The organism is Shinella sp. GW821-FHT11G07 (assembly GCF_058808115.1).
Window position 1 is genome coordinate 1 of the sequence record NZ_JBXARJ010000013.1, and the last position, 57,671, is coordinate 57,671.

A 57,671-nucleotide genomic window follows, 5' to 3' on the forward strand; every position below is an offset into this window, starting at 1 on the left:
TCTTCATCAAAATCTCCTCATGCATATTGCCGAGAAAATTCTACTTTTGAACCCGATTAGTGCGCGGGAGGATTACCGCCCCAAGATCGCAGCGCGCTTCAGTAAGGCGCCTTGCCGAGCGTGCGAATGTAATCTTTGTTCGCCGCTTCGAGCCTTTCAAGAAAGCGTTCCGTATCGTCAAGCAAATGATAGAGGTCGAACGTATAGTCGGAGCGGTCCTGCAAGCCGGAAAAATAGGCGTAGTCCTGCGGAGGCAGCGGACGCACAACCCCCTCGAATACCTCAATTTCCTGGCCTTCGAGGAGTTTATGCCAGAACGGCGCGATAATGGAATGCGTGCGCACCGGCAGGGGCACGAGGCGAACGTTTGCGTGGCCTTGCATGCGCAGCGCCAAAGCGGTCTCGCCCCCTCTGCTGTACTCTGGATAGAGTAGTATCAGAGAAATATTGTTGGCTTTCGCCAACTGGGTACTGTCGCCATAGCGTGCGAGTGCCGAGGCGTATTTTTCGGAATTCTCCCATACCCCCAAGAGGGAACCGGGCAGATACTTGTTGAGTTGGTGCTCGTCGTAAAACCGCCTGTCGAGGGTGGTGTACGCGGAGAACGCAAAGACGTTGAATTTTACCTTCGGAAAGCGTCTGGCGAGTTCATCCGCGAAAATGAACGCGCCGGTGCAGGATTTGCTCGTGCCGATGATGTTGACGACGGACAGACTGTGCCTGCGGATATGCTGACTGAGATATTCCGTATTTTCCTTGACGTGATCGAGATACCAATCCCCCTTCATTTGTATGTTGTTTCGCTGGAATCCACGAAACATATACTTGGAAAATCCGAGAAGGATGGTCACTTGGCGCGCGCCATCGATCCGGTTGAAGAGGATTTTCGGCTGGGTCTCGAATTTGGCCGCCTCGGCATTCCTGCGCATGCGCTGGGCGATTTTCTTGCGTAATTGGTCGATTCGCTTTTGCGATGCATCCGCGTCCGGCCGCAGGCGCAGATGCTCCTCAAAGCTCGCCAGAGCGTCCTGCAATAGACCTTGGTCCTGGTAGATCAAACCCAACTGAAAATGCGAGGCAATATGACCGCCGCCGAGGGAGAGCGCATGGAGATGCGTGGCCTTGGCCAAATCGAGCTTCCCCTGCAGGCGCTGTGCGGTGCCGAGTTGCGCGTAGCGGGCGGCACTGGGCGATGGGGAATGTGTGATGGCGGCGGCAAAACAATCCTCCGCCTGCGCATAAGCCTTACGATTGAGAAAGGTCAGGCCCCGATGGTACCAGGCGGCGTAATTGTTTTCGCAGGCAACAATGGCTTCTTCAAAGCAGGTTTCCGCTTCCGCCATCTTACCCATTCGATAATAGGCCGAGCCGAGCGCGTAGTGAACTGCTGACAGCTTATAGGTGCTCGCCACCGGAGCCAGCGCGGCAACGACCGCGTCGTCATCCTTGTGGATATAGTAATTTTCAACCGCAGAGTTGATTCTCGACTTGTCCAGGACAGGCAAATCATAGGGCTCCCATTCAAAGGAGGACAAGCCTGAAATGTATTCGTAGAAGCAATCGAGGCGTCCCTCATTCTTCATATGGGCAAGCACATCATGCATGCAGCCCTTCAGCGGCCTATGGGAAACTCCCTCAATGTCCATGGCAGGAAGCGCCTGGTAGAGATCCACGATATCTTCGGTCCCGTACCAGATCTCCACATCGGTCCGGGCATGACGCGCGGCGACGATTTTGTAGAGGTCCGCGTGCTTTACCGGCATTTTCGGGGCGTAGGGCAGTTGGGGGTGCAAGTGGAATTGCGGCGCGAAAGCCACGATTTTCCCCACACCCAGCCGGCATCCGAACGCCAGGGCTGCGTAGCCCCCCAGGAAGCCACCAGCCACGACGATGTTTTCCGGCGCGAAGCGGCTTGTATAGTGTTGCAGGACCTCTGCCAGTTGATCCGCATTCTTTGACAGGCCGGCGATCGGACCATTGTACGAGGTGCGCTTAGGGTCTCGCAGGATCAGCTTGTTGATTTTGCTACGCGCGAACAAGCCGAAATCTGCCTTCTGCGAGCCTATGTCTCCAAAATAGACCAGAAGGCGGTCACTTTCGGGATTGGCTTCGAAGTGCAGAACATCCGGTTTGGCCTGCATATTAGCGCAAGCGCTCGAGCATATCCGCCTTGTTGACCTGCGTAATGGCCCACAAGCGTTCCTTTTGTTCTTGAATGTGGGCGCGCAGCCGGTCTTCGTGGGCGATGAAATAGTTCAATCGGTCGATCATGCTGGCAACGGTTTGCTGTCCCTGTGCGTTCGACCACGGCACTGCCGCGCTGAAGGCCGCGTGCTGGAAGTACTCGATCCCCATCGGCCGGCGGATTTCGTTCGGCGACAGGAAAACGGTAGGGGTATTGAAGGCCATGAAGGGCAGGAAGGAGTGCAGGCGTGCTCCGAACGCAAATCGATAGCCGTTGAAGCGGGCCGGCAGGCTTTGATAATCCATCCACACGTCTTGGAACTTCTTGTTGTGTTCGGACGAGGCGCCGAAACCTTCCGTGGCAACGATCTTCATGACTTTTTTGTCATGCGTGGTACCGTCGCACAACTCCAGGACATAGGGGTTGATGTCCATCGGGTGGTTGTCGAGGAAATAAACCTTGAGGCCCTGGGCGTTGGCATATTCCTTGAAGCGCTTGAGCGGATGGTTGGCGACGTTCTCTTTCGTCAGCACCGCGTTCAGCGGAAAGTTTATGGCGATGCGATCGCTGGTTTCCGGCTTGATGTTGAAGAGACGGTCGAGGAAGACCGACGGGCAGGGCTGGAAGACGAACTTGTCGCTGTCCTCGCTGGCGCAGAACGACGAAAGGCGCAGAATGTCGCGCGTGCCGCGCAGATAGAGACGCGTGGCAAGATGGGCAAGCTTCGCGATGTTCTGTTCGCTGACACTTGAGAACGGCTTTGCATTCTTGTGCGCGTCGAAGGGCGTGTTCGTACCCGTGCCGAAGCAGAAGATCTTCTTGCCGGCTTTCTGCCACGCGTCCAGGGTCTTCGCATTCAAGTGCCGGATAACCAACTCGTCGGGAGCGGTATCGGCGCGGTAGGCGCCGGACAGGAGGCCGCCGGGGCCGATTACGACGTTGCCGGTCGGGCAACCCAGCTTGTCCGCGCGGATGTGGCGGTACTGCGTGTCCAGGCTATCCTTAAACAGGGCATTGAAGGTCTGATGAATGAGAACGTCACCGGCATTGGAGCACGGCCCGTATACCAGCAAGTCGACTGCAGTTTTTTTTGTCATAGTTTCACCAATGAGCGCAGCACCGCTGCTGTATCTGTTACGCAAATTGCTTCGCTGCCCGTGGAAGGACGGCGCTCTAAAGTAGCCAAGATCGCGACACATTCTGCGCTTGAATAGACGCTGTGCACGAGACCTTCTTCGATCATCTCTTCGTAGTTTTCAACACCGGTAATATCCCACACGATACTGGGGACGCCAAAGTAGTCCGCCTCCAGCACGACGGTCGATCCAGCTGTCATATGGACGTCAACGAGTGGGAGGAGGTGGCTGAGCACGACATTGTCGACTTCCGGTGAGATAACCACGTTGTCGCGCGCAAGCGCGCCGCGTGCCTTTGGCGAACGTCCTTTCGGGTGCTTTCGCAGCAGCCATAAATAGTTCGAAGGGCTTTGGGCGATCGTCGCGGACAGTATTTCCGGCACGGTATTCTGATGCTGGAGCGTCACAAGGATCACCTTCTTGTAGGCTGCGAGCTTGGCTTTGAACGCGTCACTAAGGGGCGCGCCGAGATCCTTCTGTCTGTCCATCCAGGGAAAACCGCCGATGATCGGCTGATGTTTTGCGCCGGGTATTGTTGTCGAAAGATGGTCGAAGTCACGTTTTCCCCATACGCAAAAATAGTCGGGGAGCATTTTGTACCCTTCCGCCGGCATTTCATCCCACCACTTGTAGAGTGGACCCCAGCCCGTCTGCGTGCCGTGCTGCAGATCCACGCTCTTGATGCCAAGATCGGCAGCGGCTTGGCTCAGGGCAAGGTGAAACTCAAAACCCATGAAGAAAACGCATTTCGGGCGCATCCGCGTGAGGATCTGGTGGTAGATCTCGTACTGGTGGAAATGCCAGTCCATTATGTCGCTGACATCGTCGTCGCGAAACTGGATTGCCGGGAAGCTGGCTTGCAGTATTTCCACAAAATTTGGCGGCACGTCGAGCAACTGTACGTGCCCGACGCTGCGCAATTGGGGCGGCAGGATGTAGATGGGGGGGTGGACGCGATTCGTGTCCAGTAGACCGCGGCTCTTGAGAAGCTCGATCTTCTGTGCAGTGCCGACGGTGCGCGCCGCTTCGAAAACGGGGTCGGTAATGCGGTTGTAGATGCCTTCCGGTCCCGAAAACTGCTCGACGCCCCGTTGGTTGACGAAAAACAGGAAGTCGAGCGGGCTATTGGTCGCCAGTTCATCGATGGAGATGGCGCCGCACAACTCGCGATATTCCTTTTCCCATTCGGGCGGCAGCATGGGCTTCTGCGGATTGATCTTATTGTCCCGGCCTTCATAGACCGCCCGCAGGGTGCGCCAGAGCGCGAACCGGAAAACCGGCCAGATTTTTTCGCCGCGATACAGGATTTGATTTACGGGAAACAGGCGGGGGAAGGCAAGCAACTGCGCACGCAACGCTACGATATCAGCGGGAGTGCCCCCTCCCATTCCTATCGCCTTGCGCAAACGCCGAAAGTGCTTCTTAATCACTGATGGAATAAGAAATCCCATTTTCTTCAATGGATTAGCGCCTTTTCGTCGCCATTTGTCGATTTCTCTTTTAGGCAAGGCGTTCGATCAAGGCAAGCGCAGATTGATAACGGCGTGCTGAGCCGCACGATGTCTTCGTTTGCAGTCTTTTGTTGCAAGGCCGGCTCAAGGCGGTTGTATGCGTGTGTTGGGGGATTGACTTCAGAGAGCGAAATGCGATCAGTCACCAGAATCCGCCGTCTGACGGCGCAAACGCCTACCTTTGAAAATGTCCAGAAAACCGAAAATCCTATTCGTTATCTCTTATGACGCCTATGCGGACATCGCCGCCAGGCTCGCTCCCGTATTTTTATCAAAAGGGGCCAGCGTCCAATATCTTTTCCTGGAAAGGGATTCGGGGCGAGACATTGTTGTCAACGGCACGCTCACAAAAGCGCTGCGCAAGACCGGAGGGTTCTCCTACGCGTCTGACGGAAATCTTGCGGCCTCCGTGAGGGCCGCTGCTTGTGATGTGGTGTTTTTCTGCTGTTCCGGACGCCGAATCTGGAATGTGACGCGGGAATTCGAACATTCAGACGGCGATCGGCCGCTCTTCGTCAGCTGTTTTGCCGGCGTTACACTTTATCGGCAGGATGTCGGGTTTTCCCATCGGGTTGCCAGCGACATTGTCTTGTTCAATTCGAAGAACAACGTGAGGGACTACAAGAAGTTTTGCAAAAAGCACGGGGCGAGCGACGAAAACGCTTTCCTTCTCGGGTTTCCATCTTTGATGGGCGTTCAGCCACGTGCAGAGGTAAGTCCTTCGCTGCGCACGGTTCTCTTCATCGACCAGAACGTTGTGCCCTACAGCAAGGGGGACAGGACGGCCCTGTCCCGATTTTTGGTTGACTATGCACTCGCCTGGCCAGACAGGGAACTCATCGTGCAGTGCCGGGATCACAGTGGGCACAATTCTGCGCATCCCCCGAAATACCAGCTGCCGAAACTTCTTCTGTCATCGAGCCTCGGGGGAATTCTGCCCAAGAACCTGGTGGTGAAATACGACGCGCCGCAGGAAGCTTTGGGTAGATGTGATCTGTGCCTGGGCTTTGCGAGCACGCTTCTGATAAATGCCGTCAGCCGAGGGATCCCGACAGCGATCATTGCTGATTTCGGTTGGAAGGCCTCCTTTGGCAATCTCCTGTTTCAGGGCAGCGGCTTGGAGGCGACATTTGACGGCATACGCAACGATATCCTGCCGGCCGGCCCGGATCCGGAGTGGTTGGACGCGAATATAAGCAAGCCCGAAGCCGCGCTTGACGATCTGTTCGAAATTTTCGTCAACGCCGCTGACTATAAGCGCAGGCCGATCTTGAATGCATGCTTTGCCGAAAAATACTGGAGCGGCTACAACATAAAGAGGCGTGTCCGGTTTTTCCTGAGAAAGGTACGAAACTTGTTTGTGGGTGGGTGAAGACGCTCCGCTGCCCGGCAGAGGGTGCCTAACGACCACGAAGGCATATCGATAGGACGAAAGCCGGCAAGGAGGACACGCGGTGACGGCAGGCACTTTTTCGCAAGGAACGTTTGTCGGGCGCGTCTGGCGGCCGGATGTACAGGGGCCGGCGGTCGTGGTTTTGCGTGACGGCAAGCTCTGCGACATCACCTCAAAGATCATACCCACCATGCGCGATCTTCTGGAGAACGATGACCCCGCGGCGGTCGCGCGCTCTGCGTCTTGCGACCCCCTGGATACTCTGGATGCCGCGCTCGAAGCTTCCGTCGAAGGCGCGGGCGACTTTTCGCGGCTTCATCTTCTGGCGCCCTGCGATCTCCAGGCCGTGAAGGCCTGTGGCGTCACCTTTGCGCGGTCGATGATCGAGCGGGTGATCGAGGAGAAGGCGGCGGGCAATCCGGCTGTAGCGGAGAAAGTGCGCGGTCGTGTCACCGCCATCATCGGCGACAGCCTGCGCGACCTCAAGGCGGGTTCGGAAGCGGCAGCCAAGGTCAAGGCGGCGCTGATCGAGGAAGGCGTCTGGTCGCAATATCTCGAAGTCGGCATCGGGCCGGATGCCGAGGTTTTCACCAAGGCGCCGGTGCTCGCCTCGGTCGGCTGGGGCGCTTCGGTCGGCCTGCATCCGATTTCGAAGTGGAACAACCCGGAGCCGGAAATCGTGCTCGCCGTCGACAGCAAGGGCCGCGTCAAGGGCGCGACACTCGGCAATGATGTTAACCTGCGGGATGTCGAGGGCCGCTCGGCACTGTTGCTCGGCAAGGCGAAGGACAACAACGCCTCCGCCGCCATCGGTCCGTTCATCCGCCTGTTCGACGAGACCTATTCGATCGATGACGTGCGCAAGGCCGATCTCGACCTCTCGATCGAAGGGGAGGACGGCTTCGTGCTGAAGGGCCGCAGCACGATGCGCGAAATCAGCCGCGACCCGCTCGATCTCGTTTCCCAGACGATCGGAAAACACCATCAATATCCCGACGGCTTCATGCTGTTCATGGGCACGCTCTTTGCGCCTGTCGAGGACCGTGACGCGCCGGGGCAGGGCTTTACCCACAAGACCGGCGACCGGGTCACCATCTCGAATATCGAGCTGGGGGCGCTGGTCAACACGGTACGTCTCTCCACCGAATGCCCGCCCTGGACCTTCGGCATCGCCGCGCTGATGCGCAATCTCGCCTCCCGCGGGTTTCTCTAGGTCATGGGCGAGAGCGGTATGGACGAGACGAGCCGCAAGATCCTGCGGCTTTTGCAGAGCGAACCGGAGCTGACGGTGGCCCAGATCGGCGAGCGCGTGGGCCTCAGCCATACGCCGTGCTGGCGGCGCATCAAGGAGATGGAGCGGCTCGGCATCATCCGTGGCCGGATCGTCGCGGTCGACCCGAAGCTCGTCGGCTTCGAGGTCTCCGTCTTCTGCTTCGTGCGGCTGAAACAGCATGACGAAGTGACGCTGCTCGAGTTCGAGAAGGCGGTGAAGAACATGCCCGAAGTCGTGCAGTGCTACTCAATGACCGGCGAGCACGACTATGTGCTGCGCGTGCTGACCAGCAGCGTGCGCCAGTACGAGGAGATTTTGAAGAAGGCCCTGCTGCGCTTGCCGGGCGTCGGTTTCGTCAATTCGAGCTTCGCGCTCGATGAGCTGAAGAACACCCACCGCGTGCCGATCTGAGGCGCAGTAGGATGGCTTTGCGTCCACAGGCCCGCTTTGCGGATGCCATCCCTAAATCGTGATGCTGCAAGGGGAAAATAAGGACCCACTCCTCCCAATCCCGGCGTAGGCTCCTAGATATGGAGGATGGCTTTCGTGGAGGAGGGCCATCGAGGAGGAAGTCATGCTGAAGCAGAGCTTTTCTCTCGAGGACAAGTATACGGCGGAGGAGGGAAGGGTCTTCCTTTCCGGCATCCAGGCACTCGTGCGCCTGCCCATCGTTCAGATGCGGCGCGACCGTGCCGCGGGGCTGAACACTGCTGCATTCATCTCGGGTTATCGTGGGTCGCCGCTCGGCAATTACGACCAGCAGCTGGCGAAAGCCGGCAAACATCTGGCGGCGCGCGACATCGTGTTCCGGCCGGGGGTGAACGAGGATCTGGCGGCCGCCGCCGTCTGGGGCACGCAGCAGCTTCATCTGTCGCCCGGCGCCCGCAAAGACGGCGTTGCCGGCTATTGGTACGGCAAGGGGCCGGGTGTCGATCGCTGTGGCGACGTCTTCAAACACGCCAATGCCGCCGGTACCTCGAAACAGGGCGGCGTGCTGTGTTTTGCGGGCGACGATCACTCGGCAAAGTCGTCGTCCATCCCGCACCAGTCCGACCATGCCTTCATGTCGGCGCTGATGCCGGTGCTCTATCCGTCATCCATCCACGAGTTCGTCGAATATGGGCTGCTTGGCACCGCCATGTCGCGCTATTCCGGCTGCTGGGTCGGCATGAAGTTCATCTCCGACACGGTCGAGACCACGGCCTCGGTCGATCTTGCGGGCGAGCGCCGGCAGTTCGTCTTGCCCGAAGATTTCGAGTTACCGCCGGGCGGCCTCAGCCTGCGTTGGCCGGATCCGCCGCTGCCACAGGACGAACGGCTGCAGACCTACAAGGGCTATGCAGCCATCGCCTTTGCCCGCGCCAACAAGGTGGATGAGGTGACGCATGATGTGCCACGCGCCCGCTTCGGCATCATCGCATCCGGCAAGGCCTATGAGGATGTGCTCCAGGCGCTGAAGGAGCTTTCGCTTGGCCCGGCCGAGATGGCCGAGATCGGCATGCGTATCTACAAGGTCCGAATGCCCTGGCCGCTGGAACCGGAAGGCGTGCGCGAATTTTCGCAAGGGCTGGAAGAGGTGCTCGTGGTGGAGGAGCGCCGCGAGATCATCGAAAACCAGATCAAGCAGCAACTGTTCAACTGGCATCACGGCGAACGGCCACGTATCATCGGCAAATTCGACCATGAGGACCACCCGTTCCTGCCCCTGTCGCAGGCGCTGACGGTCGGCGTGGTCGCCCGTGCCATCGCCGCCCGCTTGCTGCACCTGGAGTTCGATGCCGGCCTGAAGACGGTGATCGCTGACGAACTCGCCTACCTGCTGGAGCGCGAAAAGATCCGCAAGGCGCATGCCGCGCCCATCGAGCGCGTGCCCTATTTCTGCTCGGGCTGTCCGCACAACACCTCCACCAAGGTGCCGGAGGGAAGCCGTGCGGCGGCCGGCATCGGCTGCCACTACATGGTGCAGTGGATGGATCGCGAGACGACGACCTTCACGCATATGGGCGCCGAAGGCGTGCCGTGGTCGGGCATCGCGCCGTTTACCGATGAAAAGCACATGTTCGTCAATCTCGGCGACGGCACCTATTACCATTCCGGCATCCTGGCGATCCGCCAGTCGGTCGCAGCCGGTGTCAACATCACCTACAAGCTGCTCTACAACGACGCGGTTGCCATGACCGGCGGGCAGACCGTCGACGGGCCGATCAGCCCCGAGGCGGTGACGCGCCAGCTGCATGACGAGGGTGTCGGGCCGATCTACCTCGTTTCCGACCATCCCGAAGTCTATTCGCCGTCCATGCTGGCACCGGGTGTCATCATTCGCCACCGTGACGAGATGGACCGGGTGATGCGCGACATAAGGGACGTGACCGGCTGCTCGGCCATCGTCTATGTGCAGACCTGTGCGGCAGAAAAGCGCCGCCGCCGTTCGCGCGGCCTTATGGAAGACCCGCCGTTCCGCCTGATGGTCAATCCGGCGGTCTGCGAAGGCTGCGGCGACTGTTCCACCCAGTCGAACTGCGTCTCCGTCGAACCGCTCGATACGGAATTTGGCCGCAAACGCAAGATCAACCAGTCGACCTGCAACAATGACTATTCCTGCCTCAAGGGTTTCTGTCCGTCCTTCGTGACGGTGGAAGGCGGGCGGCTGCGCAAGACGGCCCGCTCGAACCCGGATATGACAGGCATTCTCGAGCCGGAGATCGTCCGGATCGGCGACCGCTCCTACAACATCGCCATCGCCGGCATCGGCGGCACGGGTATCCTCACGATCAGCGCCATCCTCGGCATGGCCGCCCATCTCGACGGCAAGTCGCCGATGATCCTCGACATGGCAGGTCTCGCCCAGAAGGGGGGCGCCGTGATGAGCCACCTGCGCATCGGCCTCAAGGATCAGGACGTTTCGTCGCCGCGCATCATCACCGGCGGTGCGGACCTGCTGATCGCAGCCGACGACGTGGTGGCCTCCTCCAAGGATGCCGTGACGCTCTGCGACCACCACCGCACGACGGGCGTGATCAACACCAGGCTGACGCCGGTCGCCGATTTCGTGCGCAAGCGGGACTTCGACTTCCGCCGACGCGAGGTCGAGGACACGGTGCGCGCCGCATTGCGGGCGACGTCGCACCTGCTCGATTTCACCACGGTCGCCGAAAAGGTTGCCGGCAATGCCATGGCGACGAACATCCTGATGACCGGTTTCGCCTGGCAGAAGGGACTGATCCCGCTCACCCGCCAGGCGATCGAACAGGCGATCGTGCTGAACGGGGTGGCGGTCGACGCCACGCTCTCCGCCTTCGGCTGGGGCCGGCTGATAGCCGCCGATCCCGCCCGCGCCGAGCGCCTGCTGGAGCCGGGCAAGCGGACCGCGACATTGGAGACCATGGCAACGGAAGAGCTGATCGCGCACCGCATGACGCACCTGGCGGCCTACCAGAACGCGGCCCTCGCCAGCCGCTACCAGGCGCTCGTGGATCGCGTACGGGAAGCCGAAAAGGCGGTTGTCCCGGATGACCGGCTGACGCGAGCGGTTGCGCATGTCTATGCCCAGCTTCTCGCCTACAAGGACGAGTATGAGGTGGCACGGCTCTTCACCGATCCGGCCTTCAAGGCGGGGCTTTCCGAGCAGTTCGAGGGCAACTACCGCATCGCCTTCAACCTCGCGCCGCCGTTCCTGCAGGGGGAAGATGCGAACGGCTGGCCGCGCAAGCGCCGCTTCGGACGCTGGATGCTGCCGGCCTTCGGTGTGCTCGCAAGCCTCAAGGGCCTGCGCGGCACGGCCTTCGACCCGTTCGGCCGCACCACGGAGCGCCGCATGGAGCGCCAGCTCATCACCGACTATGCGGCGCTGGTCGAGCATGTGCTGAAAAACCTCTGTCGTGAAAACCTCGACGCGGCCGTTGCGCTTGCCTCGCTTTACGGCGAGATTCGCGGATACGGGCCGGTGAAGGAGGATGCCGCGAAGCGGGTGAAGGCGCGCGAAGCGGAAATGCGTGTGGCCTTCGACAGGGCGGAACGACAGAAGACGGCCGCCTGAGGCGGCGACAAGGGGAGGATGGATATGTACGACGCCGGCATGAGTTTTGGGCTCGGGGAAGACATCGAGGCGCTGCGCGAAAGCGTACGGCGGTTCGCGACGGACCGTATCGCGCCGCAGGCAGCCGAGATCGACCGCACGAACAACTTTCCCATGCCGCTCTGGCGGGAGATGGGCGACCTCGGCCTGCTCGGCATTACCGCGCCGGAATCCTATGGCGGCTCGGGCATGGGCTATCTTGCGCACTGCGTGGCGATGGAGGAGATCAGCCGCGCCTCCGCCTCGGTGGGCCTGAGCTACGGCGCCCATTCCAATCTCTGCGTCAACCAGATTATCCGCAATGCGACATCCGAGCAGCGCCAGAAATACCTGCCGAAGCTGATCTCTGGCGACCATGTCGGCGCGCTCGCCATGTCCGAGCCGGGTGCCGGCTCCGACGTCGTCTCGATGAAGCTGCGTGCCGAAAAACGCGGTGACCGCTATGTGCTGAACGGCAACAAGATGTGGATCACCAACGGGCCGGATGCGGATGTGCTGGTCGTCTATGCCAAGACCGATCCCGAGGCGGGCTCGCGCGGTATCACCGCCTTTCTGATCGAAAAGGGTTTTGCCGGCTTCTCGACCGCCCAGAAACTCGACAAGCTCGGCATGCGCGGCTCCAACACCTGCGAACTGGTTTTCGTCGACTGCGAGGTGCCGGAGGAGAACGTGATGGGCACGGTCGGCCGCGGCGTCAATGTGCTGATGTCCGGCCTCGATTATGAGCGTGTCGTGCTCTCCGGCGGCCCGCTCGGCATCATGGCGGCCTGCCTCGACGTGGTCGTACCCTATATCCACGAGCGAAAGCAGTTCGGCCAGTCGATCGGCGAGTTCCAGCTGATGCAGGGCAAGGTCGCCGACATGTATGTCGCGCTCAACGCCTGCCGCGCCTATGTCTACGCCGTCGCCAGCGCCTGCGACCGCGGCGAGACGACCCGCAAGGACGCCGCCGGCTGCATCCTCTACTCCGCCGAGATGGCGACGAAACTGGCGCTCGAGGCCATCCAGTCGCTGGGCGGCAACGGCTATATCAACGACTACCCGACCGGACGCCTGCTGCGCGACGCCAAGCTCTACGAGATCGGCGCCGGCACGTCCGAAATCCGCCGCATGCTGATCGGCCGTGAAATCTTTCAGGAGACGCTGTAATGCCGGTCATCCCCTCGGCCGTGAACACCCGCAGCGAGACGTTCGAGACGAACCGCAAGGTCATGCTCGATGCGCTGAGGCTTGTGGAAGAGGCAGCAGGCGCGGCCATGGATGGCGGCGGCGCGAAAGCGCGGGAGCGCCATGTCGCGCGCGGAAAGCTGTTGCCGCGCGACCGCGTGGCGCAATTGCTCGATCCGGGTTCCCCGTTCCTCGAAATCGGCCTCACCGCCGGCCACGGCCTCTATGATGGTGCCTCGCCCTCCGGCGGCATGATCGCCGGCATCGGCCGCGTCTCCGGCCGCGAATGCATGATCGTCTGCAACGACGCGACGGTGAAAGGCGGCACCTACTATCCGATCACCGTGAAGAAACACCTGCGCGCGCAGGAAATTGCCGCTGAAAACCGGCTGCCCTGCATCTACCTCGTCGATTCCGGCGGCGCCAACCTGCCGAACCAGGACGAGGTTTTTCCCGATCGCGACCATTTCGGCCGCATCTTCTACAACCAGGCGCAGATGTCCGCGGCCGGCATTCCGCAGGTCGCCGTCGTGATGGGCAGTTGCACGGCGGGCGGCGCCTATGTTCCGGCGATGAGCGACGAGACTGTCATCGTCGAGAACCAGGGCACGATCTTCCTCGCCGGCCCGCCGCTGGTGAAGGCCGCGACGGGCGAGGTGGTGACGGCCGAGGATCTGGGTGGTGGCGACGTGCACACCCGCCTTTCCGGCGTCGCCGACCATTTAGCGCGCGATGATCGGCACGCCTTGTCGATTGCCCGGCAGATCGCCGCGAACCTCAATACACGTAAGCCGGAAGTTACGAAGTCCGGCAATGGCGATGCACCGCTCTACGACCCGGAAGAGCTGCTCGGCATCGTTCCGGCCGATACACGCACGCCCTATGATGTGCGCGAAGTGATTGCCCGCGTGGTCGATGGCTCGCGCTTCGACGAGTTCAAGGCCCGGTTCGGCACCACGCTGGTTTGCGGCTTCGCCGCCCTGCACGGCCTTTCCGTCGGCATCATCGCCAACAATGGCGTGCTGTTTTCCGAAGCCGCGCTGAAGGGCGCGCATTTCATCGAGCTCTGCGCCCAGCGCGGTATTCCGCTGGTCTTCCTGCAAAACATCACCGGTTTCATGGTCGGCCGCAAATATGAGGCGGAAGGCATCGCCAAGAACGGCGCCAAGCTCGTCACGGCGGTCGCGACGGCAAATGTGCCGAAGCTCACCGTGCTGATCGGCGGATCCTACGGTGCCGGCAATTACGGCATGTGCGGCCGGGCCTATTCGCCGCGTTTCCTCTGGACCTGGCCGAACAGCCGCATCGCCGTGATGGGCGGTGAGCAGGCGGCCGGCGTGCTGGCGACCGTCAAGCGCGAGGGCATCGAGCGCACCGGCGGCAGCTGGAGCACCGAGGAGGAAGCCGCCTTCAAGCAGCCGACCATCGACATGTTCGCTCGCCAGAGCCACCCGCTCTATGCCTCGGCCCGGCTCTGGGACGACGGTATCGTCGATCCGCGCAAGACACGCGATGTGCTGGCGCTCTCGCTCTCGGCGGCGCTCAACGCGCCGATCGAGCCCACCCGTTTCGGCATTTTCCGAATGTAGAGGAGGCAAGTCCATGAAGCGCGAAACAGTCAATGCCAAGAATGCCCCTGCCCCGCGGGGCGGTTATTCGCAGGCCGTGAAGATCGAGGATTTCAAGACGCTGCTGTTCATCAGCGGCCAGATCCCCGTCTCGGACGACGACAAGGTGCCCGAGGGCTTCGAGGACCAGGCGCGGCTCGTCTGGCGCAACATCGACGCCCAGCTGAAAGCTGCCGGGATGTCGAAGGCCGATCTCGTCAAGGTCACGACCTTTCTCGCCGACCGGCATCACACTCTGGCCAATCGCGAGATCCGCAGCGAATATCTCGGCGGCGTCGCGCCAGCCATGAGTGTCGTCATCGCCTCGATCTTCGACGAAAAATGGTTGCTCGAAGTCGAAGCGATCGCCGCACAATAGAAAGCCGAAACGCGCATGTTCAGGAAAATCCTCATCGCCAATCGCGGCGAAATCGCCTGCCGCGTCATCCGCACCGCCAGGCGCCTGGGCGTCGCGACGGTCGCCGTCTATTCCGATGCCGACCGTGAGGCGCTGCATGTCGAAATGGCCGACGAGGCTATTCGAGTCGGCCCTGCGGAAGCGGCAAAGAGCTACCTGAACATCCCGGCAATCCTTGAGGCGGCAAAGGCGAGCGGGGCGGAGGCGGTGCATCCCGGCTACGGCTTCCTATCGGAAAACCCCGCTTTCGTCGAGGCGGTGGAAGCCGCCGGTCTCGTCTTCATCGGCCCCTCGGCAAGCGCCATCCGCGCAATGGGTCTCAAGGATGCAGCAAAGGCGCTGATGGAAAAAGCGGGCGTGCCCGTGGTGCCCGGCTATCACGGCGAGAAGCAGGATGCCGCTTTCCTTGCCGGTGAGGCGGATGCCATCGGTTACCCCGTGCTGATCAAGGCGCGCGCCGGCGGCGGTGGCAAGGGCATGCGGCGGGTGGAACGGCCCGCCGATTTTGCCGCGGCACTGGAAAGCGCCCGCCGCGAGGCCGAAAGCGCCTTCGGCGATGGCCGCGTGCTCGTCGAAAAGTACATGGCCAAGCCCCGCCATATCGAGGTGCAGGTTTTTGGCGATAATCACGGCAATGTCGTGCATCTTTTCGAGCGCGACTGCTCCCTCCAGCGCCGGCACCAGAAGGTCATCGAAGAGGCGCCGGCGCCCGGCATGACGGAGGAAATGCGCGCGGCGATGGGTGCGGCTGCGGTGCGGGCGGCGGCAGCGATCGGCTATAGCGGTGCCGGGACGGTCGAGTTCATAGCCGACGTTTCGGAAGGCTTGCGGCAGGATCGCTTCCATTTCATGGAAATGAACACGCGCCTTCAGGTCGAGCATCCGGTGACGGAGGCGATCACCGGCCTCGATCTCGTCGAGTGGCAGCTGCGCGTCGCTGCCGGCGAGCCATTGCCGAAACGGCAGGCGGACCTTGCCATCAATGGCTGGGCCTTCGAGGCGCGGCTCTATGCGGAAAACCCGGCGCGCGATTTCCTCCCGGCAACGGGCCGCCTCTCGGTTTTCGACCTGCCAGACGGTGCCCGCATTGATTCCGGCGTGCGGGCCGGTGATCTCATCACGCCCTTCTACGACCCGATGATCGCCAAGGTCATCACCCACGGCAGCACCCGCGCGGAAGCTCTGGCGAAACTGGGAACGGCGCTGGAACAATGCCGCGTTGGTGGCGTGACGACAAATGCCGGCTTCCTCGCCCGCCTGTGCCGTCTGCCGGCCTTTGCCGCCGGTGATGTCGATACCGGAGTGATCGGCCGGGCGGGAGAAGGGCTGCTGGCTGAACCCGATGCCCCCGAGGAGGCTTTTGCACTGGCTGCCCTGTCGTCGCTCGGCTTCCTTGACGCGCCGGCCGACCCGGACCCGTGGGGCGAGATCCGCGGTTTCCGCCTGTGGGGCGAGGCCGCACAGACGGTTTTTCTGGATCACGGCGGCGCGGAACATGCCCTGCGCGTCACGACGCTCGGCCAGGATCGCTTCCGCATCGAACGCAACGGCCTGGCAACGAATATCCGAATTCGATCGTCGAACGGCCGTTCCTTGCAAGTGGACCTTGATGGCCATGTCCTGCCGGCAAGGGTGCACAGCGACCGCGCCGACATCGTCGTCTTCTTCGCCGGCCATAGCCATGCCTTCGCACGCGCGGAAGAGGCAAGCCATCATGGCGAGGCGGCCGCCGGTGGCGACCGACTCTCGGCGCCGATGCCGGGCCTGGTGCGCATCGTCTCGGTGGAGCCGGGTGCACGCGTGACGAAGGGCGATCCGCTCGTCACCATGGAGGCGATGAAGATGGAACTGGTGCTGGCAGCCCCCCGCGACGGCGTGGTGGCCGCTGTGCCCGTCGCAGTCGGCGACCAGGTGGCCGAGGGCGCGCTTTTGCTCTCGCTGGAGCCCGAGGAGGCGGCATGAGCCGGCACATCGAAATCGTCGAGATGGCCGCCCGCGACGGCTTGCAGAACGAGAAGGCGATCATCCCGTCCGCCGACAAGATCGCGCTGATCGACGTGTTGTCGGATTGTGGCTTCAGGCGTATCGAGGCGACGAGTTTCGTCAGCCCCAAATGGGTACCGCAGCTTGCCGATGGGGCGCAGGTGATGGCCGGTATCAAGCGCCGGGCCGGCATTTCCTATGCGGCGCTGGTGCCCAACATGAAGGGTTACGAGGCGGCGAAGGCGGCAGGCGTCGATGAGGTCGCTGTCTTCCTCTCTGCCTCCGAAGGGTTTTCGCGCGCCAATCTCAACTGCTCGATTGCCGAAAGCATCGAGCGCGCCCGGCCGGTCGCGGAAGCGGCGAAGGCAGACGGCATTCCGTTGCGCGGTTATGTCAGCTGCGTCGTGCAATGCCCCTATGACGGCCCGGTCGAGCCCCGCGCTGTGGCAGCGGTGACGGAACAGTTGCTGCGCCTCGGCTGCCATGAGGTAAGCCTTGGCGACACGATCGGCCGTGCACGGCCAAACGAGGTCGCGGCCATGCTGGACGGGGTGCTCGTCGTCGCCGCCCCGGAAAATCTTGCTGGCCATTTCCACGATACGAGCGGATTGGCGCTCGACAATATCTGCATTGCACTCGATCATGGACTGTCCGTCTTCGATGCCTCGGTCGGCGGGCTCGGCGGCTGCCCCTATGCGCCCGGTGCGCGCGGCAATGTGGATACGCTCGCCGTCGTCGATATGCTGGCGGTGGAAGGCTACGAGACGGGGCTCGACCGGGACAAGCTGGCGGCGGCTGCGGCCTTTGCGCGGCAGATCACCGGCAAGGGCGATTCCGGGAAAAATGGCTAGCTGTTTGCGATAGCGCTAGAGGAAGAGGTAGTCATGAATTTCGAGACCATTTCCGTATCCGTCGACCGGCGCGGCGTCGCGGCCCTGACGCTGCGCCGACACGCGCAGCACAATGCGCTGTCCGGCCTGATGATCCGCGAACTGACCGCCGTTGCCGGCCTGCTCGGCGATGACAGGGCGGTGCGCGTGGTCGTGCTGAGCGGCGAGGGCGAGAGTTTTTGCGCGGGCGGCGACCTCAACTGGATGAAGGAACAGATCGCCGCCACCCGCGAGGAGCGCATCGCGGAAGCGCGCCGGCTGGCGCTGATGCTGAAGGCGCTACGCGACCTGCCGAAGCCGCTGGTCGGCCGGGTCAACGGACAGGCCTATGGTGGTGGCGTCGGCCTCATCAGCGTCTGCGACGCGGCGGTCGCCGTGGAAGGCGCTCGCTTCGGCCTGACCGAAACCCGTCTCGGCCTCATCCCGGCGACGATCAGCCCCTATGTCGCCGCGCGCATCGGTCCTGCGGCCTTCCTGCGTTTCGCCACCTCCGCCCGCCTGTTCGATGCGCCGACGGCCCGCGATATCGGCCTGGTGAGCGGCATTGTCGCTGCAGACGGGCTGGATGCGGCGATCGAGGCGGAGATTGCGCCCTATTTCACGGCGTCGCCGGAGGCCGTTGCCGCTGCCAAGGCGCTCGCCCATGCACTCGCCCTGCCGATCGACGACAAGCTGATCGAGATGACGCTGACGCGGTTGGCCGATACCTGGGAAACGCCGGCCGCAGCGGAGGGAATTGCGGCGTTTCTGGAGAAGCGTAAGCCGAGCTGGGTGCCGACGGATTCCGGCAAATGATCGCGGCAACGCGGGTGCTGTTTGGAATTCGGCCTCTCAATGAACCCTCTGGCCACAATTGAAAGCAGTCTCCTGCGAAATGAGACCGTTGAGGGGAAGTCCCCTTCTCCCCGCTGGGGAGAAGGGAATACGAATCACGTCGCCAATTCCATCGCTATGGTGAAGGCGGCAGGCTGTATTACTCGATAAACACCCGCACACTCGCCGCCCTTCCGGCGGCATCGATCACCGTCAGCGTCGAAAAACCCGCACCTTCTGGCATCCATTGCGTCGTGCGCCGGCGCGAGGCGTCGGGCAGGACCCTGCCATTTGCGAGCCAGCGGAAGGGTGCGCGGCCGCCTTGCAGTTTCAGCACCAGCGGCGAGATATCTGCGCCCGTCGTGGCGCCGAGTTCGACATGGGCCCCTTCCGGCGGGTAGATGATTTGCGGGGCCGGTTCACGCGCCGCGGTGGCGACGAGGCCGTTGGCGGTGATCGCGAAGCGGCGCAGGCTCGCCGGCAGTTCCGATTGTGCGATCCGCACCGCGCCGGCCGGCGCGCGCGGCAGCGCGGTGATGGCAACGCCGGAACGGGAAAAGGCCTCAAAGAGGATGGGGGCGGCGGCACCATATCCGCTCAGGCCGGGCACGGCACCATTGTCGGCGCGGCCGACCCAGACGCCGAGCACGTGGCGGCCGTCATACCCGACGGACCAGGCGTCACGGTAACCATAGCTGGTGCCGGTTTTGTAGGCGATGCCGAGGCGGCGGCTGCCTGTCGGCGGCGTGACGGCGGAGAGCACGTCGGAGACCTGCCAGACGGCGACGGGGTCGAGCAGCGGTTCGCCCTCGATCTGCGCGGCCGCGCGGGAAATGCCGTCGCCGAGCCGGACGGGCATGCCGCGGTTGGCGAGGGCCGCATAGAGCTGGGTAAGATCGCGCAGCGTGATGCCGAGGCCGCCAAGCCCGATGGCGAGACCCGGTGTCTCGCCCGGCGGCAGTACGGCCTGCACCTCGGCGCGGCGGAAGCGCACCATCAGCCGCGTCGGGCCGATGGCTTCGAGCAGGCGCACGGCGGGCACGTTCAGCGAAAGCTGCAGCGCCTTGCGTACGCTGACATCGCCCTGGTAGGTCATGTCGAAATTGCGTGGGCGATAGCCGGAAAAGTCGGAAGGTCGATCCTCGACGATGGTTTCCTGCGCGACCAGCCCCTCCTCGAAGGCGAGGCCGTAGATGAAGGGTTTCAGCGCCGAGCCGGGTGAACGGCGGATGCGCGTCATGTCGATCCAGCCGGCGCGGCTGCCGTCGAAATAATCCGCCGAGCCGACCTCGCCAAGAATTTCGCCGGTGCGGGCATCGGCCATCACCATGGCGATGGAGATTTTCGGGCCAAGCCGTTCTGCTGCCTCGCGCGCGACGGTTTCGAGACCGTCCTGCACGGTGCGGTCAAGCGATGTCTCGTGCTTGATCGCCTTCGGGTCCTTGCGCAGCGCCAGTTCCGAAAGATGGGCGGCATAGGAGGGCAGCTGCCGGCGGCGATCCGGCACGGCTTCGGCGGAGGCGCGTTCAGCTTCGCCCTCGCCGATGATCTCGGAGACGGCAAGACGATTCAGCACGCGCTCGCGGGCCTTTTCCGCAACGGCGCGGTGCCGGTCCGGCCGGCGCTTTTCGGGAAGCTGCGGCAGGGCGACGAGCAAAGCGGCTTCGGCGACGGTGAGCCGCTTCGGCTCCTTGCCGAACCAGGCGAGGCTTGCGGCGCGCACGCCCTCCAAGTTGCCGCCATAGGGGGCGAGCGTCAGGTAGAGATCGAGGATTTCAGCCTTGGAAAGCCGCCGTTCGAGCTGGATGGCGCGCGCCATCTGGCGCAGTTTCGCCAGCATCGAGCGGTTTTCGCGCGGCTCGATCAGCCGGGCGACCTGCATGGAGAGCGTGGAAGCGCCCGAGACGATGCGACCATTGGTGACGAACTGGCCGGCGGCGCGCAGCAAAGCCAACGGATCGATACCGGCATGCTCGCGGAAGCGCCGGTCCTCATAGGCAACGAGCATGCGGATGAATTGCGGATCGACATCGGCGGCCGTGGTCTTCAGCCGCCAGAGGCCATCCGGTGTCGCGAAGGCACGCAGCAGGCGGCCGTCGCGGTCGAGCACTTCTTTGGAGACGGTCTCCGCCACCGCGACCGGCGGCGGATAGGCCTTGTCCGCATAGTCGAGCCCGAAGGCGAGGGCGGCGATAACTGCCGCCCCGCCGAGGGAGCCTATGAGGAGCTTGCGCCAGAGCGCCATCGATCGGACCCCTTACTCAGCCTTGGTGACCTGCATGCGGCCGGTCGCCGTGCGGGCGGAGTACTGCGGACGATACATGTCCTCCACCTGCGCTGCCGGCAGGTCATAGGTGCCAGGGGTGACGGCGCGTACGACATAGGCGAGGCTGACCTCGCGGTTGTCGCCCGCGTTTCGGTTGAAGGCCGCGACGAAACGGTCGTAGCGGAACTCCGTATGCGCCGCCTCGGTCTCACCGAGCCAGTCGAAGTTCGAAAGCTTCGCGCTGTCGACGAGGCTCGGATTGTCGATCTCGAAACCGGCAGGCAGCAAGTCGGTGATGATGATGCGCGACGGCCAGTCATTGTGCTCCGTCACCTTCAGCACCACGACGTAGCGCTCGTTCTGCGTCGCCTCCGTGATGTTCGCCTCCTCGCCGTCGAGCGTGTAGTAGGTGCGCTCGATGGCAAAGCCGTCGCCGCCGGCCGGCAGCGGGTCGGCGGGAGCCGCGACCGTGGTCAGCACGGCGGAGACCGGCTCGCCGGAGCGGTTGGCAATGGTCAGCGGGTTTTCCATCAGGGACTTGCCCGTCATCTGCGCGGCGTAGCCGCCGGCGCGCTCGGCGCCGTTGATTTCGAGCTTCAGGTCCTTGTCGGCATCCTTCACGGACCGGGCGGCGAGCAGCATCCAGGTCTGTTCCTGCGTGCTGGTCCAGCGCTTGTCCTCCCACTGCTTGGCGACGAGCTTCGTCAGTTCCGGAATGACATTCGGAACCGGCCGGCTTTCGGCGGCAAGCGCCAGGATGGCGGCGCCGTCGCGCAGCGACGAGCCGTAGTCGGTGCGCGAGAGGCTGGCATTCAGGATGCCGTCACGCGAGAGGCCGAGCGCATTGGAGAAAATCGTCATCGAGCGCTGGGCATCGCCATAGAGACCGAGCGCGCCGGCAAGCTGTGCGCGGGCGAGCGGCGAGGAGAACTCCGAGAGCTTCGTGTCCGCGTAGTAGCGCAGATCGCTGATCGCGGCCTTGCGGTTGCGGGCGAGCACATAGAGCGCATAGGCGATCTCGGTGCCCTGGGTGGAGACATTGACCTCATAGGAGATGGAGTTCTGCAGGTTGGAAAGTGCCTGCAGCATGGCCTGCTCCGGCACGTCGAACTTCTGTTCGCGGGCTCTCGTGAGGAAGTCCGTCACGAAGGCATCGAGCCAAAGGTCGCCATAGCCCGGCGACCAGAGGCCGAAGCTGCCGGACGAAGACTGGTTGGCAAGCACGCGGTAGATCGCGTCCTGCACGCGCTTCTGCGTTTCCGTGTCCTCCGGCAGGCCGGACTGCTTGGAAAGCTCGCTCAGATAGAGCAGCGGTAGCGCGCGGCTGGTCGTCTGCTCGGTGCAGCCATAGGGGTAGCGGTCGAGCGCCATCAGGAGTGCCGGGATGTCGAAGGCCGCGGCGCGCGAGACGCTGAGGCTGACGGAGGCGCCGGCAAGCTGGCTGTCGGCCAGAAGCTGGTCGTCGATCGTCAGGCTGCCGTTTGCGGCAATCTCGATCGGCCGGCGCGTGGTGATCGGCATGGCGGCCGGGCGTACGGGCACATTGAGTGCCTGTTCAAGCGACATGCCGGAGCCGTTCGACAGTTTGACCGTCACGACGCCATCGCCTGCCTCGCCGCCAATCAGCGGGAGCGTGAGCGCCGTCTTGCCGCCGGGCTCCAGCTTGATCGTCTGGCCGGCACCGGTCTGCTCGACCATGACCGAGGCATTGTGCGTGACCTCGACCGTATAGTCGCCGGCAGGCGCATCCGTGTTGACGATGTCGAGCCTGAGATCCGCACGGTCCCCGGGTGCGAGGAACTTCGGCAGGCTTGCCGTCACGACGACCGGATCGCGGATGATGACGTCCTTTGATGTGCTACCGACGCCCGTCTTGGTCCAGGCAACGGCCATGATGCGGGCCGTGCCGTTGAACTGCGGAATGTCGAAGCTGACCTTGGCCTTGCCGTCCGCATCGAGCTTCACGGGGCCGGCGAAGAAGGCGACCAGCTTTTCTGTCGGAGGCTTGCCCGAGAGCGCGCCTTCACCACCGTCACCGCCGGTGCGCAGGCGCCCCGTGGCACCGAGCGAACCGTCGATCAGGCGGCCGTAGAGATCGCGGATTTCCATGCCGAGGCGGCGTTGGCCGAAATACCAACCGGCCGGATCGGGCGCTTCATATTTGGTGAGGTTGAGGATACCGACATCGACGGCGGCGACCGTGATATAGGCCTCCTCGTTGGCGCCCGCACCGGCCACCTGGAGAGAGATGTCGAGCGGCTGACGCGGCAGGGTCTTTTCCGGCACGTCGAGGGCGACGTTGAGCTTGCGTTCTGCCGGATCGACCTTCAGCCAGGTGATGCCGATGGCGCGCATCGGCATGCGGCTTTCCTGGTCGGAGCCCGGGCGGAACAGCGTCGCGGTGACGTAGGAGCCCGGTCCCCATTCCTTGGTGATCGGGATTTCCACCTCACCGCCCTCGGCGCCGACCGCGGCGGTCTGGGTGGCGATCAGGCTTTCGGCGCCGACGGTGATCAGCACCTGGCCGGCATGGCGCGGCGAGATCTTCAGCTTGGCCGTATCGCCGACCGCGTAGTTTTCCTTGTCGAGCGAGATTTCCAGCGCGTCGGGCGTTTCCGTCGAGGTTGCAGCGACATACCAGCCCGCGTCGAACTCGACGCTCGTCGCCGGGCCATCCGGTTCGGGGCTTTCGACTTCGAGACGGTAGCGGCCCCAGGTGACGGGAACGGAGATCTTGCCGCCATCCGACGCGACGTCGAGGGTGCCGTTGGAGACCTGCTGCGTCGACAGCACCGGCTCATAGCGCCAGGAGCTGCCGTCGCGGTACCATTGATAATTCCGCTCGACGGCAAGCAGCTTCCAGGGCAGGCCCTGCATGGCCAGTTTGGCACCATCCGGGCCGACAGCGACGACGTGGAAGTTCGCGATGCCGTTTTCCGAGAGTTCACCCTTGAATTCCGGCTTCACGCCGATCATCGGGCCGGTCGCCTTGACGGGCAGCGTCAGCGAGCGTTCGACGGCGCGGCCACCGGCCTCCATCATGCGCAGCGTCACCAGCGCTTCGAGGCGCTGCGTGGTCGAGGGGAGATCGGTGACGGTGACGTCGAAAGTCGTCTTGCCCTCGTCGTCGAGCACATCGAGGCCTTCGAGCGGCGTCGTGCTTTCCTCGATCGCTTCCTCGTCCGTCAGGCCGAAGACATATTCCGGAAAGGCCGGGTCCGCGCGTGTCGGTTTCAGCGCGACATCGCCCTCGATCTCAAGGCCCGCACCCGGCGCACCGTAGAGATAGCGGCCTTCGACGGAGACGGGGGCCGGCACGCCGGTTTCGATGTCCTTCGCCGTGCTCGTCATGTCGAATTCGATGCGATCCGGCACGAAATCGTCGACGAGGAAGGTTTTTTCGGCAATCGCCGTGCCCTTCGGGTCGGTGTAGATCTGCATCGTCCAGGTGCCGCGCATGCTGTTTTCTTGCAGCGGCAGATCGATGGCATGGCCGCCGAGGGCTGCGCCATCGGAGATGAGGCGGCGGTCTTCCACGCCGTCCGGCCGGTTGAAGACGAAGGTGAGTGGCAGTTTTTCGACCGCATTCGCCTCGATGTCACGGGCGAGTGCGGTGGCATGCACCGTCTCGCCGGCGCGGTAGATGCCGCGTTCGGTCCAGGCGAGCACGTCGATGGCGCCGGGTGCCGGGCGGCCGGTGACACCGCGGTCGGAGAGGTCGAAGCCGGCGCGTGTCATGTCGAGGAAGACGAAGTCGGATTCGCCCTTCTTGGCAAGGATGACGGCGGGCGTCATGGCGGCGGTGCCACGCATCAGGCCGGCGGTGAAGGTCGCGCGGCCCTCCGCATCGGTCGTCGCGGTGCCGAGCACTTCGTTGTTGGTGGCAATCAGCTGGAGGTCGACGCCTTCGAGCGGTGCTGCGCTATCGAGCGAGCGGGCGAAGACGTTGAGGCCGTCCGTGCCGGCATAGGTGGTGAGGCCGACATCCGAGACGACGAACCATTGCGTCGCCTTCGCGTCCCATTCGTTGCTGCGGCCGTTCGAGGCGGCGGCGGTCAGCACATAGACGCCGGGCTTGCGCTCCGGCAGTGCCTCGTCGACCGGGAAGCTGGTGACGACGTCCTTGTTGAGTTCCGGTGAAATCTCGATCTTGCCCTGCCAGACGAGCTGGCCGTTCTGGCTTTCGATGCGCTCGGCGGAATAGCCGTCGAGCTGGGTCAGGAACCGGCTGTCGGCGAGAAGCCCGGCGATCGCGCGATCACCGACGCGGTAGAGCTTCAGGTCGGCGCTGTCGGTGTTGACCGAGACGATCGGAATGCCGCGGCGCACGCTGCCGGGCAGCACGAAGCCGTCACCCGTGAAGCGCACTGTGGCGGTGCGGTCCTGCACGTAGATGTCGAGATCGACCATGGATTCCAGCGGCTCGTCGACCGCGGACGGCAGGCCGGGGCGGAAGGCGATCTTGTAGCGCTGGCCGTGGTTCAGCCCCTCGACGCAAATCTGGCGGTCCTTGGCCTCGACCGCCTTGGGCGCCGCGCCATCCAGCGTGACGAAGGAGGCGTAGTCGGCACCCGACTTGACGAGCGGCTCGGAGAACTCGACGCAGGCGCGTGGTGTCGCGCTATCCGAGTCGATCGTGTGGTTGACGATGCGGAAGCCCTGGCGGGCGCGCAGACCAAGATAGGCCGAACGGACCGCGACATCGTCCTTCAGCTCCAGGCTCGCCCTGTAAGCATTGATGCCGGCGCGGTAATTGCCCGATTTGTCGAGCGTATCGGCGAGCACGGCAAGCGCGCGCGCCCGCGTCTCGGTGGTGCGCGACAGCTGGTAGGCGTTGATCGCCGCAAGCGCGCCCTGGCCGGCGAGATAGCTGTTGCTGACGGCGCGGCCCATGGATTCGGCCGTTTCGATCCAGAGATAATAATCGTCCGGCGCAAGCGAGAGCGCGCCCTTGTAGGCGATGAGCGCCTGGTCGAAGCGGCTGGAAGCGGATTCGATTCGGCCAAGCGAGCCGAGGCTTTCCGCGCCCTGGCCGGTATGCTCGGTTGCAAGCGCCAGGCCGTCGCGGAAGGTGCGGGCATCACTCATCATGTAGTCGCTGATGAAGGGCATGGCCGGCGGCGCGCCGATATCGGCGGCATTGTCAGCCTTGATGATCTTGCCGGCGATCGCGCCCTGGAAATGGTTGAGCTGGTTGAAGTCGCTCTTCAGGAAACACCACTTCACCTTGGGATTATAGGTGAAGGCGCGGCAGGACAGGTCATCGACGCAGTCGGTCTTGCACTGGTCGAGCGTCACGTCCTGCACGGTGCGCAGGTCGAAGCCGAAATAGTCGCTGTTTTCCGTCGTTACAACGGTGCGCGTCTCTTCGGCATGGGCGGGAAGGGGAGGTGAAGCGACGGCCGCCAGAAGAAGTGCCGAGAAACCGAAGATTGCGCGCATAGACATCAAGTCCTCCTAACGCTGCCCGTCTCTTTGCCGCCCCCACTGTCCAGACCCCGGATCGGCTTGTCAATCGAAAGACGCCATTGTCGGGGAGGTCGGAAAGGGGTGGCGCATGGAACCAGGTGGAAGACGTTTCAGCCTCGCCGTTCAATCGCCGGAAATGCAGAAAATTTCAGGAACCCATCTGTTAACCTTTTGTTAACCATATGCGCGCAGACTTCACTCCATCAACGAGCGTTCTCGTGTCATACCGCTGTAACAGCGGCTCGCTAGAAACCTCGTCAGACACGAAAGTCGTGTTTCGGCAAACGCAGTGACCACGGATGTACTGGCACTGAGCGAAACACTTCCCTGGCCAAGCCGGGATGAGGAAGCGGGGGTTCGGCCCTCGCTTTTTTCATTTCCGGCCTTTGCCAAGCATCTCGTGCTGGACCCCTCCCGGTGATTGCTCTACCGATGAAACCCGCCCTCTAGACGGTTCACCTGCCGTCCTTCCATTCTCCTCCGGGACGGTTTCATGTCGGATGTCGCTCTCAACGTTTTGCCTGTCTTCGCGCTGATCCTGATCGGCTGGGTGCTCGTGCGCACCGGCTATCTTCGGGAGGAACTGGGCGAGGGGCTCGGCGAATTCGTCTTCCGGGTCGCCGTTCCGCTGCTGCTGTTTCGCACCATCGCGGAAGCGGATTTTGCCGGCGAATCGCCGCTGCGCATCTGGATCGCCTATTTCGGCGGCGTCGCCGTCACCTGGACGGTGGCGCATCTTGTGGCGACGCTCGGCTTCAAGCGGGACCGGCGCATCGGGGTTCTTGCCGGCGTTTCCTCGGCCTTCGCCAACACCGTCTTCATCGGCCTGCCGCTCGTTGCACGCATCGTCGGCGATGAGGGGCTGGTGGCGATCTCGGTGCTGCTTTCGGTGCATCTGCCGGTCATGATGATTGCCGGCACCATTCTCATGGAGAGGGCGGAGCGGAAGGAGGGCACGCGCGCGCCGCAGAGTTTCGCAGCCCTTCTGCTCGGCATCGGCAAGAGCCTCGTGCGCAATCCGCTGGTGATCGGCCTCGCCGCCGGCGCGCTGTTCCATGTGGGCGGCGTGCCGCTGACAGGCCCGGTGAAGGTGGTGGTCGACCAGCTGGCGGCGATGGCGGCACCGGCGGCCCTCGTTTCCATCGGCATGGCGCTCAACAAGTACAAGGTCGGCGGCAATGCCGGCATCGCGCTGGCGATGACCAGTCTCAAGCTCGTCGTGCTGCCCGGCTCCGTCTATGTCGCGTGCCGCCTGCTCGGCCTCAGCCCGGAATGGACGACCGCGATGGTGCTGACATCCTCCGTACCGACAGGCGTCAACGCCTGGCTGCTCGCCAACCATTTCGGCGTCGGTCACGCACTCGCCTCCTCGACGATCACCATGACGACGGCACTCGGTGTTTTCACAGTCTCCTTCTGGGCCTGGTTGCTCGGCTGAAACGGTAGGCATGAATATGGTGTGGAAGCCAGATCTCTACGGCTGACGAACGGCGATTCGTGGCTGCCCCCCTCATCCGGCCCTATGGGCCACCTTCTCCCCGAGGAGAGAAGGGAAGGAAAGGAATGGAGCCTCCCGTTTTCCCCTTCTCCGCAGCCGGGAGAAGCTGCCAGCAGGCGGATGAGGGGCTTCCAACAACAAAAAACCCGGCGCGAAGACCGGGTTTTGTTTGTCTGTCTTGCCGTTGGCTTTTTTACTGAGCAGCCGGCTGTTCGGTCGTGGTGCCGTGCGTCGTGCCGCCTTCGGCGGGGGTGGAGCCCTCGGTCGTGGTGGTCGCAGCGCCACCCTCTGCCGGGGTCGTTGCACCTTCGGTCGTCGTCGCAGCCGCGCCGCCGTCAGCCGGAGCCGCACCCTCGGTAGCGGTCGCGCCGCCGTCGGTCGTTGCCGCTGCACCTTCGTTCGATGCGGTCGGCAGCGCCACCGGATTGTCGGACAGCGTGCGCAGATAGGCAATCAGGTTGGCGCGCTCGTCGTTCTTCTTCAGACCGGCGAAGCCCATGGCGGTGCCCGGAACGTGCTTCTTCGGAGCTTCGAGGAAGAAGTTCAGGTGGTCGTAGTCCCACAGCACCTTGTGGCCTTCGGAGAAGGTGGTCATGCCGGCGGAATAGCTGAAGCCCTCATGCGAGGCGATCGGGCGGTTCACGATGTCCCAGAGACCGGGTCCGACCTTGTTCGGGCCGCCCTTCTCTGGGGTGTGACAGCTCGCACATTTCTTGAAGACCGTTTCGCCGGCGCCGGCATCGGCAGTGGCCAGCAGGGTTGCGATCGGAACAGCTGCGGGAGCTTCGCCACCGGCTGCTTCGCCGCCAGTTTCCTCGGCAACGATCGCGAAACCTTCCTTCTCGGGATGGCCCGAATGGAAAATGCCTTCAGAAGCGATCGACACGGACATCAGTACGAAGACGGTGCCCAATAGGGCACCTACGCCCATGTTCACATAAGAGTTCATCCAAACGCTCCCCTAGGGACCGGCGGACATACGCCGGCCAGTCTTGAAATCGCGCGGAACCTATGTCTTTTGCTGCTTCGTTGCAACAGTGATTGTAGCCCCCGCACTGAGACGTTTTGACACTTTTCCCGGGGGTTTTGAAGGGCCTGAGATGAATCCCGCCAATTTTGACAAGACCCTCGTGCTCATTCCGGCGCGCATGGCTTCGACCCGTCTTCCCGGCAAGCCGCTCGCCGATATTGCAGGCCTGCCGATGATCGTCCAGGTGGCGCGCCGGGCTGCGGCTGCCGAGGTCGGGCGGATCGTCCTTGCCGTCGATCATACGGATATTTTTGACGCGGTCGTGGCAGCCGGCTTCGAGGCGGTGATGACCCGCGTGGATCACCAGTCCGGCTCCGACCGTATTCACGAGGCGCTGACGAAGAGCGACCCGGAGGGCCGCGCCGAGTTCATCATCAACGTGCAGGGTGACCTGCCGACCATCGATCCGGAAACGATCCGTGCCGCGCTTCGCCCGCTGGAGAATGCCGCGACCGACATCGCAACGCTGACCACCGAAATCCGCGACGAGGAAGAGAAGACCAACCCCAACGTGGTGAAGATCGTCGGTTCGCCGCTCAGCGAGAGCCGCCTGCGCGCGCTTTATTTTACGCGCGCGACGGCGCCCTACGGCAAAGGCCCGCTCTATCACCACATCGGCCTCTACGCGTATCGCCGCAAGGCGCTCGAAGCCTTCGTCGCGCTCAAACCCTCGACGCTGGAAAAGCGGGAATCGCTGGAACAGTTGCGGGCGCTCGAAGCCGGCATGCGCATCGATGCAGAGATCGTTGACACCGTTCCGCTCGGTGTCGATACTCCCGCCGACCTCGAAAAGGCCCGCGCGATGCTCGCGGCCCACCCTGTTTGATACGGATTCTCCTGCCATGATCATGAAAACCAACAAGATCGCCTTCCAGGGCGAGTACGGCGCCAATTCCGACATGGCCTGCCGCGACATGTTCCCGACCATGGAGCCGCTGCCGTGCCAGACCTTCGAGGATGCCTTCCTCGCCGTCGAAAATGGCGATGCCGATCTCGGGATGATCCCGATCGAGAACACGATCGCCGGCCGCGTCGCCGACATTCATCACCTGCTGCCGGAATCGCGCCTCCATATCGTCGGCGAATATTTCATGCCGATCCGCTTCCAGCTCATGGTGCTGCCGGGTGTCGCGAAGGACGAGGTCCGCACCGTGCACAGCCATATCCATGCGCTCGGCCAGTGCCGCAAGATCGTCCGTCTCAACGGCTGGAAGCCGGTGATTGCCGGCGATACGGCAGGTGCGGCAAAACTCGTGTCGGAAACCGGCGACCGCTCCATGGCGGCCCTTGCCCCGCGGCTTGCGGCCGATCTCTACGGCCTGTCGATCATCGCCGAGAACGTCGAGGACACCGAAAGCAACGTTACGCGCTTCGTGGTGCTGTCGCGTGACGAGAAGCAGGCCGAGCAGGGTGGCGAGGACATCGTCGTCACGACGTTCGTCTTCAATGTGCGCAACATTCCGGCCGCGCTCTACAAGGCGCTCGGCGGTTTTGCCACCAATGGCATCAACATGACGAAGCTGGAAAGCTACCAGATCGACGGCAAGTTCACCGCGACGCAGTTCTATGCCGATATCGAAGGACATCCGGACGAGCCGCATGTCCGCCGGGCGCTCGAAGAATTGCGCTTCTTCTCGGAGAAGGTCCGCATCCTCGGCACCTACCGTGCCCATCCGATGCGCAGCGCGTTTTAGGGCGGGTTTTACCCTCGATATTGTCTTGCGTCATCGCGTGGCGGGCATGCGCCCGCCCGGTAGGGCCTATGCCTCCGGCTTTCGATAGGTCGGGTCCCCGGGCCACGCTGACAATGCGATGTCTGCCAGTTGTTTCAGTTTTTCCCGGCATGCCCCGTCGTAGGCCTGGGCCGACATGCCCTGCACGACCGCCATATAGAAACGCGCGAGCGCATCAGTGTCGGTATCGGTCGGGACTTCGTCTTCGCTGACAGCGCGGTCAAGGCGCGCTTTGATAGCCTGCATCGCAACTTCACGGCGCGCGGCGACGTCTTGGGCGACAGACTCGCTTTCCTCCGAGTGTTGAAGGACAGCGGTGGACACAATGCAGCCACGCGGCTTGTCCGGCTGGGTAATGCCCTGCACGACGTCGTGAAGGTAAAATGCGATCGCCTCGTAGGCCGTTGGCTCGGTCTGCAGCGCCTCGCCCCGGCACTTGCTTTCCCGCTCGATACAATGGTCGAGCGCTTGCCTGTAGAGCTCTTCCTTCGAGCCGAACGTTGCGTAGAGGGAAGGGGGCGTGATCCCCATGGCCCTGGTCAGATCGGCGATCGAGGTTCCCTCGTAGCCGTGCTCCCAAAACAGCCGCGCCGCGACATCGAGCCCGACATCACGATCCAGCACTCTCGGTCTGCCGCGTTTCCGGGCGGGGGCATTAGTTTTTATATCGATCACTATAATAATCCCTTGACAGGCATTTCCCGGTATTTATTGTATCGATCATTATAAAAATATCAATGGAGCGAACGATGTCTGGAAAACTGGCGACCAAAACAGCTCTTGTGACCGGAGGTTCGCGTGGTATCGGTCGCGCTATCGCGCTTGCCTTTGCGAAGGAGGGGGCGGCCCTCATTGGCGTGCATTACGGCAATAACGCGGATGCCGCCAACGCCACCATCCGCGAGATCGAGGCTCTCGGAACAAAAGGTGTCGCTATCAAAGCGGACCTAAGCAAGGGCAAGGAAGCGGCGGACAGTCTGTGGGATCAGTTCAAGACGGCGGCGGTCGCGGCGACCGGTGAACCCGGGCTGGACATACTCGTCAACAATGCTGGTATCGCCCAGGCGTTCTCTCTGGCTCAAACCAGCGAATCTTTCTTCGACGAGACGATGACGATCAACTTCAAGGCGCCGTTCTTCCTGATCCAGGCCGCAGCCGATCATATTCGCGACAATGGACGGATCATCAACATCTCGACGGGTTTCACGCGCATCGCCGCGCCTAGCCATCCCGCATACGCAGCATCGAAGGGTGCGCTTGAAACGCTGACACTGGCGCTTGCGCCGGACTTCGGTCGTCGCGGCATCACGGTCAATGCGGTCATGCCGGGTGTTACCGACACGGACATGAATGCGGAGTGGCTGGCGCAGCCGGAGGCGCGCGCGGGCGCAGAAGCGATGTCGGTCTTCTCGCGTGTCGGCACGGCCGCGGATATTGCCGACGTGGTCGCGTTCATCGCGTCGAACGAGGCCCGCTGGACCACGGGGCAAATGATCGACGCCACGGGCGGTGCCCGTATTTGATCGTATCGTTGACCGAGACACTGTTCACGGCCAAACCCGGGCTCCGTTGATCAGCCCTTCCAGTCGAGCCAGTCGCGCATCAGCCGGTGCGCGATGGCGCCTTTCGGCGGCGGCATCGTGGTGCCGGGGGCGGCGCCCGACATGGCGCTGCGCTCGATCATCGCCGCGGTCTCCTCGCGGGTGAACCAGCGGCAGTCTTCCAGCTCCTGATCGTCGAGACGGATGTCGAAGGAGATCGCCTCGCCGTAGCAGCCGATCATCAGTGAATGCGGCATCGGCCAGGGCTGCGAAGCGTGATAGCGCACGCGACCGACCTTGATGCCGGATTCTTCCAGGGTCTCGCGGCGCACCGTGTGCTCGATCGTCTCGCCCGGTTCCAGGAAACCGGCAAGGCAGGAATACATGCCTTCCGGGAAATGCGGCGAGCGGCCGAGCAGGCAGAGATCGCGCTCGATATCGATGACCAGCATGATCGCGACCGGATCGGTGCGCGGGAAGATCGTGTGGCTGCACGCCTCGCAGACCCGGCGATAGCCGCCGATCTCGGAGCGTGTCGGTGAGCCGCATTTACCGCAGAAACGGTTGTTGCCGTTCCAGGTCATCAGGCTGGAGGCCTGGGCAAACTGGCCGAGCAGGTCGTCATCGAGCATCTGCTGGCGATAGAGCGTGCGCCCGTCGGTGGCCTTCAGCGGCTCCTGCAACGTCTCGGGATCGGCGCGCACGGGAATGGCCAGCCGCGGCTCGCCGTTCTTCAGGTAGCCGAGCAGGATGGACTCTTCCGGGATCGGATCGAGTTCGGCGAGCTCGTAGGGCGCAAACAGCGGATCGATGATCTTCTCGTCATGCTTGACGACGAGTTTGCCGCCGGCGAGCGCGAAGGCGTGCACCGTCTCGGCTTTGAAGGCCTGTTCCAGGCAATCCGGCGCGCGGTGCTCCGACTGGCGGTCGAGGCTGTTTTCCGCAAAGGCCACCATGGTGCTGGGCTCGGGATGCGGGCGGTAGAGATCGAAAAGCGATGGCTTCATGGTGCGAGTGCGTCCAGCAGCTTGGCGGAAAAGGCCTTGGTTTCGTCTGCCGAGCGCGGCTCGGCGGTGCCGTAGCCCCAGACGGGGCCGGGCCAGTTCGGGTCACCTTCGTTGCGCGCGATGATATGGACGTGAAGCTGGCGGACGATGTTGCCGAGCGCGCCGGTATTGATCTTCGTTGCCCCTGTCACCGTCTTCAGCGCCTCGGAGACTAGCACCGTCTCGAAGGTCAGCATGGTCTGGTCGAGTGGTGTCAGGTCGAAGACCTCGCTGACATTCGGGCGCTGCGGCACGAGCACCAGCCATGGCCAACGGCCATCCTTCATCAGGCGCAGTTCGCACAGGCCGATCTTCGTCAGGAGATCGCTGTCGCGCACAAGCCGTTCATCGGGTCGAAAATTGCTCACAGGGCTCTCCCGAAATGCTTGTTTCGAAGCAGTTCCAGCAAAACTGTGCCGTGATTTTGCGCCTGGAACTGCATAAGACAATAGGAGTCATGCCACGCACCCGATCCGGCTCCAACAGTTTTTTATAAGCCACGCTTGCATTCGGATGGAATATTGCCGATATGGGGGACGGGAGGTTGGTGGTGGACGAGCCACTCGCCAACCGGGTCAGGTCCGGAAGGAAGCAGCCCCAACGAGCCCGGCACGGGTCATCGTGCCAGCCTCCCACCTTTCCGTCCTGTCGGGACAGACGTTCTATCAACGGCAGGGTCTATGAGCGACGAAACCCCAAAACCGTCCAGCGAAAAGCCCGCCGCCTACCGGGTGCTCGCGCGCAAGTACCGCCCCAAGGATTTCTCCGACCTCATGGTCGGCCAGGAGCCGATGGTCCGCACGCTGACCAACGCGTTCGAGACCGGGCGTATCGCGCAGGCCTATATGCTGACCGGTGTGCGCGGTGTCGGCAAGACGACGACCGCACGCATCCTCGCCCGCGCCCTCAACTATAAGACAGCCGAGATCGACAAGCCGACGATCGACTTGCGCATTCCCGGCGAGCATTGCCAGGCCATCATGGAAGGCCGGCATGTCGACGTCATCGAAATGGACGCCGCTTCCCATACCGGCATCGACGATATCCGCGAGATCATCGAGCAGGTGCGATACCGCCCGGTTTCGGCGCGCTATAAAGTTTACATCATCGACGAAGTGCACATGCTCTCGACGCAGGCCTTCAACGGCCTGTTGAAGACGCTCGAAGAGCCGCCGGAGCATGTGAAGTTCATCTTCGCGACGACGGAAATACGCAAGGTTCCGATTACGGTCCTCTCGCGCTGCCAGCGCTTCGACCTGCGCCGCATCGGCGCCTCCGATCTCGTCGGCCTGTTCACCACCATTCTCGGCAAGGAAGGTGTCGACGCCGAGCCGGATGCGCTCGCCATGATCGCGCGTGCCGCCGAGGGCTCTGCCCGTGACGGCCTTTCGCTGCTCGACCAGGCGATCGCGCATGGCGCCGGCCGCGTCGAGGTCACTGCCGTGCGCTCGATGCTCGGCCTTGCCGACCGTGCGCGGATCGTCGATCTCTTCGAGCATATCGTGAAGGGCGATGCCGCGGCAGCGCTCGCGGAGTTCGCCGCGCAATACGAAGCCGGTGCCAGCCCGCCCGTCGTGCTGACCGACCTCGCCGACTTCACCCACCTCGTCACCCGCATGAAATATGTGCCCGATGCCACCGGCGACCAGTCGCTGAGCGAGATCGAGCGCGTGCGCGGCGTCGAGTTTGCCAATTCTCTCGCGGTGACCGCGCTTTCGCGCATGTGGCAGATGCTGCTGAAGGGCATTCCGGAAACGGAAGCCTCCAGCCGTCCGGCTGGTACCGCGGAAATGGTCATCATCCGCCTCGCGCACGCCGCAAACCTTCCGTCGCCGGAGGACGCCGCGCGCCGCCTTGCCGAGCTTTCGGCGGGGGAGGGCGGTGGCAATGGTGGACGTGTTCCACAATCATCAGGCACGCTTGGCGGCAACAGCGGCGCGTCGGCGTCGGTCTCCGCCGTCTCGCGGCAGCCTGATGCTCCGGCGCAGCGCGCCCAGGCAGGCGGCGCAACCGTGACCATGCTGCGGCCCATGCCGCAGGCAGACCCGACGCCCGAGCCTGTAGGGCGCATCGAGCCGGTGGAAGCTCCGCAGCCGGCGGCAACGCCCAAGGTGCCGGTCAATTCGCTTTCGGATCTCGCCGATCTCTGCACCAAGAACCGCGACATTCGCATTCGTGCGCTGCTCCGCGCTTTCGTGCGTCCCGTGAAGATCGAGCCCGGCCGGCTGGAGATCAGCCTGGCCGACGACGCGCCGAAGTCGCTTGTCTCCGAACTCCAGAACCGTCTGCAGGAATGGACCGGTTCGCGCTGGATGGTGATCCTGTCGCGCGAACCCGGTGGCCCGACTTTGTCGGAAGCCGAAACGCAGGCGCAGGAAGCGCGTGTCGCCGATGCGCGCCAGGATCCGGACGTCGCAGCAATCCTGCAGCGTTTCCCGGGCGCCAAGATCACCGACGTGCGCATCAAGGTGCAGGAAACCGAAGACGAACCCGAGACCGTCGAGGCTGCTGCCGTGGCGGAATCCGCCGAGGGCGATATTCTGCCCGGCGACGATATCGAACACTAATAGCCAGATAAAAGAGGAGAGACCGATGCGTGACATCATGGGCATGATGGGCAAGGTCAAGGAAATGCAGGCCAAGATGGAGAAGATGCAGGAGGAGATTGCCGCACTTGAGGTGAACGGCACCTCCGGCGGCGGTCTCGTCTCGGTCACGCTTGATGGCAAGGGCAACCTCAAGGGCCTGAAGATCGATCCCTCGCTCTTCAAGGAAGACGACGTCGAAATCCTCGAAGACCTGATCGTCGCCGCCCACAAGGACGCCAAGGACAAGGCCGAGGCAGAGACCGCTGAGCGGACCAAGGCGCTGACCGCCGGCCTGCCGATTCCGCCCGGCTTCAAACTGCCGTTCTGATGTTGTAGGGTCGGGGCTTGCGAGGAGAGATTCCGATGAGCCTGATGACCCTGCTAGTCTTTGCCGGTGCGCTGATGATGGCGGCCGGTTCGCCCGGTCCGAGCATCGCGGCGCTGGTCGCCCGCGTGCTATCGCGGGGAGCCAAGGACGTATTGCCCTTCCTCGCCGCCATGTGGATCGGCGAGGGCATCTGGCTCACCTGCGCCGTGCTCGGCCTTGCCGCGATTGCCGAAAGCTTCCACGCCGTCTTCGTCGCCATCAAATGGTTCGGCGTCGCCTATCTGCTCTATCTTGCCTGGAAGATGTGGTTCGCGCCGACCGATACGGGCGACGCGGCGCTGCCGGAGGCGCGCTCCGGCCTGAAACTGTTCTTCGCCGGGATGACGGTGACGCTCGGCAACCCGAAGATCATGATGTTCTATGTGGCACTCCTGCCGGCGATCATCGATCTTGGCGCGGTTACGCTCGTCGGCTGGGCGGAACTGGTGGTCACCATGTTCGTGGTGCTGGTGGCGATCGATCTCGCCTGGGTCTTCCTCGCCTCGCGCGCCCGTCTCTTCCTGAAGAGCCCGCGCGCCGTGCGCATCGCCAACCGCGTCAGCGCAGGCACTATGGCCGGGGCTGCGGCCGCCATCGCCGCCCGCTGATCAGCCGGTCAGCGCAGCGCGCAGCTTGTCGTTGATGGGTGCTGCGAGATAGCGGATCCGGTCTTCCTCGGAAATGTTCTTGCCGTAGGTGCGCAGCAGTTCCGGCATACTGACCGGCTCGCCGTCGAAGGGGGTGTAGGTCACCGCGTCGCCGGCCTGGATCACGCCGTCGTGGAGCACGCGACAGTAGAAGCCTGGGCGGCCGGCCTGCATGAAACGCCGGGCAAAGGCCGGGTCGCCCATGCGGGCGGTCAGCGTGTTGCAGGGAATGCGCGTCGAGGTGACTTCGAGAAGCACGCTTTCGGTTTCGAATCGGTCGCCGACCGAGACCGCACGGCTGTCGACGCCCTCGATGACAAGGTTTTCGCCGAAGGTGCCGGGTTCGATCGTGCGGCCGAGTTCCTTCGACCACCAGTCGAGGTCAATGGAGCCGAGGCCATAGACGGCCTGCTCCGCCCCGCCGTGATGCTTGCGGTTGCAGATCGCGTCGCCAAGCAGTCCCTCGCGATCGACGACGATCGCCGCATCGGTCGGCGTCTTGAAAATGCCGGTCTTGTAGCTTTTGCCGGGGACTGGACGGGCAACACCCGTGCACACGGCGAGGATTTTGATCAAGCGTTGGCCTCCCTGAGCATGTCGCGCGAAAAGTGCGGCACGCGGTTTTGCGGTAACGACATGCGATAAACCAAAGACCAGAGCGACAGAGCAGATCTGGAAGATCGCGATGCGCTTTGGATTCCGTTTCCCCTTGATATGGGCTAGATACCGGCAATGGCAAAACGAGTCACCGGCCCCGAAATCGAAAAACTCATCCAGCTTCTGGCGAAGGTGCCGGGGCTCGGGCCCCGCTCGGCGCGCCGGGCAGCACTCCATCTCGTCAAGAAGAAGGACCAGTTGTTGGGTCCGCTCGCCGAGGCGATGGGGGAAGCGTATCGCAAGGTGCGCATCTGCTCGTGCTGCGGCAATGTCGATACGAGCGACCCCTGCACGGTCTGCACCGACGTGCGTCGTGACCATACGATGATCATCGTCGTCGAGGACGTTTCGGACCTCTGGGCGCTGGAGCGTGCGGGCGCGATGAACGCCGCCTATCATGTGCTCGGTGGCACGCTTTCGCCGCTCGACGGGATCGGGCCTGACGACCTCAACATCCGCGGCCTCGTCGATCGCGTGGTGAAGGGTAGTGTGCGCGAGCTCATCATCGCCGTCAACGCCACCGTGGAGGGCCAGACGACGGCGCACTACATCACCGACCAGCTCTCCGGTCTCGACGTGAAGATCACGCGGCTGGCCCATGGCGTGCCCGTTGGCGGCGAGCTCGATTATCTCGACGAAGGAACATTGACGGCCGCATTGCGCGCCCGCACGGTAATCTGAGGGAGACGCATGTTGACCATCCGCAATGCTATCAAGGGCGCGCTTGGCGCCGCGCTGATCTCGCTTGGTCTCTTCGTGCCGGCCGAGGCCGCCTCCAAGGATGAGGTCGAAAAGATGTTCCGGACGTGGATCGACAAGGATCTCTGGCCGGCGGCGCAAAAGACCGGCGTTGGCGAAAAGACCTTCCGCGCGGCGATGGAGGGCGTGACGCTCGATTGGGACCTGCCCGATCTCGTGCCGCCCGGTTCCAAGCCGACGAAGGATCAGGCGCAGAGCCAGGCGGAATTCTCCTCGCCGGGCGCCTACTTCTCCGAAAAACGCCTGCAGGGGCTCGCCGGAAAGGGCAGCAGCCTCGCCAAGACCCATGCCGCAACGCTGCGCAAGATCGAGCAGCGTTTTGGCGTGCCAGGCGAGATCGTCGTTGCCGTGTGGGGCCGCGAATCGGGCTTTGGCAGCGCGAAAATCCCCTATTCGGCGGTGGAGGTGCTGGCCACCAAGGCCTTCATGTCGACCCGCAAGGACATGTTCCGCAAGGAGCTGATCGCGGCCCTCCACATCGTTGATGGCGGTGACCGGACGGTCGAGCAGTTGAAGGGCTCGTGGGCCGGCGCGCTCGGCCAGCCGCAGTTCATGCCGACCAGTTTCCTGCAATATGCCGTCGATTTCGATGGCGACGGCGTGCGCGACATCTGGGGCTCGGTGCCGGATAGCCTCGCCTCGATTGCCAACTATCTCGCCAAGAAGGGCTGGCAGGCCGGCCGTGGCTGGGGTTACGAAGTGACGATCCCGGCGGGTGTCTCCTGTGCGCAGGAAGGGCCGGACCTCGAAAAACCGATCTCGGCCTGGGCAGCCACTGGAATCACGCGCATTTCCGGCAAGGGGTTTCCATCCGGCGAGGCGAAAGCCTCCGGCATGATGCTGGTTCCGGCCGGCACGCACGGGCCGGAATTCATCGTCACGCCGAATTTTTACGTGCTCAAGGAGTATAACAACTCCGACCTCTATGCCCTGTTCATCGGCAATCTCGCCGATCGCATCGCCTATGGCAGCGGCCCGTTCCGCGGCGAATGGGGTAACGTCGGCAAGATGCTGCGCTCGGACGTGCTCGCCATGCAGAAGGCGCTCGTCGCCAAGGGCTATGATGTCGGCAAGGTCGATGGGCTGCCCGGCTACAAGACGCGCCGCTCGCTCGGCGACTGGCAGGCGAAAGCCGGCCTCGCATCAACCTGCTATCCGGATGCCTCGCTGAAATCCAAGCTGAAATAAGGGTTAGAGTTTGTCAGGGAAAAGTGGAACGCGGTTTTCCCGAAAAGACAAACGAAAACAAAAGAATCGAGAGTCTGTCTGGTTCAGACGGAATCAGACAGACTCTAGTGGATTTCCACCTGCTGCTTGAACCGCTCGTATTCGTGCGGAATGATCGTCTGCCGCTCGATCATGCGGTGGACGCGCGGGTCCTCCGCGCCGCTGTGCAACTGGCGTAGTTTCTCGCCGTTTGCGGCATCGGCATGGGTGCGGCGCTGGTTGTGGCGCACATATTCCACCCAGGTCGGCACGTGGTAGGTCTCGGTCCAGATCGTCGGATTTTCCAGGTCGCGCATCAGCGCCCATTGACCCGCACCGTCACGGATGCGGATGCGCCGCCGCTCGGTCATGGCCTCCAGGAATTCCGGAATGTCGCCTTCCGCAATCTCGTAGTCGATCAGGACGACGATCGGACCGCTGCGCGGTTTCAGGTCGAGCGGCAGGTCCGGTTCGCTGAAGCGATTGAGCGGATCGACATTGAGGCTTTGCAATTCCGGCAGGCCGAAGCGCAGGCCGAGTGCAGCCCCCGCAATCATCACCACGGAGGAGGCGAGAAGGGCGGTCTGCGCGCCATGCGTATCGGCCGTGGTGCCCCAGATCCAGCTTCCTGCCGCGATGCCGCCGAAGGTGGTCGTCTGGTAGAGCGAGAGTGCGCGCGCCACCACCCAGCGCGGCGTCGAGAGTTGTACGGTTGTGTTGAACAGCGACAGTGCCATCACCCAGGATGCACCGGCGATCGAGAGGACGGCGCCGGTTAGAAGGGCCGTCGTGCTGAGCGCCGAGACGGTCGCGCTGATGGCAAAGCCGGCGAAGGCGAGGCGGGCGATGGTCTCGCTGGTGAAGCGTTCGCGCAGCCACGCATTCATCAGTGCGCCGCCGATGGCGCCGAGCCCGAAACAGCCGAGCAGGATGCCATAGGTCAGCGGCCCGCCGGAAACGAGGTCGCGGGCGATCAGCGGCAGTAGCGAAAGGGTGGAGCTTGTCGCAAGGCCGAAGGCGAAGCCGCGCAAAAGCACCTTGCCGATGTTCGGCGACATCGAGACATAACGCAGGCCCGCCGAGACGGCGCGGCCAAAGTCTTCGCGGGGCAGGGTGCGCGGCGAAACGGTGGGTTTCCAGCGAAACAGCACGAAGAGCAGGGCGAAATAGCTGAGCACGTTCGTGGCAAAGGCCGCTGCGGCGCCGGCCGCTGCAACGATGGCGCCGCCGATGGCCGGGCCGACGCTGCGGGTCAGGTTGAAACCCATGCTGTTGAGTGAAACGGCTGCGGGCAGGTCTTCGCGCGGCACCATGTCGCCGACCGAGGCCTGCCAGGCGGGATTGTTGAGCGCCGTGCCGCAGCCGAGCAGGAAGGTGAAGGTCAACAGCAGCCAGGGCGTGATGACGCCGTACCACGTACAGAGTGTCAGCGCGATCGCGACCGTCAGCATGAAACACTGGGCCGTCAACATCAGCTTGCGCCGGTCGAAATTGTCGGCGAGCGCGCCGGCGGCGACGGAAAACAACATGATGGGCAGCGAGATCGAGGCCTGCACCAGCGCCACCATGTTGGCCGAAGGCGAGATGGAGGCCATCATCCAGGCTGCACCCACCGCCTGGATGAGCCCGCCGAAATTCGACACCAGGCTCGCTGCCCAGATCACCCGAAAGGTTTCGTTTCGGAAGGGGGCGAGGGGGGATTTTCGGTCTGGCACGGCAGGCACTCATTCTCGACGCAGCGTTGTCAGCAATCTAGTCCATAGGACAAAAGGGGCAAGGCGGTGACGGAGAAAGTGGACGTAAAACATCGCCCACAGGCAGACGTGGTGGCCGACCTTGCAATTCCGGCGGAGTGCGTCTATATCAACCTCAAATTCTTGATCGTCAGATGAAGAGTGGGCCCGCGAGGACCCGCTCTTTTTTATTGCCCCGATCAAGCGCATGATAACGACCATCCCGGGAGGGCATGTCATGTCCGACACGACCCAGACAGAAACTACCGCCGTCGAGCCGCGGCTGATCGTCGAGACCGGCCTCGACCGGCGCGTTGCCGACATCATCGAGCCGGCCATCGAGCAGATCGGCTACCAGCTGGTGCGCGTGCGTCTTTCGGCGCAGAACGGCGCGACGCTGCAGATCATGTGCGAGCGTCCGGACGGCACGATGACCGTCGAGGATTGCGAGAAGGTCTCGATGGCCGTCTCGCCGGTGCTCGACGTTGAGGATCCGATCGACAAGGCGTATCATCTCGAAGTCTCGTCGCCCGGCATCGACCGGCCGATGGTCCGCAAGTCGGACTTTTCACGCTGGCTTGGCCATTTGCTGAAATGCGAGACGTCGATCCTCGTCGACAGCCGCAAACGCTTCCGCGGGAAGATCGTCGCGGCGGACGAAAACGGCTTCACGCTGGAGCGCGATCAGCCCGCAGCCGGCGAAGAGCCGACGGTCGTCATCCCCTTCACGGCGCTGGCCGAAGGCAGGCTGATCCTGACCGACGAGCTGATCCGCGACGCGCTGGCCGCCGACAAGAAGGCGAAGGCCGCGCAGGCCGCCAACCAGAACGACGAAGACGGCGACGAAGAAGAATAAGTTTTGCGTGCGTTCCGTCCCGGGGGCGATTGCCCTGATCGCGGACGGAGCGGAGAGGACGGAACCGGAGCGAGCAATCCGCTCCCCAGCGCCGGCGGCAATTGCCCCGGCCAGACCATGGAGACCTGAGACAATGGCAGTCAGTGCGAACCGGCTTGAGCTTCTGCAGATCGCGGATGCCGTGGCCCGTGAAAAGGTCATCGACCGCGAGATCGTGCTTGCCGCGATGGCCGACGCCATCCAGAAGGCAGCCCGCTCGCGTTACGGCACGGAATCGAACATCCGCGCCGACATCAATTCCAAGACCGGCGAAATCCGCCTCCAGCGCCTGCTGGAAGTCGTCGAACACGCCGAAGACTATTCCACCCAGATCCCGCTGGAGCTTGCCCGCGACCGCAACCCGGACGCCAAGCTCGGCGACTTCATCGCCGACCCGCTGCCGCCGATGGATTTCGGCCGTATCGCCGCCCAGTCGGCCAAGCAGGTCATCGTGCAGAAGGTGCGCGAAGCCGAGCGTGACCGCCAGTTCGACGAATACAAGGATCGCATCGGCGAGATCGTCAACGGCACGGTCAAGCGTGTCGAATACGGCAACGTCATCGTCGATCTCGGCCGTGGCGAAGGCATCATCCGCCGCGACGAGATGATCCCGCGCGAAAACATGCGCTACGGTGACCGTGTTCGCGCCTTCGTCTACGACGTGCGCCGCGAGCAGCGCGGCCCGCAGATTTTCCTGTCGCGTACCCATCCCCAGTTCATGGTGAAGCTGTTCACCATGGAAGTGCCGGAAATCTACGACGGCGTCATCCAGATCAAGTCGGTTGCCCGTGATCCGGGTTCGCGCGCCAAGATCGCCGTCATCTCTAACGACTCGTCGATCGATCCGGTCGGCGCCTGCGTCGGTATGCGTGGTTCGCGCGTCCAGGCCGTCGTCGGCGAATTGCAGGGCGAGAAGATCGACATCATTCCGTGGTCGCAGGATCCGGCGTCGTTCATCGTCAACGCCCTTCAGCCGGCCGAAGTCTCCAAGGTCGTTCTGGATGAAGATGCCGAGCGCATCGAAGTGGTCGTTCCCGACGAGCAGCTTTCGCTCGCCATCGGCCGCCGCGGCCAGAACGTCCGCCTTGCCTCGCAGCTGACCGGCTGGGATATCGACATCCTGACGGAAGCCGAAGAGTCCGAGCGCCGCCAGAAGGAATTCAACGAGCGCACCGCGCTGTTCATGGATTCCCTCGACGTCGACGAAATGGTCGGCCAGGTTCTGGCCTCGGAAGGCTTCGCCGCCGTGGAAGAACTGGCCTATGTCGATCTTGGCGAAATCGCCGGCATCGAAGGCTTCGACGAAGACACGGCCCAGGAACTCCAGACCCGTGCGCGCGAACATCTCGACCGTCTCGAAGCGGCGATGGATGCCAAGCGCAAGGAGCTTGGTGTTTCCGACGAACTGCGCCAGATCGACGGCCTGACGAGCCCCATGCTTGTCGCGCTCGGCGAAGACGGCATCAAGACGATGGAAGACTTTGCAGGCTGCGCGGCTGACGATCTCGTCGGCTGGTCGGAGCGCAAGGATGGCGAGACGAAGAAGTTCGAGGGCCTGTTCGCGAAGTTCGAGGTCTCACGTGCCGAAGCCGAAGCCATGATCGTTCAGGCGCGCCTTGCGGCCGGCTGGATCACGGAAGCGGATCTCGCCACGGAAGAGCCGGTCGTCGAAGGCGGCGAGCAGGACGCCTGACCGGCGTCCCGCGGCTTCCAGAAAAAATACGGCTCGCGGTTTTGCGTCCGGAATGGCGGGAACCTATATGAGTAAGAAGGACGACGGCGTGAACGATCGCATGTGCATCGTGACGCGCGAAAAGGGCGAGGCGGATGATCTGATCCGCTTCGTTGCAGGCCCGGACGGCGTTATCGTGCCGGACCTCAAGCGTCAGCTTCCCGGGCGTGGTTGCTGGGTGAAGGCGGAACGGGCGATCGTCGACAAGGCAGTCGCCAAGAAGCTTTTCGGGCGTGCGCTGAAGGCGGAAGCCAAGGCGGGGCCGGAGCTCGGTGCCGAGGTGGACCGGTTGATCGCCGCCCAGCTCGGCGGCATGATGAACATGGCGCGCAAGGCGGGCCAGTTCATCACGGGTTCGTCCAAGGTCGACCAGGCGGTGCGCGCATTGGCGGCGCTCGCGGTCTTCCATGCGACGGACGCGGCCGCAGACGGGGTCAGGAAGATAGACCAGGCGCGCAAGGCGGCAAGCTTCCTGCGCGATGATGAGACGGAAATACCCTCCTTCAGGCTGCTGTCGGAGGGTGAATTGGAGGGGCTTTTGGGAAGTAATGCTTTTATCCATGCCGCAGCGCTTGCAGGGCAGGCGGGTGAGGGTGTAGTGAAGCGCGCAATCATGCTCGAAAAATACCGGGGCGGCGACCCGGTTGGAGCACATGGCGGCGCTGGCCAGCCAAACCAATGACGCGGTCACCGGCGTTACGCCGGCCGAAATCGCATTGGATGAACACAATTGAACGACAGGGCCTGGTGATACGCATCCGGCTCTGATCTTAGGAACGGAACGGAATGACCGACAACGAAGACGACAAGACGATCAGTGTGGCTGGCAAGAAGACCCTTAGCCTGAAGCCCTCGGGGGTTCAGCAGGGAACCGTGCGCCAGGACATGGGTCGTGGTCGCACCAAGGCCGTCGTGGTCGAGACCCGCACAAAGCGCCATTTCAGCCGCCCGGGAGACGAACGCCCGGCGCCGACGCCTGTCGCGCCCGTGCAACGTGCACCCGAGCCGCAGCAGGCACGCCCCGTGCAGCAGCAGACGCGTCCCGCGCAGCAGTCGTCGCGGCCTGCGCCGCAGCCGCAGCGTGTCGAGCAGAGCCGCCCGCGGGTCGGCGTCGTGCTGAACCAGCTTTCCCCGGATGAGGTCGAGGCCCGTCGCCGCGCGCTTGCAGAAGCGCAGGTCCGCGACGCCGCCGAAGCCAAGCAGCGCGCCGAAGACGAGGCACGCCGCAAGGTAGAAGAAGAAGCCCGCCGTAAGGTCGAGGAAGAAGCCCGTCTTATCCGCGAAAAGGAAGAGGCCGAGCGCCGCGCCACCGAGGCCGCCGCTCCCGCTCCCGTTGTGGAAGAGGTTGTCGTGCAGCCGGTTGCCGCAAGGCCGGCCGCTGGCGAGGCCCGTCCGCAACCCGCGCGCACGCCGCCGGCTGCAACGCCGGCACCCATTGCCGGTCGCGGTCGCCGCGAAACGGAAGCAGAAGAGACCGCCCGTCCGCGTGGTGGTGCTCCTGTCAACCGTGGCAAGGTCGTGCGTCCGGAGCCTGCAAAGGTTCCCGCCCGTCCGAAGACCGATGACGGTCGCCGCCAGGGCAAGCTGACCCTGACGACGGCCTCGACCGACGAGGACGCCACGCAGCGCGGCCGTTCGCTCGCGGCCATGCGTCGCCGCCAGGAGAAGTTCAAGCGCAGCCAGATGCAGGAGACCCGTGAAAAGGTCATGCGCGAGGTCATCCTGCCGGAAACCATCACCATTCAGGAACTGTCGCAGCGCATGTCCGAACGCGCCGTCGATGTCATCAAGTTCCTGATGAAGGAAGGCCAGATGATGAAGCCGGGCGACGTCATCGACGCCGATCTGGCCGAACTGATTGCCGTCGAATTCGGCCATACCGTCCGTCGCGTTTCGGAGTCCGATGTTGAAGAAGGCATCTTCAACATTGCCGACGACGAAGGCGAGATGGTGTCGCGTCCGCCGGTCGTCACGATCATGGGTCACGTCGACCACGGCAAGACCTCGCTGCTCGACGCCATCCGCAAGACCAGCGTTGTTTCGGGCGAAGCCGGTGGCATCACCCAGCATATCGGCGCCTATCAGGTCGAGCATAACGGCCAGAAGATCACCTTCATCGACACCCCCGGCCACGCCGCCTTCACGGCCATGCGTGCCCGTGGTGCGCAGGCGACGGATATCGCGATCCTGGTGGTCGCAGCCGACGACAGCGTGATGCCGCAGACGATCGAATCGATCAACCACGCCAAGGCGGCCGGCGTGCCGATCATCGTGGCGATCAACAAGGTCGATAAGCACGAAGCTGATCCGCAGAAGGTGCGCAACCAGCTGCTGCAGCACGAAGTGTTCGTGGAAACCATGGGCGGTGAAGTGCTCGACGTCGAAGTTTCGGCCAAGACCGGCCTGAACCTCGACAAGCTGCTGGAAGCCGTTCTCCTTCAGGCCGAAATTCTCGACCTCAAGGCCGACGTCGCCCGCACAGCCGAAGGCACCGTCATCGAAGCCCAGCTCGATCGTGGTCGCGGTTCCGTTGCAACCGTTCTCGTTCAGAAGGGCACGCTGCGCCCGGGCCAGATCATTGTTGCCGGCGACCAGTGGGGCCGTGTCCGCGCGCTCGTCAACGACAAGGGCGATCACGTCAAGGAAGCCGGTCCGGCCATGCCGGTCGAGATCCTCGGTCTTTCGGGTACGCCATCTGCCGGTGATCGTTTCGCGGTGGTCGAAAACGAAAGCCGTGCACGCGAAATCTCGGAATACCGTCAGCGTCTCGCGCGCGACAAGGCCGTTGCCCGTCAGACGGGTCAGCGCGGCTCTCTCGAGCAGATGATGAACCAGCTGCAGAACACCGGCATGAAAGAATTCCCGCTGCTCATCAAGGGCGACGTGCAGGGTTCGATCGAAGCTATCATCGGTGCTCTCGACAAGCTGGGCACGGATGAAGTTCGCGCCCGCATCGTTCATTCCGGTGCCGGTGGTATCACGGAGTCCGATATCTCGCTCGCCGAAGCCTCGAACGCGGCCATCATCGGCTTCAACGTTCGTGCCAACGTTCAGGCACGCCAGGCGGCCGAACGGGCCGGCATCGAAATCCGCTACTACAACATCATCTACGATCTGGTGGATGACGTGAAGGCAGCGATGTCGGGCCTGCTCTCGCCGGAACGCCGCGAAACCTTCCTCGGCAATGCCGAAATCCTCGAGGTGTTCAACATCACGAAGGTCGGCAAGGTCGCAGGTTGCCGCGTCATCGAAGGCAAGGTCGAACGTGGTGCCGGTGTGCGTCTCGTGCGCGACAACGTCGTCATTCACGAAGGCAAGCTCAAGACGCTCAAGCGCTTCAAGGATGAAGTCGCCGAAGTGCCGATGGGCCAGGAATGCGGCATGGCTTTCGAAAACTACGAAGACATTCGCGCTGGCGACACGATCGAGTGCTTCCGCGTGGAGCACATCACCCGTACGCTGTAAGCGTCCGGCGATCCCAATATCGTGCGAGCGCCGGACCGTTTCGGCGCTCGTATTTTTTTGAAGGTGACGACCATGCCAAGAGCAACAACCTCAGCGCCGTCGCAACGCATGCTGCGCATAGCCGAGCAGGTGCGCGCGGCGATCACCCAGGTCCTTCAGCGCGGCGAGATTCGCGATTCGCTGATCGAGAAGACCGTGATTTCCATCTCGGAAGTCCGTATGTCGCCTGACCTGAAGCACGCAACGGCCTATGTAACGCCGCTCGGCGTCAAGGATCATGACGTGGTGATCGAGGCGCTGAACCGCAATGCGAAGTTCATTCGCGGCCGTCTTGGACCGCATCTCCGCCAGATGAAGTATATGCCGGACGTGCGCTTTCTCGACGATACGAGCTTCGACAACTACAAGAAGATCGACGAACTCCTGCGCTCGCCGGAAGTCGCGCGTGATCTCGCCGCCGATGACGGCGAAGACGACAAGTAATTCCAGCAAAGTGCGCAATAGTTTTGCGTGCAACAAATAGATAGGGCGGGTGAGCGGGCGACTGCGAGCACACCTGCACTGACAATTCAGGAACAAGATGTCCAAGCCACGCAAACCCAAGGGCCGGCCGATTTCCGGCTGGCTGATCCTCGACAAGCCGTTCGATTTCGGCTCGACGGAAGCCGTCGCCAAGATCAAATGGCTGCTCAAGGCCCAGAAGGCCGGTCATGCCGGTACGCTCGATCCGCTCGCCTCCGGCATGCTGCCGATCGCGCTCGGCGACGCGACCAAGACCGTGCCCTATGTCATGGACGGCCGAAAGATCTATGTCTTCACGGTCACCTGGGGCGAAGAACGCACGACGGATGACCTTGAAGGCGAGGCCACCCAGAGCTCCGACACGCGTCCGACAGCCGATGCGATTAAGGCGATCCTCGGCGAATATACCGGCGTCATCCAGCAGATCCCGCCGCAGTTCTCCGCAATAAAGATCGATGGCGCACGAGCCTACGATCTCGCCCGCGAAGGGGAAGTTGTCGAGATCCCGTCGCGCGAGGTGGAAATCCATCGCCTGGAGCTGATCGGCTGCCCGGATGAGAACACGGCGGAATTTGAAGTCGAATGCGGCAAGGGCACCTATGTGCGCGCACTCGCCCGTGATTTCGGTCGTCAGCTCGGCTGCTATGGTCACATTTCCGGGCTGCGCCGCACCTTCGTCGCGCCTTTCGGCGAAGACGATATGGTGCCGCTGGCTGACCTGGTCGCGCTGGAAAAGATCGAGGACGAGGCCGAGCGGCTGGCAGCCCTCGATTCATTCCTGATCGACACCGGCGAAGCGCTTTCCAGCTTGCCGCAGATCGTCATCAACGACGACCAGGCGCATCGCCTGCGTCTGGGCAATCCCATCATCCTGCGCGGCCGCGATGCGCCGGTCGAGGCGGACGAAGCCTATGCGACGGCACACGGAAAACTGGTGGCGATCGGCGAGATCGGCGGTGGCGAGTTCCGTCCGAAGCGGGTCTTTGCCGGCTAAATTTGACGGGGCGGAACCAATCGCTGCCGACTTGATTTCACCACAAGCTACAGGCTTTATGGGCCTGTGAGGTTCGCTTGAACGCGGGCCGGGCGGTGCTTTGCCGTTGCGGCCGCCTTCGGGCGAAGGTTGAAAGGGCCGGCTGTTGAGGATTGCGTCGACTGACAGAACGGTGTCCGCCGAGGATGCGGGCGAGGGCACCGGCCCCGTTCTGAGCCGCCGGCGCATGCATCATCCGGTGGTCTTCTACCTCGTCTGCCTCATTCTCGTTATTGTAATCCCGGCATTCCTCTTCTCGATCGTCGTGCTGAAGCGCACCAACGAGGCGCAGGAACGCATTTTCGAATCGCTGCTGCGCACCTCGACGGGCGCCGTTAACCGCGCGGTCGAGCGTGAAATCTCCGGAATGTTCACGACGCTGAATTTCCTGTCGACGTCGGACGGTCTTCTGAAGGGCGATTACGCCGTGCTGCATACGCAGGCGAGCAAGGCACTGGAAGGCACGGATACCTATTTCCTCATCATCGACCAGACGATGCGCCAGCTTCTCAACACACGCGTGCCCTACGGCACGCCGCTCAACAGGGCCTCCGAACCAGTGTCTGCCGGTCTCGCGCTGGCGCGGGGCGAACGCATGGTCTCCGACATCTTCTTCGGCAAGACCGCGCAGCAATGGGTGTTCAACGTCTATCAGCCGATGCAGCTGGCAAATGGCAGGCGCGTTCTCCTGACGCTGACGAAGAATGCCGAGGCGCTGCGGCGGGCGGTCAACCCGGATATTCTTTCCCCCGGCTGGAATGCCGCCGTGCTCGATAGCCAGGGAACGGTCATCGTCTCGACGGACGAAAATCAGAAAGCGGGTGAAGCTTTCTTCCTGCGTGTCGTGCCGTCGCTGCGCCTCGGGGTCAGCCCGATGCGGCAGGGGGGTGTCGACTATCAGGTCGTGACCGAATTTTCCTCCCTCGCCGGCTGGCGCATGATCGCCTGGGCGAAATCGTCGGACGTGCAGGCACCTGCCGTCTCCTCCTTCCTGTGGCTGGCGATCGGCGGGGTGGTTTTTGCCCTTCTCGCCGCCGCCAGCGCCGTCGGTATCGCCCGCGTCCTGTCGCGGGACGTCCGGCTGCTCGCGTCCGACGCCCGCCGGCTCGGCCATGGTGAGCGGATCGCGACGCGTCCCTATGCCATCTCCGAACTCGAAACCGTGTCGCGGGCTCTGTCGGAGGCTGCGGATGCGCGCGTCAAATCGGAAAACGAAGTCCGCTTCCTGATGCGCGAGGTGGCGCACCGTTCGAAGAACCAGCTCACCGTCATCCAGGCGATGCTGAACCAGTCGGCGGCGGGTGCGGAAAATGCGGGCGACTTTGCCGAGGCATTCCGCAAGCGCGTCGCCGGCCTTGCCCGCTCGACGGATCTGATGATCGCCAATGCGACGCAGGGCGTAAACCTTGCGGAGCTTGCCAAGAACCAGCTGAAGCCCTTCACGCCCGATGATGCGACGCGCGTGCAGATCGCCGGGCCGGCCGTGCTGCTCGACCCGCAGGCCTCGCAGACACTCGGCATGGCGCTGCACGAGCTTTCCACCAATGCCACGAAATACGGCGCGCTCGCCAACGAGACTGGCGTCGTGTCGTTAAGCTGGGTGGCATCCGGTGAAAACCTGAACCTCGTCTGGCGTGAAAGCCGTGCGACGATCGACAGGGAGGTCATCGCCGCCAGCCGCAAGGGTTTCGGCAGCGTGGTGCTGGAGCGCATGCTCGGCATGGCACTCGATGCGAAGTTGGAGTTCATCGTGCATGATGACGGCATCGAGTGGCGGGTGACGATCCCGCTCGCCCGGCTGCGCGATGAGGACGTGCATCAGCAGGGCGCTGCCGAATGACAGGCTTGATCCTTTCCGGGCATGGTAACGGGTGTATTTCATGAGGTCATTTCTGCCTGCGTTTGCCGCGTCAGCCTGCCTTTCCGTCGCCTTGGCCTCCCCTGCGGCTTCCGCCGCCGGAAACACCCAGTGCCTCGTGGACGATCCGACCGGTACGGCGCTCAACGTGCGTTCAGCGCCGAACGGGTCGATCCTGACGACGCTTGCCAACGGCACGGCGGTCGAGGTTGTCAACGAAATGCGGATCGGCACGAAACACTGGCTCTTCGTTACGCGCCAGGGAGAGCGGCTTGGCTGGATCTTCGGCGCCTATGTTGTCTGCAAGCAGGCCGGCGATGCGCGCGAGGCGGCTCCGAGCCAGCCGGCGGAGCAGCGCTAGGCCCGCAGGAGAGGCCTGCAATCAGGGCTCTTCCCTTTCATAAGGGAATGGTTTATAGGCACCGCCAGCAATGGGGGCTTATGCCTTCTTGCCTTCACGGCCATCGCTGGACGACATCCCGGCTTTTGGCGTCCTCGTTCTCCATTCCTGAAAGGACACACGATGTCGATTACTGCTGAGCGCAAGGCTGCGCTGATGAAAGAATACGCAACCGTCGAAGGCGACACCGGTTCCCCGGAAATCCAGGTTGCTATCCTGACCGAGCGCATCAACAACCTGACCGGTCACTTCAAGGACCACAAGAAGGACAACCACTCCCGTCGTGGCCTTCTGACGATGGTTTCCACCCGCCGCTCGCTTCTTGACTACCTCAAGAAGAAGAACGAATCCCGTTACAGCAAGCTGATTGCTGCCCTGGGCATTCGCCGCTAAACAATTCCGGCGGGCGTTCTTCGTGAGCGCCCGCCGCTTTCTTTTGCGGAAGAGAATTCCGCCAGACCGTTTTGCCTGTGCCGGTTGCGACCGCCTCGTGAAACGGGATTCTCCAGCAGGCCGGATGCGCCGGTCCTGCGGAACCAACCGATGACCTGTCATGGGGCAGGATTGCAGGATGCTTCAGGCGCGCGCCTGTCGTCGGCCGGGCTCACAAAGCCTTCGCCCGCAGAGATCGCGAGCCGACCTTCGGAAGCCTCCCGTTGTCTTGCCCATGATGTGTCATGAAAGCGGATAGACCACCTGCGCCCTATGGCGGCGGTGCGCGTATCCGCCAAGAAGGACAACACATGTTCGATACCCATACGGTTGAAATCGAATGGGCGGGCCGCCCGCTCAAGCTGGAAACCGGCAAGATCGCCCGCCAGGCTGACGGCGCCGTTCTCGCGACCTACGGCGAAACCGTCGTTCTCGCCACCGTCGTTTCCGCCAAGGCGCCAAAGCCGGGCCAGGATTTCTTCCCGCTGACCGTCAACTACCAGGAAAAGACCTACGCCGCCGGCAAGATCCCGGGTGGCTACTTCAAGCGCGAAGGCCGTCCGTCGGAAAAGGAAACGCTGGTTTCCCGCCTGATCGACCGTCCGATCCGCCCGCTCTTCCCGGAAGGCTACAAGAACGACACGCAGGTTGTCGTCACCGTCATCCAGCATGACCTCGAAAACGATCCCGACGTCCTGTCGATGGTCGCCGCTTCGGCAGCGCTCACGATCTCCGGCATTCCCTTCATGGGCCCGGTCGGCGGCGCTCGCGTCGGCTACATCAATGGCGAATATGTCCTGAACCCGCATCTCGACGAGATGAACGAGTCCGTTCTCGACCTCGTCGTTGCCGGCACGCAGGACGCCGTCCTGATGGTTGAATCCGAAGCCAAGGAACTGAACGAAGACGTCATGCTCGGCGCCGTCATGTTCGGCCACAAGGGTTTCCAGCCGGTCATCGACGCGATCATCAAGCTTGCCGAAGTCGCTGCCAAGGAACCGCGCGACTTCACCCCGGAAGATCATTCCGCGCTGGAAGCCGAAATGCTCGGCCTTGCCGAAACCGAACTGCGCGCTGCCTACAAGATCATCCAGAAGGCTGATCGCTACGCTGCCGTCGACGCCGTCAAGGCCAAGGTCAAGGCACACTTCTTCCCGGAAGGCGTTGAGCCGAAGTACACGAACGAAGTCATCGGCGCGGTGTTCAAGCACCTGCAGGCCAAGATCGTTCGCTGGAACATCCTCGACACCAAGAGCCGCATCGACGGCCGCGATCTGGACACCGTTCGTGCGATCGTGTCGGAAGTCGGTATCCTGCCGCGTACCCACGGTTCGGCCCTGTTCACCCGCGGTGAAACGCAGGCGATCGTCGTTGCCACGCTCGGCACCGGCGAAGATGAGCAGTATGTCGACAGCCTGACTGGCATGTACAAGGAACGCTTCCTGCTGCATTACAACTTCCCGCCCTACTCGGTCGGTGAAACGGGCCGCATGGGGTCCCCGGGCCGCCGCGAAATCGGCCACGGCAAGCTCGCCTGGCGCGCTATCCGCCCGATGCTGCCGACGGCGGAACAGTTCCCCTACACGCTGCGCGTCGTTTCCGAGATCACCGAGTCGAACGGCTCGTCCTCGATGGCCACGGTCTGCGGCACCTCGCTTGCCCTGATGGACGCCGGCGTTCCGCTGGCAAAGCCGGTTGCCGGTATCGCCATGGGCCTCATCCTCGAAGGCGAGCGCTTTGCGGTTCTCTCCGACATCCTCGGCGACGAAGACCACCTCGGCGACATGGACTTCAAGGTTGCCGGCACCGCTGACGGCATCACCTCGCTGCAGATGGACATCAAGATCGCCGGTATCACCGAAGAGATCATGAAGGTCGCGCTCAGCCAGGCACAGGGCGGCCGCAAGCACATCCTCGGCGAGATGGCCAATGCCATCACCGAAGGCCGCTCGCAGCTCGGCGAATTCGCTCCCCGCATCGAAGTCATGAACATCCCGGTCGACAAGATCCGTGAAGTCATCGGCACGGGCGGCAAGGTCATCCGCGAAATCGTCGAGAAGACCGGCGCCAAGATCAACATCGAAGACGACGGCACGATCAAGATCGCGTCCTCGTCCGGCAAGGAAATCGAAGCGGCCCGCAAGTGGATCCACTCGATCGTCGCTGAACCGGAAGTCGGCATGGTCTACGAAGGCACGGTCGTCAAGACCGCCGACTTCGGCGCATTCGTCAACTTCTTCGGCCCGCGCGACGGCCTCGTGCACATCTCGCAGCTCGCTCAGGAGCGCGTTGCCAAGACCTCCGACGTCGTCAAGGAAGGCGACAAGGTCTGGGTCAAGCTGATGGGCTTCGACGAGCGCGGCAAGGTTCGCCTCTCCATGAAGGTCGTCGACCAGGCGACCGGCAAGGAAGTCGCTGCCGACAAGAAGGGCGACGGCGAAGCCGCCGAGTAACCCTACCCTTACGCATCGAGGGGGCGCGGAGCGGCACGTTCCGCGCCCTTTTCTTTGATCTCTTTGTTCTCTCGCCCGCCGAAAGCCCACCATGACCCGCGACGCCCTGAAAACCCTGTTCCATCCCTTCGCCTCCGGCACGCTCGGCATGCCGGGCGAGGGCGAACGTTATCTTTTCCTCGGCGCCGAGGCTGGCCAGCGCCCGCCGGAGGGTTTTGCCGCGACGCTCGATGCCGTGCAGCCGTTGCGCTCGCTGTATCGCGGGCTGGAAGCCGTGCGCGCGCCGGTCAAGCCGGTCGTCGAGGGCGAGGATTATGACGGCGCGCTCATTCTCATCAACAAGCACAAGGGCGAGAACGAGAACCGCATTGCCGAGGCACTGCGCCGCGTGCGCACGGGCGGCATCATCGTCGTTGCCGGCGGCAAGGAAGACGGCGTCCAGTCCATGCGCAAGCGCCTAGACCAGCTGGGCCTCACTGGCGACTATATGCCGAAATATCACGGCCTCGCTATCTGGTTCGCCCGTCCGGAAGACCCGGCCGAGGCGATTGCCAAGCTGGCCGCAAAGCCGGTGCGCATTGTTGGCCGCTTCACCGCTGCTCCCGGCATGTTCTCGCATGACCGGATCGACGACGGCTCCGAACTGCTCGCGACCCGCATTCCGGAAGATTTCCACGGTCATGCCGCCGATTTCGGCGCCGGCTGGGGCTACCTCTCGGTGATGCTCGGTTCCCGCGCGCCGCAGGTGAAGGGCGTCGATCTGTTCGAAGCGCATTACGATGCACTGGAAGCCGCCAAGGAAAACATGGCGGAGAACTGCCCGAACATTCCGGCACGTTACTACTGGTTCGACCTGACGGCTGAAACGCCGCGCGATCACTACGACCTCATCGTCATGAACCCGCCCTTCCATGAAGGCCAGGCGACCGATCACGGCCTGGGCGGCGCGATGATCCGTGCGGCAGCGAAGGCGCTCAAGGTCGGTGGTCGCCTGCTGATGGTCGCCAATCGCGGCCTGCCCTACGAGCCGGTGCTCAAGGAAGCCTTCAAGGAGAGCGGCGAAGTCTGCCGCAATGCGCGCTTCAAGGTGCTGTGGGGCAAGCGCTAAAACACGTCGCGCAAAAGTGCGTAGCGGTTTTGCAATAACGATATGCGAAAAATCAAGGAGCTAAAGCGCAAGGAGCGAATCTGAAAGATCGCGACGCGCTTTAGGCTTTCCCTCGCCGTATTGCCGCGCAGCCGCGTGGTGCCCACGCGGCTGCAAATGCTCACAGCGGCAGGGCAAAGGTCTGCTTGATCGTCTCGCTCGGCACGTCCGTCTTGACGGTCTGAATGCCGTTCTTGCGGGTAAGATTCGCCGCCTGGAAGCGGCGATAGTCGGCGAGATCCGCGACGACGACGCGCAGCAGCGCGTCGCTCTCACCGAGCATGATGTAACACTCCACCACCTCCGGCAGCCGCCTCATCGCTGTGATGAAATGGTCGATCGTCTCGGCGTCCTGCGCAGTCAGCGAAACGCGGGCGAACATGGAAAGCTGCAAGCCCACCTTCGCCTGGTCGACAACCGCGACATAGCGGCTGATCACGCCGGCATCCTCCAGCAATTTGACCCGGCGCAGGCAGGGCGAGGGCGACAGACCGACGCGTCGCGCCAGTTCGATATTCTGCATCCGGCCGTCCTGCTGGAGTTCGCGAAGAATGCGGCGGTCTATGTCATCGAGCTGCATTGGAATCCTCACGATCGTTCAAGCCAGTCATCGGCATCGAATGCCAAACTCTTTCCCAAGCCTGGCATCTTGGCAACCCTGTTGCGCTGGAGGTTGGCTAGGCTGTCCGGGTTTCGATGAGGAGAGCGGCATGGATTGGGCTTGGGATCTGGCAGCAACGGGCTTTGCCTTCGCCATGGCGGGCACGCCGGGGCCGAACAACACGATGGTGGCGGCATCCGGGGCGAACTATGGTTTCCGCCGTACGCTTCCGGTCGCGACCGGCATGGGCATCGGCGTCGCCGTCATCATCTTCGTCGTAGCAGCAGCGGGTGGATCGCTCGTCTCCGGGCCAAGGGTGCATTTCGTGCTGAAATGGCTGTGCGTCGCCTATCTTCTCTGGCTGGCCTGGCGCATCGCCAATGCGGCACCCACCGGGCTTGCCGCAGAGAGCGGAAAGCAGCGGCCGTTTACGTTCGTCGAAGGCGCGCTGCTGCAACTCGTCAATCCGAAACTCTGGGTGATGGTGGCAGGCGCTGTCGTAACCTATGGTAGCGGCAGCCCAGGAGATCTGGCGATCCCCACGGCATTCGCCGCTATCTTCGGCGGTGCAACCATTGCCAGCACCGTGGCCTGGACATGGGTTGGCGTGGGGGCCTCACGCTTCATCAGAAGCGAGCGCAGCCTGAAACGCTTCAATCAGGCGATGGCGCTGCTGCTGGTGCTTTCTCTCGTGCCGGTCGTGCTCGAGTAGGAGCCGATTGCCATTTCCCTCAAAGAGGTCCACCATCGCCGGACTGTTCCCGTTCAGGAGACCCGTAATGGCTTTTGGACCAGCAAGACCGCCGATCACGGAAGATGTGGCGGAAGTCATCGCCAAGGAAGTGAAGGAAGGGGAGGGGCATACGCCAACCTCCGAGGTGCCGCTCGCCTTTTTGCGGCGCAGCACGGCCGGCATAACGCCGGAAATGAACAGCCGTGTCCGCACGCTGTTCCTGAGCATTCTTGCCGCTGTGATCCTGCTCGTCGTGGTGCTGATGGCGCTTTGAGCGCGGAAGGAAACGGCGCGAAGCGTTTCAGCTTCGCGCGCGCAATTCCTATTCGCTGTCGGCCTTGGCGAGGCGTTCCAGCGTCGGCATGGAGGTGATGTTGTAGCCGGAATCCACATAGTGGATTTCGCCGGTGACGCCGCTCGACAGGTCGGAGAGCAGGTAGAGCGCCGAATTGCCAACGTCTTCGATGGTGACGGTGCGGCGCAGCGGCGCGTTCTTCTGCTGCCAGGAAAGCATGGCGCGTGCATCCGAGATGCCAGCGCCCGCCAGTGTGCGGATCGGACCGGCGGAGATCGCGTTGACGCGGATGTTGCGCGGGCCGTAGTCACCGGCAAGATACCGTACCGAAGCTTCAAGCGCCGCCTTGGCGACACCCATGACGTTGTAGTTCGGCATGATGCGCACCGAGCCGCCATAGGTCAGCGTCAGCATCGCACCGCCGTCGGTCATCAGGTCTGCCGCGCGCTTGGCGATCTCCGTAAACGAGAAGCAGGAAATGACCATCGTGCGGGAGAAATTGTCGCGCGAGGTGTCGGCATAGAGGCCTTTCAGCTCGCTCTTGTCGGAAAAGCCGATGGCGTGCACGACGAAATCGAGCTTGCCCCACTTCTCCTTGATCGCATCGATCGTCGCATCGACCGACGCAATGTCCTCGACGTCGCAGGGAATGACGAAGTTGGAGCCAAGCTCGGCAGCGAGCGGCTTCACGCGCTTGCCGAGTGCTTCACCCTGATAGGTAAAGGCGAGTTCCGCACCCTGATCGGCAAGTTTCTGGGCGATGCCCCAGGCGATAGAGTGGTTGTTCGCGACCCCCATGATGAGGCCGCGCCTACCTTTCATGATCCCCGTCATGCCTGTCATCCGTTATGGCGCTGGAAGACCAGCGTGGCGTTGGTGCCGCCGAAGCCGAACGAGTTGGAGAGAACCGTATCGATCTTGGCGTTGTCGATGCGCTTGCGCACGATCGGCACGCCGTCGAATTCCGGGTCCAGTTCGGTGATGTGGGCGCTCTCGCCGATGAAGCCAGCCTGCATCATCAGGAGGCCATAGATCGATTCCTGCACGCCGGCAGCACCCAGCGAATGGCCGGTCAGCGACTTGGTCGACTGGATGTGCGGGATCTTGTCGCCGA

At 63.1% G+C, this 57,671-nt stretch carries 45 protein-coding genes, 1 other RNA gene and 2 pseudogenes (1 of these 48 running past the window's edge); 34 read left to right on the top strand and 14 right to left on the bottom strand.

What is annotated here, in order from left to right:
• Positions 1-98: 98 nt before the first annotated feature.
• The 3 genes from AC1RT2_RS23040 to AC1RT2_RS23050 are packed head-to-tail and all read right to left on the bottom strand — an operon-like array spanning position 99 to position 4,781.
• Positions 99-2,141 carry a tetratricopeptide repeat protein gene (locus AC1RT2_RS23040; RefSeq protein WP_493105690.1) on the bottom strand — a complete coding sequence of 681 codons (2,043 nt, stop codon included), beginning with the start codon at positions 2,139-2,141 and terminating at the stop codon, positions 99-101.
• A gap of 1 nt (position 2,142) precedes the next feature.
• Entirely contained in the window at positions 2,143-3,282 is a 1,140-nt protein-coding gene (locus AC1RT2_RS23045; protein ID WP_493105692.1) for a polysaccharide pyruvyl transferase family protein, read from the bottom strand.
• Positions 3,279-4,781: a hypothetical protein gene (locus AC1RT2_RS23050; RefSeq protein ID WP_493105694.1), complete on the bottom strand. Its 1,503-nt coding sequence runs from the start codon at positions 4,779-4,781 to the stop codon at positions 3,279-3,281. Before AC1RT2_RS23050 ends, AC1RT2_RS23045 begins: the two co-directional genes overlap by 4 nt.
• Before the next feature lie 238 nt (positions 4,782-5,019).
• Here AC1RT2_RS23050 and AC1RT2_RS23055 point away from each other — a divergent pair, with 238 nt between their 5' ends.
• From AC1RT2_RS23055 to AC1RT2_RS23105, 11 genes and pseudogenes are all read left to right on the top strand, one after another.
• Complete coding sequence (locus tag AC1RT2_RS23055) at positions 5,020-6,204, top strand: DUF6716 putative glycosyltransferase (protein WP_493105696.1); 1,185 nt, start codon at positions 5,020-5,022, stop codon at positions 6,202-6,204.
• 82 nt (positions 6,205-6,286) lie between these two features.
• A complete protein-coding gene (locus AC1RT2_RS23060; protein WP_493105698.1) occupies positions 6,287-7,438 on the top strand; it encodes a fumarylacetoacetate hydrolase family protein in 1,152 nt (383 codons plus the stop codon).
• A gap of 18 nt (positions 7,439-7,456) precedes the next feature.
• Positions 7,457-7,909 (top strand): Lrp/AsnC family transcriptional regulator, encoded by a 453-nt coding sequence (locus AC1RT2_RS23065; protein ID WP_444800933.1) that lies wholly within the window; start codon positions 7,457-7,459, stop codon positions 7,907-7,909.
• Positions 7,910-8,072: 163 nt separating this feature from the next.
• Positions 8,073-11,534, top strand: a complete 3,462-nt coding sequence (locus tag AC1RT2_RS23070; RefSeq protein ID WP_493105700.1) for an indolepyruvate ferredoxin oxidoreductase family protein — start codon at positions 8,073-8,075, stop codon at positions 11,532-11,534.
• 39 nt (positions 11,535-11,573) lie between these two features.
• Positions 11,574-12,722, top strand: coding sequence for an isovaleryl-CoA dehydrogenase (locus tag AC1RT2_RS23075; protein WP_171902450.1), 1,149 nt, complete (start codon positions 11,574-11,576; stop codon positions 12,720-12,722).
• A complete protein-coding gene (locus tag AC1RT2_RS23080) occupies positions 12,722-14,329 on the top strand; it encodes a carboxyl transferase domain-containing protein (RefSeq protein WP_493105702.1) in 1,608 nt (535 codons plus the stop codon). The genes AC1RT2_RS23075 and AC1RT2_RS23080 overlap by 1 nt, the downstream gene beginning before the upstream one ends.
• A gap of 13 nt (positions 14,330-14,342) precedes the next feature.
• Positions 14,343-14,726: a RidA family protein gene (locus AC1RT2_RS23085; RefSeq protein WP_069060047.1), complete on the top strand. Its 384-nt coding sequence runs from the start codon at positions 14,343-14,345 to the stop codon at positions 14,724-14,726.
• Between the two features lie 15 nt (positions 14,727-14,741).
• Positions 14,742-16,403 (top strand): annotated as a pseudogene (locus AC1RT2_RS23090) (acetyl-CoA carboxylase biotin carboxylase subunit); the annotation flags it as partial.
• Positions 16,404-16,511: 108 nt separating this feature from the next.
• Positions 16,512-16,727 (top strand): annotated as a pseudogene (locus AC1RT2_RS23095) (acyl-CoA carboxylase biotin carboxyl carrier protein subunit); the annotation flags it as partial.
• Positions 16,724-17,599 carry a hydroxymethylglutaryl-CoA lyase gene (locus AC1RT2_RS23100; RefSeq protein WP_493105704.1) on the top strand — a complete coding sequence of 292 codons (876 nt, stop codon included), beginning with the start codon at positions 16,724-16,726 and terminating at the stop codon, positions 17,597-17,599. The pseudogene AC1RT2_RS23095 and the gene AC1RT2_RS23100, both read left to right, overlap by 4 nt.
• Positions 17,600-17,632: 33 nt before the next feature.
• Positions 17,633-18,433: a crotonase/enoyl-CoA hydratase family protein gene (locus AC1RT2_RS23105; protein WP_493105706.1), complete on the top strand. Its 801-nt coding sequence runs from the start codon at positions 17,633-17,635 to the stop codon at positions 18,431-18,433.
• Positions 18,434-18,611: 178 nt separating this feature from the next.
• Here AC1RT2_RS23105 and pbpC read toward each other — a convergent pair whose 3' ends face one another.
• Together pbpC and AC1RT2_RS23115 are read right to left on the bottom strand one after the other, a co-directional pair.
• Complete coding sequence (pbpC, locus tag AC1RT2_RS23110) at positions 18,612-20,696, bottom strand: penicillin-binding protein 1C (RefSeq protein ID WP_493105708.1); 2,085 nt, start codon at positions 20,694-20,696, stop codon at positions 18,612-18,614.
• A gap of 12 nt (positions 20,697-20,708) precedes the next feature.
• Positions 20,709-26,159 carry an alpha-2-macroglobulin family protein gene (locus AC1RT2_RS23115; RefSeq protein ID WP_493105889.1) on the bottom strand — a complete coding sequence of 1,817 codons (5,451 nt, stop codon included), beginning with the start codon at positions 26,157-26,159 and terminating at the stop codon, positions 20,709-20,711.
• 520 nt (positions 26,160-26,679) lie between these two features.
• On the opposite strand from AC1RT2_RS23115, the gene AC1RT2_RS23120 reads away from it, so the two are divergent.
• Entirely contained in the window at positions 26,680-27,624 is a 945-nt protein-coding gene (locus AC1RT2_RS23120) for an AEC family transporter (RefSeq protein ID WP_493105710.1), read from the top strand.
• 253 nt (positions 27,625-27,877) lie between these two features.
• On the opposite strand, the gene AC1RT2_RS23125 is transcribed toward AC1RT2_RS23120, so the two are convergent.
• Positions 27,878-28,633 (bottom strand): c-type cytochrome, encoded by a 756-nt coding sequence (locus tag AC1RT2_RS23125; RefSeq protein ID WP_493105712.1) that lies wholly within the window; start codon positions 28,631-28,633, stop codon positions 27,878-27,880.
• Between the two features lie 151 nt (positions 28,634-28,784).
• On the opposite strand from AC1RT2_RS23125, the gene AC1RT2_RS23130 reads away from it, so the two are divergent.
• Positions 28,785-29,540: a 3-deoxy-manno-octulosonate cytidylyltransferase gene (locus AC1RT2_RS23130; protein ID WP_069060039.1), complete on the top strand. Its 756-nt coding sequence runs from the start codon at positions 28,785-28,787 to the stop codon at positions 29,538-29,540.
• Between the two features lie 16 nt (positions 29,541-29,556).
• Complete coding sequence (locus AC1RT2_RS23135; RefSeq protein WP_493105714.1) at positions 29,557-30,408, top strand: prephenate dehydratase; 852 nt, start codon at positions 29,557-29,559, stop codon at positions 30,406-30,408.
• Between the two features lie 66 nt (positions 30,409-30,474).
• Here the strand turns inward: AC1RT2_RS23135 and AC1RT2_RS23140 are convergent, their stop codons facing one another.
• The gene (locus AC1RT2_RS23140) at positions 30,475-31,071 is read right to left on the bottom strand and encodes a TetR/AcrR family transcriptional regulator (protein WP_493105716.1); all 597 of its coding nucleotides are present in this window, start codon (positions 31,069-31,071) and stop codon (positions 30,475-30,477) included.
• A 125-nt stretch (positions 31,072-31,196) separates the two neighbouring features.
• Here AC1RT2_RS23140 and AC1RT2_RS23145 point away from each other — a divergent pair, with 125 nt between their 5' ends.
• Entirely contained in the window at positions 31,197-31,970 is a 774-nt protein-coding gene (locus AC1RT2_RS23145) for an SDR family oxidoreductase (protein ID WP_493105718.1), read from the top strand.
• 50 nt (positions 31,971-32,020) lie between these two features.
• Here the strand turns inward: AC1RT2_RS23145 and nudC are convergent, their stop codons facing one another.
• A complete protein-coding gene (gene nudC, locus AC1RT2_RS23150; protein WP_493105720.1) occupies positions 32,021-32,995 on the bottom strand; it encodes an NAD(+) diphosphatase in 975 nt (324 codons plus the stop codon).
• Positions 32,992-33,402: an HIT domain-containing protein gene (locus AC1RT2_RS23155; RefSeq protein WP_493105722.1), complete on the bottom strand. Its 411-nt coding sequence runs from the start codon at positions 33,400-33,402 to the stop codon at positions 32,992-32,994. Before AC1RT2_RS23155 ends, nudC begins: the two co-directional genes overlap by 4 nt.
• 171 nt (positions 33,403-33,573) lie before the next feature.
• Between AC1RT2_RS23155 and ffs the strand changes: the two genes are divergently transcribed.
• From ffs to AC1RT2_RS23175, 4 genes are all read left to right on the top strand, one after another.
• An RNA gene (gene ffs / locus AC1RT2_RS23160) (signal recognition particle sRNA small type) lies at positions 33,574-33,670 on the top strand.
• A gap of 44 nt (positions 33,671-33,714) precedes the next feature.
• Positions 33,715-35,601, top strand: a complete 1,887-nt coding sequence (locus tag AC1RT2_RS23165) for a DNA polymerase III subunit gamma/tau (RefSeq protein WP_493105724.1) — start codon at positions 33,715-33,717, stop codon at positions 35,599-35,601.
• A gap of 25 nt (positions 35,602-35,626) precedes the next feature.
• Positions 35,627-35,950, top strand: a complete 324-nt coding sequence (locus AC1RT2_RS23170) for a YbaB/EbfC family nucleoid-associated protein (protein ID WP_069060033.1) — start codon at positions 35,627-35,629, stop codon at positions 35,948-35,950.
• Positions 35,951-35,985: 35 nt separating this feature from the next.
• Positions 35,986-36,597, top strand: a complete 612-nt coding sequence (locus tag AC1RT2_RS23175) for a LysE family translocator (protein ID WP_493105726.1) — start codon at positions 35,986-35,988, stop codon at positions 36,595-36,597.
• On the opposite strand, the gene AC1RT2_RS23180 is transcribed toward AC1RT2_RS23175, so the two are convergent.
• The gene (locus tag AC1RT2_RS23180; RefSeq protein WP_069061528.1) at positions 36,598-37,209 is read right to left on the bottom strand and encodes an MOSC domain-containing protein; all 612 of its coding nucleotides are present in this window, start codon (positions 37,207-37,209) and stop codon (positions 36,598-36,600) included.
• Positions 37,210-37,368: 159 nt separating this feature from the next.
• Between AC1RT2_RS23180 and recR the strand changes: the two genes are divergently transcribed.
• On the top strand, positions 37,369-37,974 hold the full coding sequence (recR, locus tag AC1RT2_RS23185; RefSeq protein ID WP_493105728.1) for a recombination mediator RecR: 606 nt from the start codon (positions 37,369-37,371) through the stop codon (positions 37,972-37,974).
• Positions 37,975-37,983: 9 nt separating this feature from the next.
• Positions 37,984-39,240, top strand: coding sequence for a lytic murein transglycosylase (locus AC1RT2_RS23190; RefSeq protein ID WP_493105730.1), 1,257 nt, complete (start codon positions 37,984-37,986; stop codon positions 39,238-39,240).
• A gap of 104 nt (positions 39,241-39,344) precedes the next feature.
• On the opposite strand, the gene AC1RT2_RS23195 is transcribed toward AC1RT2_RS23190, so the two are convergent.
• Positions 39,345-40,973 (bottom strand): MFS transporter, encoded by a 1,629-nt coding sequence (locus AC1RT2_RS23195; protein ID WP_493105732.1) that lies wholly within the window; start codon positions 40,971-40,973, stop codon positions 39,345-39,347.
• 256 nt (positions 40,974-41,229) lie between these two features.
• Between AC1RT2_RS23195 and rimP the strand changes: the two genes are divergently transcribed.
• From rimP to AC1RT2_RS23250, 11 genes are all read left to right on the top strand, one after another.
• Complete coding sequence (gene rimP / locus AC1RT2_RS23200) at positions 41,230-41,847, top strand: ribosome maturation factor RimP (protein WP_493105734.1); 618 nt, start codon at positions 41,230-41,232, stop codon at positions 41,845-41,847.
• 133 nt (positions 41,848-41,980) lie between these two features.
• Entirely contained in the window at positions 41,981-43,579 is a 1,599-nt protein-coding gene (nusA, locus tag AC1RT2_RS23205; protein ID WP_069060028.1) for a transcription termination factor NusA, read from the top strand.
• Positions 43,580-43,646: 67 nt separating this feature from the next.
• Positions 43,647-44,300, top strand: coding sequence for an RNA-binding protein (locus tag AC1RT2_RS23210; protein WP_493105736.1), 654 nt, complete (start codon positions 43,647-43,649; stop codon positions 44,298-44,300).
• A 104-nt stretch (positions 44,301-44,404) separates the two neighbouring features.
• On the top strand, positions 44,405-47,083 hold the full coding sequence (infB, locus tag AC1RT2_RS23215; RefSeq protein WP_493105738.1) for a translation initiation factor IF-2: 2,679 nt from the start codon (positions 44,405-44,407) through the stop codon (positions 47,081-47,083).
• A gap of 72 nt (positions 47,084-47,155) precedes the next feature.
• Positions 47,156-47,566: a 30S ribosome-binding factor RbfA gene (gene rbfA / locus AC1RT2_RS23220; RefSeq protein ID WP_493105740.1), complete on the top strand. Its 411-nt coding sequence runs from the start codon at positions 47,156-47,158 to the stop codon at positions 47,564-47,566.
• Between the two features lie 97 nt (positions 47,567-47,663).
• The gene (gene truB / locus AC1RT2_RS23225; RefSeq protein ID WP_493105742.1) at positions 47,664-48,599 is read left to right on the top strand and encodes a tRNA pseudouridine(55) synthase TruB; all 936 of its coding nucleotides are present in this window, start codon (positions 47,664-47,666) and stop codon (positions 48,597-48,599) included.
• A 226-nt stretch (positions 48,600-48,825) separates the two neighbouring features.
• Positions 48,826-50,478 (top strand): sensor histidine kinase, encoded by a 1,653-nt coding sequence (locus AC1RT2_RS23230; protein WP_493105890.1) that lies wholly within the window; start codon positions 48,826-48,828, stop codon positions 50,476-50,478.
• 40 nt (positions 50,479-50,518) lie between these two features.
• Positions 50,519-50,857: an SH3 domain-containing protein gene (locus tag AC1RT2_RS23235; RefSeq protein ID WP_493105744.1), complete on the top strand. Its 339-nt coding sequence runs from the start codon at positions 50,519-50,521 to the stop codon at positions 50,855-50,857.
• Positions 50,858-51,019: 162 nt separating this feature from the next.
• Positions 51,020-51,289, top strand: a complete 270-nt coding sequence (gene rpsO, locus AC1RT2_RS23240; protein WP_069060022.1) for a 30S ribosomal protein S15 — start codon at positions 51,020-51,022, stop codon at positions 51,287-51,289.
• A 350-nt stretch (positions 51,290-51,639) separates the two neighbouring features.
• Complete coding sequence (gene pnp / locus AC1RT2_RS23245) at positions 51,640-53,781, top strand: polyribonucleotide nucleotidyltransferase (protein ID WP_493105746.1); 2,142 nt, start codon at positions 51,640-51,642, stop codon at positions 53,779-53,781.
• Positions 53,782-53,872: 91 nt separating this feature from the next.
• Positions 53,873-54,889 carry a class I SAM-dependent methyltransferase gene (locus tag AC1RT2_RS23250; RefSeq protein WP_493105748.1) on the top strand — a complete coding sequence of 339 codons (1,017 nt, stop codon included), beginning with the start codon at positions 53,873-53,875 and terminating at the stop codon, positions 54,887-54,889.
• Between the two features lie 160 nt (positions 54,890-55,049).
• On the opposite strand, the gene AC1RT2_RS23255 is transcribed toward AC1RT2_RS23250, so the two are convergent.
• Positions 55,050-55,508: an Lrp/AsnC family transcriptional regulator gene (locus tag AC1RT2_RS23255; RefSeq protein WP_493105750.1), complete on the bottom strand. Its 459-nt coding sequence runs from the start codon at positions 55,506-55,508 to the stop codon at positions 55,050-55,052.
• A gap of 130 nt (positions 55,509-55,638) precedes the next feature.
• Between AC1RT2_RS23255 and AC1RT2_RS23260 the strand changes: the two genes are divergently transcribed.
• Both AC1RT2_RS23260 and AC1RT2_RS23265 read left to right on the top strand, forming a co-directional pair.
• Positions 55,639-56,241, top strand: a complete 603-nt coding sequence (locus tag AC1RT2_RS23260) for a LysE family translocator (RefSeq protein WP_493105752.1) — start codon at positions 55,639-55,641, stop codon at positions 56,239-56,241.
• 67 nt (positions 56,242-56,308) lie between these two features.
• Entirely contained in the window at positions 56,309-56,536 is a 228-nt protein-coding gene (locus AC1RT2_RS23265) for a hypothetical protein (protein WP_069060018.1), read from the top strand.
• A gap of 48 nt (positions 56,537-56,584) precedes the next feature.
• Here the strand turns inward: AC1RT2_RS23265 and fabI are convergent, their stop codons facing one another.
• Both fabI and fabB read right to left on the bottom strand, forming a co-directional pair.
• On the bottom strand, positions 56,585-57,391 hold the full coding sequence (gene fabI / locus AC1RT2_RS23270; protein WP_493105755.1) for an enoyl-ACP reductase FabI: 807 nt from the start codon (positions 57,389-57,391) through the stop codon (positions 56,585-56,587).
• A 5-nt stretch (positions 57,392-57,396) separates the two neighbouring features.
• Positions 57,397-57,671, bottom strand: the 3' end of a protein-coding gene (fabB, locus tag AC1RT2_RS23275) for a beta-ketoacyl-ACP synthase I (protein ID WP_493105757.1). The gene runs 949 nt beyond the window's last position; the window shows 275 of its 1,224 coding nt (coding positions 950-1,224); its start codon lies beyond the right edge, outside the window; the stop codon is at positions 57,397-57,399.

Coding starts and splice junctions, on each gene's coding strand:
- AC1RT2_RS23040 (WP_493105690.1), bottom strand. CDS start 2,141: ATGCAGGCCAAACCGGATGTTCTGCACTTCGAAGCCAATCCCGAAAGT.
- AC1RT2_RS23045 (WP_493105692.1), bottom strand. CDS start 3,282: ATGACAAAAAAAACTGCAGTCGACTTGCTGGTATACGGGCCGTGCTCC.
- AC1RT2_RS23055 (WP_493105696.1), top strand. CDS start 5,020: ATGTCCAGAAAACCGAAAATCCTATTCGTTATCTCTTATGACGCCTAT.
- AC1RT2_RS23065 (WP_444800933.1), top strand. CDS start 7,457: ATGGACGAGACGAGCCGCAAGATCCTGCGGCTTTTGCAGAGCGAACCG.
- AC1RT2_RS23070 (WP_493105700.1), top strand. CDS start 8,073: ATGCTGAAGCAGAGCTTTTCTCTCGAGGACAAGTATACGGCGGAGGAG.
- AC1RT2_RS23075 (WP_171902450.1), top strand. CDS start 11,574: ATGAGTTTTGGGCTCGGGGAAGACATCGAGGCGCTGCGCGAAAGCGTA.
- AC1RT2_RS23080 (WP_493105702.1), top strand. CDS start 12,722: ATGCCGGTCATCCCCTCGGCCGTGAACACCCGCAGCGAGACGTTCGAG.
- AC1RT2_RS23085 (WP_069060047.1), top strand. CDS start 14,343: ATGAAGCGCGAAACAGTCAATGCCAAGAATGCCCCTGCCCCGCGGGGC.
- AC1RT2_RS23100 (WP_493105704.1), top strand. CDS start 16,724: ATGAGCCGGCACATCGAAATCGTCGAGATGGCCGCCCGCGACGGCTTG.
- AC1RT2_RS23105 (WP_493105706.1), top strand. CDS start 17,633: ATGAATTTCGAGACCATTTCCGTATCCGTCGACCGGCGCGGCGTCGCG.
- pbpC (WP_493105708.1), bottom strand. CDS start 20,696: ATGGCGCTCTGGCGCAAGCTCCTCATAGGCTCCCTCGGCGGGGCGGCA.
- AC1RT2_RS23115 (WP_493105889.1), bottom strand. CDS start 26,159: ATGCGCGCAATCTTCGGTTTCTCGGCACTTCTTCTGGCGGCCGTCGCT.
- AC1RT2_RS23120 (WP_493105710.1), top strand. CDS start 26,680: ATGTCGGATGTCGCTCTCAACGTTTTGCCTGTCTTCGCGCTGATCCTG.
- AC1RT2_RS23125 (WP_493105712.1), bottom strand. CDS start 28,633: ATGAACTCTTATGTGAACATGGGCGTAGGTGCCCTATTGGGCACCGTC.
- AC1RT2_RS23130 (WP_069060039.1), top strand. CDS start 28,785: ATGAATCCCGCCAATTTTGACAAGACCCTCGTGCTCATTCCGGCGCGC.
- AC1RT2_RS23135 (WP_493105714.1), top strand. CDS start 29,557: ATGATCATGAAAACCAACAAGATCGCCTTCCAGGGCGAGTACGGCGCC.
- AC1RT2_RS23145 (WP_493105718.1), top strand. CDS start 31,197: ATGTCTGGAAAACTGGCGACCAAAACAGCTCTTGTGACCGGAGGTTCG.
- nudC (WP_493105720.1), bottom strand. CDS start 32,995: ATGAAGCCATCGCTTTTCGATCTCTACCGCCCGCATCCCGAGCCCAGC.
- AC1RT2_RS23165 (WP_493105724.1), top strand. CDS start 33,715: ATGAGCGACGAAACCCCAAAACCGTCCAGCGAAAAGCCCGCCGCCTAC.
- AC1RT2_RS23170 (WP_069060033.1), top strand. CDS start 35,627: ATGCGTGACATCATGGGCATGATGGGCAAGGTCAAGGAAATGCAGGCC.
- AC1RT2_RS23175 (WP_493105726.1), top strand. CDS start 35,986: ATGAGCCTGATGACCCTGCTAGTCTTTGCCGGTGCGCTGATGATGGCG.
- recR (WP_493105728.1), top strand. CDS start 37,369: ATGGCAAAACGAGTCACCGGCCCCGAAATCGAAAAACTCATCCAGCTT.
- AC1RT2_RS23190 (WP_493105730.1), top strand. CDS start 37,984: ATGTTGACCATCCGCAATGCTATCAAGGGCGCGCTTGGCGCCGCGCTG.
- rimP (WP_493105734.1), top strand. CDS start 41,230: ATGTCCGACACGACCCAGACAGAAACTACCGCCGTCGAGCCGCGGCTG.
- nusA (WP_069060028.1), top strand. CDS start 41,981: ATGGCAGTCAGTGCGAACCGGCTTGAGCTTCTGCAGATCGCGGATGCC.
- AC1RT2_RS23210 (WP_493105736.1), top strand. CDS start 43,647: ATGAGTAAGAAGGACGACGGCGTGAACGATCGCATGTGCATCGTGACG.
- infB (WP_493105738.1), top strand. CDS start 44,405: ATGACCGACAACGAAGACGACAAGACGATCAGTGTGGCTGGCAAGAAG.
- rbfA (WP_493105740.1), top strand. CDS start 47,156: ATGCCAAGAGCAACAACCTCAGCGCCGTCGCAACGCATGCTGCGCATA.
- truB (WP_493105742.1), top strand. CDS start 47,664: ATGTCCAAGCCACGCAAACCCAAGGGCCGGCCGATTTCCGGCTGGCTG.
- AC1RT2_RS23230 (WP_493105890.1), top strand. CDS start 48,826: ATGCATCATCCGGTGGTCTTCTACCTCGTCTGCCTCATTCTCGTTATT.
- AC1RT2_RS23235 (WP_493105744.1), top strand. CDS start 50,519: ATGAGGTCATTTCTGCCTGCGTTTGCCGCGTCAGCCTGCCTTTCCGTC.
- rpsO (WP_069060022.1), top strand. CDS start 51,020: ATGTCGATTACTGCTGAGCGCAAGGCTGCGCTGATGAAAGAATACGCA.
- pnp (WP_493105746.1), top strand. CDS start 51,640: ATGTTCGATACCCATACGGTTGAAATCGAATGGGCGGGCCGCCCGCTC.
- AC1RT2_RS23250 (WP_493105748.1), top strand. CDS start 53,873: ATGACCCGCGACGCCCTGAAAACCCTGTTCCATCCCTTCGCCTCCGGC.
- AC1RT2_RS23255 (WP_493105750.1), bottom strand. CDS start 55,508: ATGCAGCTCGATGACATAGACCGCCGCATTCTTCGCGAACTCCAGCAG.
- AC1RT2_RS23260 (WP_493105752.1), top strand. CDS start 55,639: ATGGATTGGGCTTGGGATCTGGCAGCAACGGGCTTTGCCTTCGCCATG.
- AC1RT2_RS23265 (WP_069060018.1), top strand. CDS start 56,309: ATGGCTTTTGGACCAGCAAGACCGCCGATCACGGAAGATGTGGCGGAA.
- fabI (WP_493105755.1), bottom strand. CDS start 57,391: ATGACGGGGATCATGAAAGGTAGGCGCGGCCTCATCATGGGGGTCGCG.